Here is a 57,671-nt window from a genome sequence, read left to right as displayed (position 1 = left end):
GCGTGCCGGTGTTGATTGGGGGCGAAGAGTCTGGCGGCGTGGGCTATGGCAACCACATTCCCGAACGGGACGCGCTGCTCTCGGCTCTGTATGTGCTGGAAGCCGTTGTGAAAGCGGGCAAAAGCCTGAACGAGCTTTACGGAGATCTGCAAACCAAAACCAACTTTTTCAATGCCTACGATCGCATTGATTTAGCCTTGGCCAGCATGGCCGCCCGCGATCGGCTGTTGGGACAACTGCAAACCAACCCACCCCAAACGATCGCCGGGCAAGCGGTCACCGACTGCCAAACCACCGACGGCTATAAATTCCGCCTAACCAGTGGCGATTGGTTAATGGTGCGCTTCAGCGGCACGGAACCCGTCCTGCGGCTCTATTGCGAAGCCGTCACGCTCGATCGGGTTCATGAAATCCTGGAATGGGCCCGCCAATGGGCCGAAGCTGCCGCCGCCTAAGGTTGCTGCCCAATTCCCACGGGCGCACCCACCCAAAACCAACCGTGCGCTCTTGATTTAACCCAAACCTGCTGGACTTGGTTCGCCCGGGCTAATCCCCGGGTGATTTTTTTGGGTGGTCATTACCGTTGGTTGCCCTTTGCCAAACCACCCCCGATCGGGACAATTGGGAAGTTCTGTCCATCCTGAAATTTCTTTTTTCGCCATGCCCCGTTTAGTCGTTGCCACCGGAAACTCCGGCAAACTCAAAGAACTACAGGCCTACTTGGATGATTTGGGCTGGGAACTGGCCCTGAAGCCCCCGGAGCTAGAGATTGAAGAAACGGGCCAAACCTTCCTCGAAAATGCCCGCCTGAAAGCCACCCAAGTGGCCCTGGCAACCGGTGAATGGGCGATCGCCGATGATTCCGGCCTGGCGATCGATGCCCTCAATGGCGCACCGGGTCTCTACTCCGCTCGCTATGGAGTCACCGATGCCGATCGAATCAACCGCGTCCTCACCGAACTGGCCAACCAGCCCGATCGCCGGGCCCAATTTGTTTGTGCGTTGGTGGTCGTGCGGCCCGATGGCACGGTGGCCGCCGAAGCCGAGGGCATTTGTCCCGGTGAAATTACCACAGCCCCCCGGGGAGAGCAGGGTTTTGGTTACGACCCCATTTTTCTGATGCCCGAGTTGGGTCTCACCTACGCCGAAATGTCTGCCGCCCAAAAACATGAACTGAGCCATCGCGGCCGGGCGATCGCCCTGTTGCGGCCCCAACTCGCAACCCTGTAACCTCCACGCCAATTCATCACCCCCACCCAGCCGAAAGTCATAGTGCAGATTCTGATTCAAGATGCAATATTCAAGGCTGCAATATTGCTTGACTTGAGCACTGGTTCTGGTGCTGATGCTGCGGTTAATTTCGGAGCTACATCAAGGCATTTGCGGTGACACCTAGCCTGTCAGTGATCGCTGCCCTTTCCGATCGCTGCCCACTGGGTGTCACCACAATAGATTGCTACGACGAATTGCGATGATCAAGATTTAGGGACAGCCATTCACTAAATCTGGACGGCGTTGATCAAATTCCTTCCAATAATTCTGAAATGCGGCTTGTGAGCGCTCACGAGCTTGGCTCAACTGATCGGAAGAACGCCCATGTTGCTGAATATAGATCTTGGCGGCTTCGGCCCCTCGCAACCTGGCTTCCGCACCGGCCACGCCACAATCGCGTAAGACAGGATCAGACAACCCAGCCGCCGCATTCAAAGACCGGCGATAGTTAATGATTGCAGTATCAAAATCTCCGCGCTGTTCTGCTTGGTAACCCGCATTTTGAGGATGCTCCACGGCGGGGCCATAGGGTGTGGTTCCTTGGGCAGTTTCAATGGTTAGGCCGATCGAACTGGTGATCGTCAACGTCAGGGTACTGAGACCGATCGCCCAGCGTTTTGCAGACCAAACAAGAGCCATAAAACCTCCAATGGAAAAATTCAATTGAATCCACATTCAATACACATTTCCGTGCATGTTTAACACCTGTTTAATACATGCTCAAGACCCGGTGTTTAGGTCTTAGCACAGGATGACTTCCCCAGGATTGGTGTATCGGCCAGCAATTTTTCGGGGCGGTAACCGTTAGGATTGGCAGTGGTTTTCTCCTCGATGCATAGCAGATGCATGGTTGCCTATGTCTTCGCTCGATCGCCCGTCTGAAATCCTGACAGCCTTGCAACGTTTGATCGATGTGGTGGCCCAGTTGCGCGATCCGGTGCGGGGCTGTCCTTGGGATTTGGCACAAACGCCCGAAAGCCTCGTGCCTTACATCCTGGAAGAAGCTTACGAAACCGTGGCCGCAATTCGCAGTGGCGATCGCGCGGAAACAGCGGAGGAATTGGGCGATTTATTGCTTCAGGTGGTGTTGCAAGCACAACTGGCCAGCGAGGCGGGGGATTTTGATTTAGGGCAGGTGGCCAACGGCATTGCCGATAAGTTGGTGCGTCGTCATCCCCACGTATTTGGCGAGGCTGAGGCCACCGATGCGGCGGCGGTGCATCGGCAATGGGAACAGATTAAGGCTGCGGAAAAGGGGGAGCCGATCGACCAACCGCCCCCCCTCAGCGCCAAACTCGATCGCTATGTCAACCGCTTGCCACCCTTGATGGCAGCCCTGAAGATGTCGGAAAAGGCGGCGGCGGCGGGCTTCGAGTGGGACAGCCTGGAGGGGGTTTGGGAGAAATTTCACGAGGAGTTAGCGGAGCTGCAAGGGGCGATCGCCCAAGGCGACCCGGAACACCAGGCTTCGGAATTGGGCGATTTGCTGTTCACGGTAGTGCAATTGGCACGCTGGCAGGGCATTGACCCTTCGGCGGCGCTCCATGGAACCAATCAGCGATTTGTGCAGCGGTTGCGAATGATGGAGGCCCTGAGCGATCGCCCCTTGGAACAGTACAGCCTTGAAACCTTGGAAGCCCTTTGGCAGAAAGCGAAGGCTCAATTGGGCCAAGGATCTGGTCAAGGATCAAGTGCTCAGAATCAGGAATTTTAATTTCCCGCTTGAGTTCAGCAACTGTCCATTGGGGCCGCTGCCATTCACAAAATCTAGAGCCAAAAAATCTAGAGCCAATCCAAAAAATCTAAAGCCAATCTGAAGTTATGGCCGGGATCACCGGAAGCGTCATGATCAGGGCGGGCGATTCCTGAAACCCATGGCAGCATGAGGATGTGGCCCCGATCGCGCGAAGGCGAGGCCACCCTCGCGGCCCCAAGCGGGCCTCGGGGAGCTGTTTCGCCAGTGTGAGTTCCGCACTGCTCTTGGTCATGTCCTACCATGTTTCCCTCCTCGGCCCCGTCAGCGGCCAAATTCAGCGCTGTTCCGACTTAGATGGTTGGGTTCCTGAACCCGGCGATCGGTGGCAAAGTTTCCGTTGGGATCGACGTACCCTCCGTCAATTGAGCGATCCGAACCTGGGCCGGCAACAGTGGCTTCAATGGCTGGGCCACGCAGAGGTGGCCACAGCGGAAGCCGTCAAAAGCTTGATGGTGCTGGAAGGCTGGGATCGCTGCCAGCATCCCTAATTCGCTGGGGGTTGGGCCGATGCAGCCTTACTGGGCCGGGGAATTTTGGGCTAACCAATCCAAAACCCGATCGCCCAAACGCACCCCGTCGAGCCGATCGATCTCGCGCATTCCCGTGGGGCTGGTGACGTTCACTTCGGTTAAGTAGCCGCCAATTACGTCAATGCCCACAAAGATCAACCCGTCGCGCTGGAGGGTGGGGGCCAAGGCGGCCGCAATTTCCCGATCGCGATCGGTCACGGCCACCTTCACAGCCGCCCCGCCCACGGCCATGTTGCCGCGAAACTCACTGCCGGTGGGAACCCGATTCACCGCCCCGATCGGCTCGCCATTCAACAAAATCACCCGTTTATCGCCGGCCTTGGCTTCCGGCAAAAACTGCTGCACCATCACCGGCAATTGACCCCGCTGGGTGCTGATTTCCACTAGCGAATTGAAGTTGCGATCGCCCGGCTCCAGGAACAAAATGCCCTCGCCTGCTTTGCCGCCCAGGGGTTTCAACACCGCCGCGCCCCGCCGCTCCACAAACGCCCGAATGATTTCCCGATCGCTGGTGACGATCGTTTCGGGAATTACCGAAGTGAATTGCAGGGCATACATTTTCTCATTAGCAGCCCGAATCCCGCTGGGGCGGTTGATGACCAGGGTTTTAGCCGGATTGACATAATCCAGCAGATAGGTGGCGTAAAGATAGGGCACGGTCACGGGCGGATCGGTGCGCATAAAAACCGCATCCATGGCCTCCAGAGGCTGCCACAGCGCTTCACCCAAGCTGAACCAGTCCTCAACGGCTAACCAGCGTCCTTCGCCCAGGGTCACGGGGGCCAAGGTGACCGGCAACAGCTTGGCCCAGGCCTGGGAATCCCGCACACTCAGATCCGTGGCTTGGGTAATGAAAACCTGGTGGCCCGCCAGTTGGGCCGTTTCCATCAGGGCCACACTGGTGTCGTGGGTCGGATCGAGTCGTTCGATCGGGTCAATGATAAAAGCCAGTTTCACGAGGTGCTCCCGAATGTTGATTGACGAAGGGCGCTCAAGAATCTGGGTTCAAGAGCAGTTGTGAGTCCAGGGTTGCGATCGCCGTTTCCAAATCTCCTAGCGGGCCCCTAGCTCGCCCCGTTGCCAAGCGGCAAACAGTTGCTCAAAGGCTAGCCCCATCAGTGTTGAATAGCGGCGACTGTCAAAGAAAACCGGGTTGGCCGCCATGGCCCGCCGGATGCGATCGCTCAAGGCCTGCCGCCAGTCACGGTTTTTAGCCAACCGCACCGCCAATTGCAGATAGTCCGCCTCATCGGCCGCAATCAGCTCCGGAATTCGCAGCGATTGCAACAGGGCCGAGGCCATCCGCGATCGGAACGCCACCCCTTCCACCACCACGGGTGGCATTCCCACCAGCAACGGATCGATCGTGGAATTCACCCCCGCAAAGGGGAACGAATCCAAATAAACATCCCCCAGCTTCAGGCACTCGCGAATGTCGGCCATAGTGGGCAAAGGATTCAAAATCACTAGGCGCTGCGGATTCACACCCACGGCGGCCAAGTCCGATCGGAACCGATCGATGAACGGTTGCGCGGGATAATTTTGCCCCCAATTGGGATTGAACGGATAGAGCACCAGCACCGAATCCGCCACCTGTGCCAGCAGTTTCACCCAGACCGATCGCAACTCCGGCACAATTTTGTTGAAATTGGCCCCGGACATATAAACCGTGGTTTGATCCGTAGCTCCCCAGGAAGCCCGCGAGGGTTGAATCGTCGCCGTTTGGGGCAACACATCATAGTTAAAGGCATGGGCCGGCCCCTCAAGCGCCAACAGCTTTTCCGTGTAGCGGGTTTGGGCATCGGTGGTCTCCGTCAGCGACCCGGAAATATAGGCATCCACATGGGTCATCCCCGTGGTGACCGGTGCTGAGGTGGACATCACTTGCACTCGGGCCAGGCGCTGCACCGCCAACACCGTGATCGGATTGGTCACCATGGTGACGTTCGTGCCAATCAGCAGCAAATCCAGGTCATCGGCCCGCATCCGGGCCGCCTGTTGGGCCAAGCTTCCTTGCAAATGCACAAACTGATCGGCGCGGCTGGCGCAATATTGCTCCAGGGGATGACCGGTGGCAAAGACGCTATAGAGAATGATCTCAAAGCGCGATCGATCCAAATATTCAAAGGCGGGCAGGGTGGTGAAGGTTTCCGTTTGGGGCGTGAAGTGATCCTTCAAAATCCCCACCCGCAGCTTTTGCCGCTGGGGATCCCTGGGCCCAAACCGATAATCGACCACTTCACCCTGATCCTTCAGGGTTTTTGCAATCAGGAACGCTCGCTTGCGATAGATATCCGTTGGGCTGTCGGCGGTGAAATACAGAGGTGTGAAAGTGCCGCGATAGGCCAGCCAGCGGGCCAGTTTTTGGGAAACCTCATCTTCAGGGCGCGTTTCGTTGGTGCGATAGACCTGGTTAGTCCAACGGGTGATGTGTTGGGCAAAGCGATCGGCATCGCCCACCTCTTGGAAATAGAGGGGGGCTTCCTGCATGTAGAGGGCATAGGCCTCTAGGAACCATTGGGGCAAGTAGATCGCGCCATATTCCAAGGGCAGTTGATAGGCCCGGCAATACATCATCAGAATGATGAAATTGCGAAGCTGGCTCAGGGTTTTGATGCCTCCCTGGAGACTGCTGATCAGGGGTTCAATGAACGATCGCTCGTCAGCAGTCCAGGGTTCGTAGCGCAAGTCCGTTTCCACCAAGGCCTTGTTCGCTTGACCCAATCGGGCCAGGTAGGCCTCATCGAGGCGATCGAACGGAATTCGCAACCATTGTTCCGCCAATTGGCGACGGGCATTCCGCAACCGTTCAATCACCTTGGGATCGGTGGAATGCTGACGGTAGGCAGCCACAGCCTGTTTCACCTCGTTCACCAAGGGCACAAACAGCACCACCATGGAAGCCAAAGGGGTAATTTCCCGAACTAAGGCTTGGGTCTCCTCGGTTGTAGCAGTTGTGGCAGTTGTGGTGGTTATGGCCAAGGGGGCGATCGGGGCCGGATCCGCCGGAGCGGGTGAGTCCGGGGCCGCGGGAGCCGTTTGCAACAGACAGTCAATGACGGCCGATCGGGTTTCGATCGAATCCTCACAACGGAGCGCTTCCCGCAGTTGCGCGATCGCCGTTTCCCAGTCGGCCCGCTTCAGGCTGTCTTGGGCCACCCCGATCGCGTATTGGGCATAGTACTGCAAGGCACGGCGAGCCAGGCGATCGCGCCGATCAGTGGGGAGATAGGCTCGGGCCAGGTCAATGGCGCGACGAGTGTCGGCAATGTTGGCCCCAGTGCGGGTGAGTTTGGAGGTGGTGGAACCGTCATGCCGCCGAAACACCGCCAAGGGTTCTGGCTCAAACCACAGACCCCAGCGACTGGCTAGGCGCTGCCACATTTCCCAATCGGCCGCCGAAGCCGCCGCCGGGTCAAACCCTCCCAATTCCTCATAGGCCGCGCGGCGCACCACCATGGCGGAAAATTGCACCCGTTGGCGCTGGGCAATCCGATCGACCCAATCACTCACGGGCCCGGCCGTTTCCCGCTCCAGTTCAGAAGTCCAAACAATTCGCCCCTGGTGATCGATGTGGTGATGCCGACAGAGCACCATGCCCACCCGATCGCCCGCCTGCTCGATCGCCCGGGTCATCCGCTCCACAAATCCCGGCAGCAACCCATCATCCTGGTGCAACAGCAACACCCACTGGCCAGACGATCGACTCAAACAATCCTGCCAATTGCCTAGCAGTCCTCGATTTTTGGGCTGACGGGTATACAGCACCCGATCGCCCGCCACCCGCTGCACGATCGCCCGCACATCCACCCGATCGGACGCATCGTCCAACACTTCGATTTGCATTCGATCGGCCGGCAGGGCCTGATCCAACACACTTTGCAGCGCCAAGGCCAATTGCTGCGGATCGGGGTTATAAACCGGTAACATCACCGACCACAGGGGCCGCTCCGTTCCCGCCGGAACTGGAGCCAAGCGCGGCCGCTCGGATTTCAGCAGCCGATCCATGTGCTTGGTCATTGCCTGAGCAATTTGTTGCGATCGGGAATGGAGCTGATCAAACCAGGGAGCCGCCACCAGCTTGTGATAAAACCGGCGAGCATCGGTTTCCAACTCTTTCTCCGCCGAATTGAGCTGGGTCACCTGCTGGGCATGGATCCGCCGACTGGACAGGGGGCGCGCAATAAAGCCCACCTTGTACTTGGCCAACAGCCGCAACCAAAGATCCAAATCCACCAATTGCTTCAGGGCCGGATCAAAACCACCCACGGCCAACAGAGCATCGGTACGCACCAACACCGCGCTCGGTTCGCCAATTTTGTTGATTTGCCCCACCTTCTCCACGGGATCCACCGGATCCTGAAACAGCTTTTTCAGCTTGTCCAGCTTGGTCGGATCCGTGGGAGCCAGCAGCAAGCGCGGATCTCGCAGTAGGTCTACCCCCGGTTGCACCGCCTGCAAGTGCGACCAACCATGGTGCAAGTTCTCACTGCCGGCCGCCAACCGTTGGGAAGCGGGATCCTGGGCTGCCGACGGATCCAGCAACAAGCGCCGGGGGGCAAACACCAGGGCAATTTCCGGATCGCTTTCCGCCAAGGCCACCATGGCCTTCAGACAGTCGCGATCGAGCAAATCATCCTGGTGCAAAAACTTCAGATATTTGCCCCGCGCAAATTCCGCACAGTGGTTCCAGTTGGCCACCATGCCCGCCTGCGGCCCCGCCACCAGTTGAATGCGTTGGGGATCCTGAGCCGCTGCGGTTTGCAGTTGCTCGATCGTCCCATCGGTGGAACCATCGTCACTGACAAACACTTCCAAGTGGGGATAGCTCTGCTGGAGCGCACTGGCCAGGGCTTCATCAACATAGCGCCGTCCGTTATAGGTGGGAATGGCGATCGTGACGAGGGGCTGTTGGCTATGGATGGTTTGGGCTTGCAACCGTTCGTAGTCCCGGCGAAATCCCGGGCGATCGAGCAACCCGGCCAGGGCGGGACTATAGCAAAGGTCATAGCGCAACTGGAGATCCCACTTGGTTTCCAAAACCCGCAATGCCGCCTGGCGCTGGGTTTCCGGATCCGTGAGCTGATGTTGCCAAGCCAGGGGGTGGTGCTGGCGCAGGCGCGATTCGGGCACAAAGATATGGCGATAGCCGGCCGATCGCAACTTCAAACAGAAATCCAAATCCGCCGCAAAAATGCCCAAACGCGGATCCACACCGCCCACCCGCGCCCAGGTCGATCGGCGGCAACACATCCCCGTCCAGCGCAAGGCCGAAACATTATTGGCCAAGTCCGTATGGGCTAGGTTGGCGTAGTTAGAGACCTTGGTATCCAAACCCTGATAGAGACAAAGCCCCTCGGGATTGAGGCCCAAGGTCAGGCCCGCCTGTTCAATTTGCTGCTCTGGATCCAGCACCATGGGGCCAGCCACGCCAATGCGCGATCGCTGAACCTGTTCCACCAGACGGGTTAACCAAGCGGTTCCCATCGGCTCCATGCCATCTTCCCAAAACACCAGATAATCGCCCCGGGCCTGTTGCGCCGCCTGATTGGCAGCAGCAGCCCAATTGAAATCCTCACAGGGTACGACCCGCAGTCGATCGGTTCCCAACTGGGTTTGCCACCGTTGCAACACCTGCAAAAGGCCCGGCTCCGGTTGGGTGGTTCCCAACACGGCCAGCACCTCATAGGGGCCATAGTCCGTGTGGCGAACAATTCCGTTCAGGCAGCGATCGAGGTCGGCGGGGCGATCGCCCACAAAAATCAGCAGGGAAACCAATTTGCGCTCGGCGATTTGGTAGCGCATTCGGTAGTGGCCCGGCCGTTTGGCGATGGTTTCCACTTGCCCCGGTTCCCCACGCCGCTCGATCGCCTCCCGCAAGGCCTTTTTCGCCGCCTCATAGGCATAGGGCTTGGCTTCGGTGGAACCCGCCGCCGATCCGGAGTGAATCCGCCAGTGATAGAGCACCCGGGGAATGTGATAGACCCGATCGGTCTGCTCCGTAAATCGCAGGGCTAAGTCATAGTCTTGGCTGCCCTCAAACCCTGCCCGAAACCCACTCACCTGGGTCAAAATCGATCGCCGGTAAACGGTCAAGTGGCAGATATACATCCGCGTCAAAAACGAGTCGGGACACCAGGCCGGCTTACAGGTCGGTTCCGACAAAATCCCCTTTTCATCGATTTTGTCTTCGTCGGTGTAGATCATGTCCGCATCGGGATGCAGTTGCAGCAGCGAGGCCACTTCAAACAGGGCATCCGGCGTAAGCAAATCGTCATGATCCAGCAGGGCAACATATTCACCCGTCGCAATTTCCAGGGCGGAGTTGGAAGCACGGGAAATATGACCGTTTTCAGGGCGGAAGGCGACCTTAATTCGCGGATCGCGCTGTTGATATTGCTCAAGCAGCGGCCGCATGTGGGGCGCGGTGGAGCAATCGTCCGCAATACACAATTCCCAATCGGGATAGACCTGGGCCAACACCGACTCGATCGCCTCAATCAGCAGTTGCTCCGGTGTGTTGTAGGTGGGCATCACAATGCTGATGGTCGGCCGGTAGCGGAATCCTTGCCGCGCCGTGGTGGCCATGCGATCGAGGTCGGCGGCGGTGGGCCGGTTCGCGATCGACCATTGGTGGTAGGTACGCGGCTGGGAATTGTCGGCCATCGGAGTTGCGGTCGGGTTGAGGGTTTGGGGGGCGATCGAGTCGAGAATAACGGTTTTCTGGAGCGGTTCCAACCCAGATCAACGGAGCAGGGCCCCGAATTGATCTAGCAATTGATTTAGCAGTCGAATCACCGCTTCCACCTGCACCCAAAGATCTTCAGGGTTTACCACCATGCGGGCGAATCAACGGCTATTCATCCAGTCGCTAACGCCGCTGCCATGCTTCCAAAGCGGCCGTCACCACTGGAGCCAACCAATCAGGTAACTGAGGATAGATTCGCTCCCACACTGAGCGATCGACCGCTGGAATTGGATAGGCGATGGCCACCAATGCCGTCCGGATGGCCGATTCGGGTTCCGGCAAACCACTGCAATATTCCACAAAAGTCAGCAGAAAATCGAGATCGGTTGGCAGGATGGGGCGCTGTCCAAACCGACTCACCACCAGCCGCTGATAAATTTGTCCGCTGGTGCTTTGCCAGATCACCGGCAAGTCTTCGATCGGCGCTTCCTTCCAGTAATGGGCATAGCGAGAGCGAGCATTACTGAGTTCTGCCAAGGCCCCCAAATGTTCAGGCGATCGCTCGTAAAGATCCAAGCAGCTATCTATCCAGTTCAACCAAAACTCGTCCCATTCTGGCAATCCCGGCTCTCCCAGTTCGCGCGGCGGGAATGAAGGGGCGATCGCCCTAGCGGTCGTCCGTTTGCGGAGGAAACCGTTCAGACACCAGGTCATATTCCGTTCATAAAAGTCACAGAAATAGGTGTCAATCTCATATTCATCCCCGCAAACCATCAAGAATTCTTCCAAGGCTTGCAGTGGTTTCCCGGCACTGAGGCTATCTTCCACAATCACATAATCACCCTGCTCCAGCCAGCCGTGGAAAAACTCCAACACCGCAATAGTTGTTCCGTAGGAGTGATCCGCATCCTCAATCACTAACCAAGGGCGCGGTAGGCTGGCCAACCAGTTCGGCGAAAGGGTTTGCCCCAAGTCTCGACCATCCCCTGCCAAAAAGGTCACCCTTGGATGGCTCACATCGGTCACCGGGTTGATGTCGATCGAGTAGATATGCCCATCAATTCCAAAATTATTCAGGTGATCTCCCAACCAGAGAGCGCTTCCCCCGGCAAAGGAGCCAATTTCAAAAATGGTGCGCGGCTTCAGTTCCCAGAGCAGCAGGGAATAGAGCGCCCAATCAAAAGGATTTTTGATGGTCTGAATGCCCCGATAGCTGTAGCTGCGAGCGGCCATCTCGATCGCCACCGCGTCGCTACCCGTCAGGAAGGAGGTTTGGATGGGGCGCACTGAGTCCCAGGGGCGATCGCGCCAGTGGCAAAACCGACCCTCAGCATTCATTAGCCCAGCATTGGGGTCTGGGGCTGACGGTGTAGCAGACTCTGCCCGATCGTTGGCCCCAGATTCGGAGCCAGCTACCTCCGTTAACTCAGGCAAGTGAGGACTGCCAGCCTCAGCGTTCCCTAGGAAGTCATTTTTTTTTGAGCCTCGGACTCAAACACCGCCGCGTACAGCGGGAACAGCCAACCGGGCAAACGGGTTGCCGCGTCCTTCACCTGCATTTGTCCCGGCGCGTAGTACATCATTGCGCCCAAGAACGCATTCAAACCACCGGGCTGCTCAAAACCACGCGCTGCTGTTTCCGCCAGCTTCACCAGCAGTTCCCGCTCCCCATCCGTCAACGGCTCCCGTTGGAATCCTGATTTCAGGTACATGCCATAACGGCGGCCCAGTTCACTGTTGAACACAGCCTCCAGTTGAGATGGGGGAACCGTCAGCCAAAACTCAGCCACCCGTTGTCGCAATTGGCGCAGTTCCGCCACCGTTTCCCCATCTTCCGGGTCGATTTCGTAGAGATTGGAGCAGCCCAGGAAGCGGTTCAGAAACACCATGTCCTCCGCCAAATTGGGGGGCTGGCTCACGGCGGGTGGAGCAGCAGCAGCCGGGGCAGCCGTGGGGACGGTTGGTTGCGGTGACGGCACTAAGGGAGCAGTTGTCGCTTGATCCGCTTCAAAAATTCGCTGATAGTCCGGCAGCAACCAAGCCGGTAAGCGATTGGCTGCGTCCCGTACCTGCATTTTGCCCGGTGGCAGATACATCATGATTGCCAACAGCGCATTCAGCCCCGGGTAACGATCGATTCCCTGACTGATCAGCCCCGTCAACTCCTGAACAACGGACTCCTCTTCCGGGCGTAAGGGATAGTTTTGATAGCCACTGTCCAGCAGAGCTAAGTAGCGGCGACCAAATTCACTCTTGTAAAGAGACTCCAGTTGCTCAAGGGGCGTTTGCGCCCAAATTTGCCCCACCTGCTGACGGATCAGCCGCAGTTCTTCTGCGATCGAGGTTTCTTCGGGGTCGATGTAGTAAAGATTGGCACAGCCTAACAACCGATTCAGGAAGGTCATGTCCTGATGAAGGGGCGCGGTTGCTGAGGTTGGCGGGGCGATCGGCTGTGGAGCGCTGGTCGGCTCTACAGTTCCAGGTGGCTCAAAAACCGATTGATAATCCGACAGTAGCCAAGCCGGAAGCTTCACTGGGGCCTGATCAACCTTCATCTTGCCAGCGGGGAGATACAGCATCACCCCCAAGAACGCCCGCAAGCCAACCGGATGTTGGACGGTATGCTGACTCACTTGATTAGTGAGAGCTTGAAGGTAGTTGGCTTCTTCACCCGTGAGGGGCTGGGATTGGAAGCCGCTGTGCAGCAAGGCGCGATAGGCTTGGCCCACAGAGCCTTGGTAAAGATCTGGGAGTTGCTCCGCTGGCGCAGCCTTCCAAAGCTCGGCAGTCTGGCGGCGCAGCTCTCGCAGGAGGTTAATCGTGCTTTGATCGTTGGGGTCAAGTCCATACACCCGCGCAACGTTTGTGATGCGATCGCACAGCCACTGGGTGTAGGGATCGGTGGCAGGGGAGGTGGGAATGGAGAGGGCCATAGGGCTGCTGAGTTCGGCTTTTCGGCGCAATAGCTCCTCGAATTTTAGTTCGAGTTGGTCAATCGATCGCTCAATGTCAAATTTGGCAAAGGCCGCTGCTTGTCCTGTGGCGACCAGGCGCGCCCAGCGTTCCGGATCCTGCGGCAAACTGATCAGAGCCTGAGCCAGGGAGATCGCATCACCAGCCGGGAATAACAAGCCACTCACGCCGGATTCAATCACCTCTGAAGCCCCGCCCACCCCTGTGCTCAAGACCGTTAGCCCGGCCGCCATTGCTTCAACCTGTACAATCCCGAAAGCTTCCGGCTGAATCGAAGGGAACACAAAGACATTGTGCTGAGCAAAACAGTCAGCCAGTTGCGCTCGATCTAAATGGCCAACCAGGCGCACCCGATGGACTAACCCTGTTTGTTGCAGGTACTGTCGCAGGGCCGCCAAATAATCCGCATGAATTGCATTACCTGCGATCGTGCATTCAAAGTCCACCTGCTGCTGTTGCAGCACGGTCAGGGCCTCCAGCAGGGTGTGGGGCCCCTTGCTTTGAATCACTAAACCAGCGTACAAAATCCGGAGTTTATCCCGCTGGGGCAGCGTGGGCCGGCTAAATTGCCGTACCAGAGCGCCGGGATAAATCGTTGACGTTGCCAGTTGCGTTAACCCTGAATCTCGCACCGCCTGAGCCACGGCCTCGCTAGCGGTGGCCAAGTGATAGAGCGGGTGCTGGGGAGCAAGGGTTGGTGGGTAAGGAACCTGGGCAAACCCCAGGTGATGAATTGTCGGAATTTGTTGTTCTAGCAAAGGCCCAAAAACCGCCGGGCCGAGGAATGAGATATTACCAACCAGGCAAAGATCGGGCTGAAGTTGTGCCAAAACCTCACGCAGGATGCGATCGTTATGGGCCACGATCGCATTGATTTGGTTAGGGTCCTGCAACTCTTGGGTTTGACCTTCGTAGGTTCCCCACAGTTGCAAGCGGCGATCAATGCCATCTTCTCGATCTGGTGTGCGACCCAGGTAAGGTGCATCGCTGGTTAGAACATGTATGTGGTGACCACGGGATTGCAACCCAGCAGCAAAATCTGCGAGCGATCGACCATACCCCCCTAGTTCTTGGGGTGGATAGAGATTGGTGAGCAACAAGATGTTTTGAGATTGGAGTTGTGTGTCCTCAGAACTTAACTTTTGGGGGTATTGGGGGTAGGAGGGGTGAGTTTGCAACTGTCTAGAGCGTTCTGCAATTAGCTTCCATCCTTTTTGTCGCAATCGATTAAAAGGCAGATCCCACTTCGTGATATTGCCGTCTGTTGAAATTGCAACTTTATCAACACCAAATTCATATCCCTTTAAACTGCCCCAAAGCTCCGGATTATCCACCGGATGAGGAGGGACATAGGTTGAGATTCCCAAGTATTTTTGAAGTGCATAGGAGAAGTGCATGTCTTCTCCCATAAAATCATGACCTTCAACAGGAGGGAGTTCTCGCCAAAATGTAGATAGCCACTCACGTTTAAAAAACCAAGCATGACCAACAATATCAACTTCAATTACAGATTCGTTTGGGTTGGGCCAACCATAACGTATATGATCCATGTACGATGGGCTACCGCCGTATATTAGCCCAACAGTTCCCAGTAAACCTTCATGCGTTTTTAGGGTCTCTAGGCAATTTTCAAACCACTTTTTACCTGGAATGGTGTCGTCATCGAAGACGCAGACATACTCTGTTTTAGCATTTAAGGCATATGCAAAACGCGACCAAACACCGAAATTATGGTTGGACAGAGCAGATTTACACTGATTTATGATTTCTTGAGAAGACAGTCCATATTTTGGATAATCGTTGTACCAAATAAAAACATCTTGGGGAGGAATGGTTTGTTCCTGCAATGCCTTGTATTGTATTGTTAAATTCTCTGGTCTTCTGTAACCATTCAAAATAGCCGTAATAGATGGTTTCTTAGAATTTATACTTGAATCCTCTTCGTCATTTATGCAGCAATCAACATGCTCTAGTGTTAGCGTACTATCCAACAAAGAGTCAGGATGTCCTGCAATCTGATAGGGTCTAGTTATTCGTCGATGAGTAATTTCATCTAGTGCAGAGCCTACATCCACATATTGGTTATTTTTGTTTATTTTCCACAAGTAATGGATAGCTAGCCCAGCTAATGGACCAGCAGAGACTAGAAAAAGTGTGTTGCTGTACTGACTTACACGGTTTAATTCCAATAAAAACTCTTCTTTGCGATTTTTCCAAAATTCTACTGGGTTACTTCCCACAAAAACAATATCTTTAACATTTAGAGGATGAAAAGAGTTTCCTCTGCACCTTTCGTTGACAATTAAAACAACAGAATCTTTTAAGTTATTAATAAATTGATGAAATCTCGGATAATTCACATTAACGAAGAGATTTGAGAAAGTTATTCTATCAAGATCTCTAGGCTTGAGAATTTCCATATACTTCCTCTTGTCCTGAAGCGCACAGTCACAGGAGATACCGTAGAAGTAATTTCTCTCTTGATGCTGAAGAGAGCAGAGTAAGTCCATACCAAATTGAGTTTGTGTTGAAGGAGAAACCCAACCATCAATACCAACGCCTGATCGTCCCTCAAGAAACATCAATTCACCATCTGCATAGCGAGATAACGCAAATGGCTCCTTCCTTAAAATCAGGTCAAGAAAGTGATCTAACTCTGCGGAAAGATGCTTTTGGTACTGCTTGGTGTTTGTAGTCATAAGGTCTGCGGGAAAAAAGAATACAAAATGAGTGAATGTTTCGATACAATCTAAAAAACAATTATGTCATCATTACAATCAATCATATGATTTCGATCCTCTAGAGAGCTATAGGAGAATAATTGCTCGTCTCCAAAATCAACTTTTGATGCTAAAATCTTGCAGAAGACGTACTGTTTTACTATGCCAGGGTCAATTTTAACAATTCTGTCCTTCAACAGGAAATAGAAGCTAAAAAAAGAAGAATCATAGTTGAAAATTTCTACGATATCTGAAAACTTATAGCCACCATGAAACCATGTTGGCCCATGTTCAAATTGGATGAAGGAAGATTGCGATACAGCTTCTTGCATACCCTTAATAACTTCAACTTCTGAACCTTCTACGTCTAGCTTGATGAAATCAAAACACTCGGGAATTTCGTCATTCGCCGAACGTCTGAAATCACTAAAGCTTGATACCGATAGATCAATTGCATTTTTCACCGAAAGTTCCCTAATCGATCGGTACTGATTTGAGGCAAGCACTTGCGATAAGTAGGGGTCATATATAAGTCCTGAATTTATAGCTTTTTCAACTTCTTCTGCAGATTTGGGACAACAGCAAGTTGTAAATTCTGGATAGAATTTCACAATCGTACTCATGCTCCACAGAGGAGTAGTGCTAACAAAACAGGAAATCAATCTAGACCTGGAAAATTCCTGTAAAGACTGCGCTGCCTCACGGTCTGGTTCAAAAAGATAGTATTTTGATTCGGGATTGATTTGGAGATAGAAGAAATCATCTTTTGCGCCAACAAACAAATTGGTTTTGATGCGCACTCTCGTCATCAACCACTGATGTAGCTTATACTCACCATTGAACTCAGAGCGACTATCAAACAAGTATTTATTTTCACTGAGAAAGTCTAATAGCACTGATTCACTCCACTTGACTCTTTTGAAGTTTTAAAACTCCATTCAACTCTTCAGCTAAACACAAGCAGGTGTTGCATGGTGAGATTTGCTTTTCCTCCAAGGAACACCAACAAAACTACAAGATTGATTATAAGAATATTTCAATTCACACTTTATTTCAGACACAAAATATTACAATACCAGGACAAGCTTAGATTCAGGTATAGCCCAGAAGTGTTGAATTTTCAAAATCTTGACGCTGGATACCAAGTCGTGAGTTAGTGTTAGTGATGCTAAACTTGTTTTACTCTTGCCTCTATTCTCATTAATACAAATTCGAGTTTGTGTTAACTCGAATTTGGTAAAGTTCTGCACCGAGATTCAAGACTTCTGGGTATAGCCATGTTTATTACCAAGAGATGGATCAGTAGTTTTAAGAATGGCTGGTAGCCAATTCATAGATGGAGACTGCAATTACGATGTTTTTTCAAAGTTTCAATTATCTTTGCAAACTCAGTTGGCAGTACACCGCTATCTATTCTTTGAAACCGTCGATCAACGTGACTGTTTAAAATATTAAGAAGTCCAGACTCATTTTGACAAACACCTTCAAGATGGGAAAGCTGTGTATGGCAATTACCCCAAATACTGAGATAATCCATCCAATCTTGTTCAGAGCACCTCATATAGTGCATTCGATAGAAATTGATTAGATTTTTGGCGCACTCTTGAATGATTTTTTGATGATCAATTTCAGTCACACTGCTTCTTTTTAACATTAACACCATAGCATTTACCCATGATGTATAGTCAGTAAAAAGCTCTGTTGCTGAATCTATTTGTATCGCAGTCTGATACCAAATAGGAAATGGTGCTTTCTTGCGAATCTCATCAATTGTCTGCTGTTTCGGCTCCTTGTATGATGACTCTTTCTGTTGCCTCAACATATAGAGAATTGGCAGAAATTTATTCTTTCCATATAAAGAATAGCCGAATTGGAGAAGCCATTCTTCCGCAAAAGCATTGATTGAATTATGAACGCACCGACTTATACTATCTGCAATTATGCGCATAACATCTGATCTGGTCACAGCGTATGCAAGTGGGCAGTGGAAGAGAAATGTATATTTCAATCTAACAGTTGGATCATCGCTTAAATTCTTGTATATCAAGGTTTCATACAGGATAGGAGACCATTGATAAACATTTTCAGATTTTTCAAGAAACCCAAGACAATGACCTTGAACGCAGCTATAGTCTTGATTAATTTCCAGAAAGCTTACACATAGTGGTAGTGAAGAGAGGAGGACAAAGTCATCATCGGCATGAAACATCAAGTATGGGGTTTCAACTAGATGAATACAGTACAAAAGTTTTTGAAACAAGCCTAGTGAAGGTAAATGGAGATAAGTGACATTAGAAGAAAAGACAAAAGAATCACTAAGATTTGAACTTGACGAGTCTGCAACAATTATTGGGCACGATAATTTAACGAAATGATCCAAAATTCGTCTTAAATGGAAATGTCGTTCGTGAGTCGGGATAATGATTGTCAACTTCTCCTGTAGTTGCTGATTAATCACACTGGTTGGATAAGTTTTCATCACAGCTCTAATTTCCAATGAGAATGTTATGGAGTCTAGCAAAGTCGTTTTAGATAGCCGTCTGGAGCAACAGTAATGAGGAGTTTATCCTGAACAGACTGATCAATTTCAAATTCAGGGTGGGTTTTGATGTATTCCCAAACGGCGGTTTTTGGGTTATTTCCAGGGCCCCAAGGACGATCGGGGAACATGTCTCCAGGAAGATCTTCGATAATGGTGTCAAACACAACGCAGTAGCTGCCAGGAGTTACGAGGGGGGCGTAAGCTTCTAGCTCGGCAAGGACATGATCGTGGGTGTGATTACTGTCCAAGCACACTAGTATACGTTCTTTGCTAGTAGCCTTTTGGTGAACTAAATCAACGACCTGAGAATCGATACTAGATCCTTGAATCATCGAAATTCGCTTGAACATGGGATGACTTTCAATAGCTTCCCGATTATGCTCACGAATGTCAATATCAAGTCCTAGGACTTCAGCATCTTGAGGCCCACCGCAAGCAGCATTTAGCTCTAGCATTGAAGCGGAGAAAATCAGTGAGCCACCATGGGCAATTCCAGTCTCAATGATTAAATCAGGTTGAATAGACCAAATTAGCTCTTGCACCGCCACAATGTCTTGTGGGTACTGAATAACAGGTCGTCCGAGCCATGTGAAGTTGTAGGAATATTTCGGCTCGGTTGAAGCGAGCATGAATCCCCTGGAGGTGTAGATGAGATCCTTATTCCTTGAGTTTCTAGCAACTCGGTTTACAACTTCTTCAGAAAACTGCTCTGATTTATCCATGTCAACTTTAAAAAAGTAAAATTCTTTCTACTGAGTTGGTGGAGGCTGTCACGCACAAAGCTAAATGTATGGTATGGAGATCTTGAGAAGCAAACCCTGCCCTGTTGAAAGTGCCAGCATCTTCGTTCCTCTCAAAAGGGCAAAGTTGCCATCTAATATCGCTTTTTGTGCGGTATGGCCTTTGCCTTCTTCAGAAAATTCATAATCATCAAAGGTGGTGGAATCATTTGGAGTGAGTTTGTTCAAGAAAAGTTCAACTGCTTCTAGTTCTGGACTTCGCTCCTGCCTTTTGTGATCGTCTCTTCTGGTTATCTTGGATGTTTTCTAACTTTCGGGCATCTCCCCAAAACGCGATAGGCTCATAGTTAGGGTATGGATAATAGCCAAGATTTAACTGAATATTCCATCCATTCTCTTTAATCCACTGTTCAACCAAACGGCGAACAGAAACAGGCTTGCCTGAGCAAACGTTGATAATTCCAGGATTGTCTGCAGACATTGCCAGCTTGACTAAAGATTGAGCGACTTGACTAACATGGAGATAGTCTCGGAGCTGCTCTCCTTCCGACATGCCAAAAGTCGTCTTATGCTGATTAACAGATTCTCGAAGTTGAGAGAAAAGCGATTTTGGAGACTGTCCTTCACCATATAGGTAGAACAGTCGTGCCCAAGCCAGCGAGAATGGAACTTCGGTTTGCAAGTACTCAAGATGACAACGAAGTGTATTCTTCGCATGTCCATACGGATTGGATGGCTGGGGCAGCATTATCTCTGATAGCTCGCCACAAATCATACCATACTCAAAACAAGTTCCAGCAATAACAAGGGATGGTAGACCAGAACGAATTAATGTGCTTAGGAAAGCATACTGTCTTGGCAACTCCTCTTCAAAATGATGAAGAGATTTGTAATTCGGCAAACCACTCCAAGCAAGATGAATTAGAGAATCAGGATGATCTATTTCCTCAAAGATTTGACTTGAAAACTGAGCTAAATCACACTGGATCACTTTTCCAGAAAAATCAGTCAGTTGGGCAGTGCTAATATCTCGAACGAGAGCAATCACCTCGACAGGATAGCGGGATAGTTCAGCAAGAACATACTTCCCAATAAAACCTGTTGCTCCTGTAACTGCAATTTTCATGCGTCTATCACTGACAATTCAGGAATTGCTAAAACGAAAGACCCACCCCATCCCTTGATGTAGTCAAGCTGGGCAGTAATTTCATCCTTAAGATTCCACGGTAGAATACAAATACAATCTGGCATTACTTGCTTCAGAAAATCCTCGCCGACAATTGGGATGCGGCTACCCGGCATAAGCTTACCTTGCTTCCCTGGGCTGCGATCAACCACAAATGAGATCAGGTCAGGTCTGATGCCCGCATAATTCAGTAATGTGTTTCCCTTGGCCGCCGCCCCATAGGCTGCCACAACCTTACCCTCTTCCTTTGCCTTCAGCAAAAAAGTGAGAAAATCATCCTTAACACGATTCACTTTTTCCTGAAAACCAGCGTAATAGGCAACGGTTAATAAACCCTGATTCAACTCCCTTTGGAGCAAAGCATCAACATTAGATGAAGTCGCATAGGGCTTGAAATCCTGACGTTGGGCAAACACCCGTAAGCTTCCGCCATGAGTTGGAATTTCCTCAACATCCAAAATTTCCAAGCCACTGGCCGCAAAAATCCGATGAACCGCTGTTAAAGATAAATAGGAATAATGCTCATGGTAGATGGTGTCGAACTGACATTGATCAATGAGATTGAGGAGATGGGGAAACTCAAAGGTAGCAACCCCACTAGGTTTCAATAACTTAGAAACCCCCAATACAAAATCATTAATATCCGGCACATGCGCCAAGACATTATTTGCAACCACCAGATCCGCCTGTCCCCGCTCTTCTGCTAATCGAACCGCCAAGTCCACCCCAAAAAAAGCTTCAACAATATCTATCCCCTTTGCCCGTGCCGCTCCCGCCGTACTTGTCGTAGGCTCCACACCGTAACAGGGAATCCCCCGATCTTGGACATACTGCAAGAGATATCCATCGTTAGCCGCTAGCTCAACGACCAAGCTACTTGCACTTAGCTCAAAGCGAGTAACCACTGATTTCACATACTGATTGGCATGAGCAAGCCAGCTACTCGAAACCGAACTAAAGTAGGCATAGTCTTTGCCAAACAGATCATCTCGCCCTGTATAGTCTTCTGTCTGCACTAACCAACAGTGATTACAGACCAAGACGCGAAGTGGATACCACCTTTCAGGCTCATTCAGATTTGCTTCGGTCAAGTAGGCGTTTGATAGAGGCGCGGATCCTAAATCAATCAAGGTCAAGAGAGGTTCCGCTTGGCAATGACGACACTTCATCTATCAAGATATCCAGATTGTAGACCTTCCATAGCCAGGCTAATAACCAAGCCTGAAGTATCCAGTGCATGAGTCAAATGGTAACCGAACTAGAGAGATTTCGTTGATGTCCAAAAGCTCTTTGAGCGCGATGGTCTCTCCAGCAAAATTGCGGTAGCAGACCTCATCAAGAACCACCACCCCCCCCTTTGGCATACAAGGTAGAAACTGCTCCAAAGCGACCTTTGTGGGTTCATAGAGATCTGTGTCCAGAATCAACATGGCTACCACAAGATCTGGTTTTTCACTAACATACTTGGGAACGGTATTAACAATGTCACCTCGGATGATTTCACAGCGCGGCACTTTACTAACTGGACGAATCAAGTCGTTTAGTGATATAATACTCTGGAGTAGCTCGTAATTTGTATCAGCGAACATCGATTCACTTATATCGCCAGGGTCTTTATCCGAGATACTGCGAAATCCTTCAAAGGTGTCAAAACCTACTAAAGAGCGGTTGATGGCGTAGGGCTCCAGGATGATTGACATTTGTAGGTAAAGCATCAGAGAGCTACCACGGTGTACGCCACACTCCACGATTGCTCCTGGGATTGTCGCTATCATCCTGAATAGATCAACGCGAGAAAGCATTTGCGCTACTTGTATTCGAGTTGCAAAGAGAAATGGTGCATCTGCAACATAATCAGACTCACAAGATGCAATAAGCCTTGCCCTCTCCTCATAATAAGCTCTTTCTTGTTCTGTGATATTTCGCTTTGTCATCTTGACCGTGTGCTGTTACGAGGTTTTGAGTTTTAGGTTGAGTAGAAAGCCACCCTAGAGTTCACCAATGATCGCCAACTAACGATTATTAGTGGGGTTATAGGGATCTAGCGTGCTTGCGTCGAACAATTGGCTGAGGTAGTAATGACCGCCCATCCCTCCTGCCCTGCTGTCAACATTTGGAGGAGTGTCAACTCCTATATCCCCCTTCGCAATGGTTCTGAAATCAATGCTCATCCGTGCTGTCTGGGTAAGATTGGGAACAGTGCCGTGGAGATGAGACGCAGAAAATATGATGATGTCCCCTGGCTTACCCGCAATCCTAATTTCAGAGCTTGAATTAATATCCTCCAGTGGCAGCGGATGCCTTCGGGATTCTGAGCCTATGTTTTGAACAGCCCTCTTCCGCTCCACCTTGTCCCAGTACTCAATGTCGTGGAGAGACGAGCTATTCTCTACTGGCCTTGAAAAGTAATCTGGCCATATGGACATGGCTGTATCTGGTGTTATTGGCAGAATGGGAACCCAGTGGTTGATCTGGTAGGTTGGGCTACTGTACCATGTGTCCCTGTGGGGCGCATATGAGTAGCTGACTCCAGAATGCAAGTAATCATAATTGGGAACGACACGAATTCGGGGCACATCGAAATAGTAACTTGAAGGAACACAGCCCGTCTCCTCCAAAAAGCTCCTTATAAGCTCTTTGGATCGTCTGCTGTTTGTGAATACATTTTTGAGCCTTTCTACATGCCTTGCGAATTCTTCGACAGGCAGTGTATTGAATGCGTTTTGCGGTTGGTCTGTGTTAAACTGTTCACATGCAAGCGCAAAAGCATATTCACACAAATCAGTAATTGAATTCAATTGAGAAAGTACAAAGATATCGCCTAGATGTATTTTTTTTCTTCTCTCTGAGTCTGTGAATGGTTGATTGAGAATGATGTTGGTTGTCATTGTTTTGTCGCCTCAATTCCTTGATTTGGTGTAATCACTTTTGAATACGCTTGAATGCTGGCAGGATGCTTCAGTCTGCTAGAACTACCGATTCAGTTTCCGCCAACATGCTGATGTTCTCGTAAATCAACTAGAAATCAATAAAAGGCAGTGCTTTGTCTCTCTCGGACATACATGATATTGCAGTAGGCCAGTCAATGCATAGCCTTGGGTCTAGGGGGGAAATTCCACGTTCCGAACATTGATGATAATCCTTAGAGTGAAGGTATAGCAGCTCAACATTGTCTAGTGTTGATTGAAATCCGTGTGCGAAGCCTTCTGGTATGACCATCATCATAGCATTGTCCTGACTTAGGTACTCGCCGTGCCACTGTAAAAAGGTCGGAGATTCAGGTCTCAAATCCACGACTACGTCAAAGACCTCACCCCGTAAGCAGGTAACAATTTTTGTCTCAGTGTAAGGAGGAACCTGATAGTGCATTCCTCGCACAGTCCCTTGTCGCCGTGTTAGTGTGTGGTTCATCTGTCGAATATCGCACTCGATTCCAAATTGATGGAACGTATCTCGACAGAACAACCGCTCCAGAAATCCTCGCTCGTCACAAAGGGGATGACGCTCTAGAAGCATCAATCCTGGAAGGGGCAAGGACTGCACGCGGAAGCGATCACTCATCTCACTACCTCTTCCCGTTGTGATTGAACATAGCGATCAATCATCTCAAGACTCAGATTTTGCATGGCAACTTGCTGTTCTGCCGCCTGATACCACTCGATCAAACATCGAATTGCCTGCTCTACCGACCACCTAGGTTGCCAGGACAAACGCGATCGCGTCTTACTTGAATCCAATTGCAGCAAACCAGCCTCATGATGCACCGGGGCAACATCCATAATCTCTACAGTTCCTCCCCAAGCTTCAGCCGCCAAGCGCGCCACCTCTCCCACTGCTCGCGAGTCTGCCACACTTGGGCCAAAATTCCAAGCCTCGCAGAACTCAGCTGCCTCGTCCCCTAGTAGTCGTTCCGCTAGGAGCAAATAGCCCGAGAGCGGCTCCAAGATATGCTGCCAGGGTCGCACCGCCTGCGGATAACGTAGCCTCAGCGCTTTACCGGACTGGAACGCCCGAACACAATCGGGAATCAGCCGTCCCATCGCCCAGTCGCCACCACCGATCACATTTCCTGCCCGAGCCGTTGCCACTGCAATCCCTTCAAACTGCAAAAAACTGGAGCGATAGGCCGACACCACCAGCTCAGCACAAGCCTTGCTGTTGCTGTAGGGATCGAAGCCCCCCAATGGATCTGTTTCACGGTAAGGATAAACCCACTCATGATTCTCGTAGCATTTGTCCGTTGTCACGACCACAACCGCCCGAACTGAGCCTGCCTTGCGAGCTGCCTCTAGCACATGGACTGTGCCCATTACGTTCACCGCATAGGTCTCAACTGGGTACTCATAACCATAATTCACAAGAGGCTGAGCAGCCAGGTGAAAAATTACAGTCGGTCGGATTTGACAAATTGCCGCTTCAGTCGCACCAAGATCCCGAATGTCAGCCCTCAAGTCCACTTCAAGGAGACCCTCGACACCCGCTGATTGGTAAAGGCTCGGGTTAGTTGGTGGGTCAAGTGCCAAGCCAGAAACCCTTGCACCTAACTGATGAAGCCACAGGCATAGCCAAGCTCCCTTGAAGCCTGTGTGTCCCGTCACCAAGACCGATTGTTCTTGCCAAATAGCAGGACTAGGATTCATGGCCAAACTTTCCAGGGCGCTTCGCCCGAGTCCCAAAGCTGCTCCAGATAGACCTTATCTCGCAGAGTATCCATTGGCAACCAAAAACCATGGTGATCAAACGCTTGCAGTTGACCTTCCGCAGCCAGAGAGGCAAGCGGTTCCCCTTCCCAACTGGTGAAATCCCCCTGAATATAATTGATTACTTGAGGGGATAAAACAAAAAATCCACCATTGATGCGCCCTCCGTCACCCTTAGGTTTTTCTAGAAAACCCCTTACTTGATCGCCTTCACGTTCTAGTGCTCCATAGCGCCCAGGGGGCTGCACTGCCGTAACCGTAGCCAGCTTGCCATGTTGCCGATGAAAGGCAACACAAGCAGTGACATCAATGTCTGCAACCCCATCTCCGTAAGTGAAGCAAAATTCAGTATCATTCTGCAAGTAATTGGCAACTCGTTTCAGTCGCCCACCGGTCAACGTGTTTTCTCCAGTGTCTACTAGCGTCACTCGCCATGGTTCGGAATAACGCTCGTGGACTTCCATCATATTTTTAGCTATATCAAAAGTCACATCAGAGGTATGTAGGAAGTAGTTAGCAAAATATTCTTTAATTACGTATCCTTTATAGCCGCAGCAGATGATGAAGTTATTGATGCCGTGGATTGAGTAGATTTTCATAATGTGCCAAAGAATTGGCTTTCCACCAATCTCGACCATTGGCTTCGGCTTTAGGTAGGTTTCTTCGCTAATCCGGGTACCCAGTCCACCTGCTAGAATCACACACTTCATTGCGTTCATAACTTTTCTAAGACACAGCTTTCTAGGATACTGACATGACAGGACAAACCAACACTAAGATCGCAACATTACAGATAGGCTAAAATGATCAAAGTTATTGTGCGTCATAGAAATTTTTTGTGAACCCATAATTGACAATTTTTAGGTTCATTATTGAAAAGTGGATTGCCTTGTAGCTCTTCATTCAATACAGTATATTTTTCCCACATCTGATGATCAAGATTGTGCAAATGATTAAATACTTGGCTTACAGACATACTCAGAAAATTCATCGATTCTTCGCCGTGGGATTTATTTTTGAAGAATGAAGAGTCGAATTTTTCAATCAGCATAAAGTAACTTAAAGAGGAGGTGTCCATGAACTCATCAAGTCTTTTGAAGTCGGGGGTTGTCAGGCTCTTGTGAGGACAAATTAGAAAAGTTGGAGATCTTGCCTCGTTTTTGCGAACTCTTTTCATTTCGCAATCAATCACATCACCAAGAGAGTTTACATGCATTGGCGGAGACTGCAAATTGCCGACTCGACTAATCCTAGAGCGATTAATTGACAATGAATAAAGATCTGCAAGAGCAATACTACTAGAGTACAAAATTAACTCTATACGAGGCAAGGATGTGATCATCGCTAAAGCGAGCTTTACCCATGAAGCATCGTTGGCATAGATTATGACACAAGCAGTTTCACTCAATCGGTGTATTTCTTGTATAAATTCATAGATAGAGACTAAATCCAAGAAAGAGCACGAAGCACAGTCACCGGAAAAGAGTTTAGAAATGTTAGAACTGCTTTCTTGCATTTTCTTTTGAGCAGTCGCTTTTGCCAGTATAGATATTTCATCATTCTGTTCTGAAGGTGGCAAGAAAAAGCGCATGGCTTGAATTTGACCCAGCTCAGAAAGTTTTTGAGTTTGGATGGGATGGGATATATAAAAGTTAATTAGTTTAAGAAGATGATCTATGGAATCATAAACATCAAAATGCAAGCCTGGCTCAAAGTAGTCGTAGATGTTACTACCAACAGATAGGCGGTCTACAAGACAAAAAGTTCCTGAAGCGATCGCGTTAAAAACTTGTGGTGTCGGCTGTGCATTTAAGCTGGAAACCACCGTGATTAAACTTTGAGACATACGGTCTACCCACTCTTGCTCAGCCATGTGCGGATAGACATCAAATGGGATATTTTTTTCTGCCAAAGCTGCCTTCAAAGCGCAGAAAATTTTTCTCCTGCGCGGATGATAGGGACTGCTTGCATTACCGAAAAAAGAAACCGATTGCCGCTTAGGATGATTGGATTGAATAGAAGGGTGGATGATGTTTTTCGGCCAGTTCCCCGAGAGATTCTTGATACCACTCCATGCGAACAGGCAGTGATGAGCAGGCTGACCAAAAAAGAAAATATGATCGTAGGCTTCGCCCTCCAGATAATCGATCAGGGTGGATATTGGACGATGTAAGTGGTGGGTATCACCAATTAACGCAATGGACTTTAGGCCTAAGCCACTAACGCTTCTGGGAAGAGGTGTAGTCCCAGCTTCCAGATAGGAGATCAAATATCTATCAGAAGGGTTGAACTTTGAAACCAGCTCAGAGAACTGCAACAGATCGGGCTGCCAGGAGTCCGTGTGCACACAAATCGAGTTTTCAGTCTTTCTATTGCTGACTGAAGGACCAAAAAAGATGTAGAAAATGTCCTGAAAACTCGGCAGGACTGATGGATCCCTAGAGACAGGTTTCAAGATAACAGACCGCGAGTCACTCATACGCCTGAACCTCACTATGGGAAGCGTTTTACCAGAACTATTCCAATTCTTAAGATTTATCCCACGACCCTACACGATTCTCAGCCATCAAAACAACCTTGGTGTTGATGGCTGAGTGGTGGTGCGATATTTTGCCTGGGTTCTGTGGAAATCGGCGCGATCACAGTGATCCTCCGGATGCCAACACTTCCGAACCGCCTAGCGGCATTTTGCCGACCACGCCGACATCGGTCTGATTGTACTGCGCGAAGTTGGTCGCATGCAAAGACAATCTCGCTAGTCTTCTCGAAGTAATCGCGCTGCTGGAAGACCTCTCTACTGACCATGAATTGCGCTCGTAGGAGGGCCAGCACCTGGAAGCTTGGACGCAGTGGGTGCTAGAGCTGGCGAATGAGATGCTCTAGGCGGGGGATATCGAGCGATCGCAAAGTTGGCAGGGGGGGCGTAGCATGGAAGGGTGAGTGTTTTTCCTTCGCCGCTGGTTTCATTGCAGTCGGGGTGCTGGTTCAAGCTGATTTGTGGCGCGAGTTTCCAGCATTTGCCGGCCATCCGGACTCTGGCCCTGGTCTATGGGCTAGCGGGGGCTGACTGTGTGGATGTGGCTGCTGATCCGGCGGTGATTGCGGCAGCACGATCGGGCTTGGAGGTTGCCCAGTCTCGATCGGGTCGATCGCCCTGGCTAATGGTTAGCCTGAACGATGGTGAAGACCCCCACTTTCGCAAAGCCCAGTTTAACCCAACTCAGTGCCCTAGTGATTGTTCTCGGCCCTGCGAGCGGGTTTGTCCAACGGGGGCGATCGACCTGGGCGGCGTAACCGAAAGCCTTTGCTACGGCTGTGGCCGCTGTTTGCATATTTGCCCGCTGGATTTGATTGGGGCCCGATCGTATGTGTCCACCCCCAGCGCGATCGCCTCGGTGGTGTTGCCCTTGGGCGTGGAGGCGATCGAGATCCACACGGTTCCGGGTCGCTATGATGATTTTGCGCGGCTGTGGCGATCGGTGGAACTCCACCTCGATCGGTTGCAGTTGGTGGCGGTCAGTTGTCCCGATGGCCCAAATTTGGCAGATTACTTGCGATCGCTCTACGACTTGATGGCACCCGGCTTGCGAGCGGCCGGTTGCGCCCTGATTTGGCAAACGGACGGGCGGCCCATGAGTGGCGACATTGGCGCAGGGGCCACGCGCGCGGCGATCTCCCTGGGCCAGAAGGTTTTGCAATTGGGCTTACCCGGTTTTGTGCAGTTGGCCGGGGGCACGAACGATCGCACCGTGCCCAAACTCCGAGATTTAGATCTGTTGGGGCCCGATCGCCTGGCCGGCGTGGCCTATGGCAGCTATGCCCGATCGCACCTGAAACCCGTGACCGATCGGCTAGAGGCCCTGGAACTGGCAGCGGGCCAAGCCGTGCCGATCGAAACCCAACCGGAATTACTGACCGAGGCGCTGACCTTGGCGCAACCGTTGTTCGCTCCGCTCAAAGCTCCCCATGCTCCGATTCCGCTGGCAGCGCTGCCGCCTTAGCCTGTGGCTAGGTTTGTAGCGTTGCTTTGCTCCGAGTCCAACTTGCCGCGCCCTCTTGCTGTTAATTAGCTCTTATGGTGATGTTTCCCGATACTGGCGATCGTCCCGTGACTTTGCAAACCGCCCAACAAGTTAAGGAAGGAACTGACTTGGCAGCAATGGCTGATTCCGCTGGCGCACCGGCTGTGGGTAGCGAAGCGATCGATCTGGGTCGCACTCGCAGCACCGATGACCTGAGCCAACTTCTGGGTATTTTGCCGCCTCACCTGCGGAAAGTTTTAGAAAATCATACGGATTTGAATCAGTTGGTGGAGGTGGTGATGGACTTTGGGCGGTTGCCCGAGGCCCGGTTCCCCGGTGCCCGCACCGAAAGCCTCAGCGACAAACCCGTCACCCGCGACGATTTGGACTATGCCACCGCTCGGGTTGGGCATTTTGGCGGCGACAACCGCGCCGGCATCGAACAGACCCTGCACCGGATCAGCGCCATCCGCAACCGCCGGGGCGACGTGATTGGCCTCACCTGTCGCGTGGGGCGGGCCGTGTTCGGAACGATCGCCACGATTCGCGACCTGGTGGAAAGTGGCAAGTCGATTTTGATGTTGGGGCGGCCCGGCGTGGGCAAAACCACGGCCCTGCGGGAAATTGCCCGCGTGCTAGCCGATGAACTCCAGAAGCGGGTGGTGATCATCGACACCTCCAACGAAATTGCGGGCGATGGGGATGTGCCGCACCCGGCGATCGGGCGGGCCCGACGAATGCAGGTGGCCGAACCGGAATTGCAACACAAGGTGATGATCGAAGCGGTGGAAAACCACATGCCGCAGGTGATCGTGATCGACGAAATCGGCACGGAGCTAGAAGCCTTGGCAGCTCGGACGATCGCCGAGCGTGGCGTGCAACTGGTGGGCACGGCCCACGGTAACCAGTTGGCGAACTTGATCAAAAACCCAACTCTCTCGGATTTGGTCGGCGGGATTCAATCCGTCACCTTGGGCGACGAAGAGGCCCGGCGGCGCGGCTCCCAAAAAACCGTCCTGGAACGCAAGGCCCCGCCGACCTTTGAGGTGGCGGTGGAAATGCAGGAACGCAGCCGCTGGGTGGTGCATGAGGATGTGGCCACCACGGTGGATTCCCTGTTGCGCGGGCGGATTCCCGAGCGGCAGGTGCGCACCATCAGCGACACGGGCCAGGTGACGATTACCCACGAGCTGCCGGAAGCCGAGACGGCGGGCACTGATCGCTCCCTGGCCCCAGCGGGCCGCAACGGCGGCCCCAGCAAGGGGGATCGCGGCTGGCGATCGAGCGGGCAAATGACCCCAGTGCCGCCCAGTCGCCGGGCCGTCGTACCCCTGGGAGCCGCCACGCCCCACGAGGAATTCGCCCAACTGCTCGATCGCACCGACTACAGCCCCCGGGCGATCGATGAAACCGACGACCTGAAGCAAAACGGCTATCTCTACGTCTACCCCTACGCCGTCAGCCGCCACCAGTTGGAGCAGGCGATTCGGTTGCTGAATTTGCCAGTGGTTTTGACCAAGGAGCTGGACACGGCCGATGCGGTGCTAGCCCTGCGCACCCACTTGAAAAATCACACCAAGTTGCGCCACCTGGCTAAAACCCGCCAACTGCCGATCTATATCCTGAAGTCCAACAGCACGGCCCACATTGCCCGCACCCTGCGCCGGATTCTGAAGCTGGACGACGAGGGCGGCGAAGTGGAACCGGTGGATCTGCGGTTGTTTGCGGACAATGCCAGCGATGACGAGCTGGAAGCCCTCGAAGAAGCGCGGCTGGCGGTGGAAAACATCGTGATTCCCAAGGGGCAACCGGTGGAGTTGTTGCCGCGATCGGCCCATGTGCGCAAAATGCAGCACGAGCTAATCGAGCATTACAAACTCACCTCCACCAGCTTTGGCGAGGAACCCAACCGCCGCCTGCGGATCTTCCCGGCTTAGTCGCACGACAGCCTTAAATTCGTTGGGTCAAGTTGCGGAGTCAGTCGTGGTGACAAGGGGCTTAAGCCCCTTGCTGCCTAACGATTTGGTGGCGATAACAGCCATGTAATTTAACCCAGCGAATTAAGGCAGCCACGCTACTAGGGCAGGCGACCCAATTCAAACCGGCCTCAAAAAATCAGAAAAACAATTCGAGGGTTTTACCTATGGCTCTCTCTCGTCGTGCGCTAATTCGGCAATCCTTAGCTGCGGCTGCGGGCTTCACCCTGGCGGACTGGTTGCTGTGGGGACAAGATGGGGCGATCGCCGCTCCAATCGCCCAAACCACCCCGACCGTACCCGAAATTTTCAAAGTACCGCCCTTACCCTACGCCTACGACGCACTGCAACCGACGATCGATCGGGAAACCATGGAGTTTCACCACGACAAGCACCACGCCGCCTATGTCAAAAACCTGAATACCGCGATCGCACCTTACCCCGAACTGCACAAGCGCTCGATCGAAGATCTGATCAGCAATCTCGACGCGCTGCCCGCCGACATTCGCGCCGCCGTTCGCAACAATGGCGGCGGTCACGACAACCACAGCCTGTTTTGGGAAAGCATGGGCCCCAACGCGGGCGGCCAACCCACTGGGGCGATCGCCCGGGCAATTACAGACACCTTTGGCAGCTTTGAAGCCCTGCAAACCGCGTTCAACCAAGCGGGAGCCAAGCGCTTTGGCAGTGGCTGGGCTTGGCTAGTGCTCGATCGCCAAGGAAAACTCACCGTCACCAGCACCGCCAACCAAGACAGCCCGCGAATGGAGGGTCAAATTCCCCTGCTCGGCAATGACGTTTGGGAACATGCCTACTACTTGAACTATCGCAACCGACGCGATCAGTATCTCCAGCAGTGGTGGAATGTGGTGAACTGGCCGGTAATTAACCAGCGCTACGAAGCCGCTAAAGCCGCTTAAAACTCAAAGGTCGCGGACACATTGATTTCCCATGTCCCAGCCGTCAGGACAAGGGGCTTGAGCATCTTGCCTCCCACGATCTACCAACGGTGGAATCAGGGTTTCAGGTGATTTGACGACAGGCCCTCAAGCCCCCTGTCCGCTGAGATTTGACACGGTTTTTGGGGGTTTGAGGCCCCAAATTGAGATGCCTAAAACACCTCTAGGTTCAACACATAGCGACCTAAAGGCAAATTCTGGGCCCAAAGCTCATATTCCAAACGCACCCAATCGGGAACCGGCCGGCCCGACAGAGTGAGGCTGCGGGTGAAGTTGCGGAGGCGAATTTGTTCGTAGCCCTGGTCTGTGGCTTCCTGGAGCCAATAGCGGCTGATGCCATAGACCCCCCGTTCCCACAGGTGGCGGTAGTGGAAACCGCTGGCGCTTTGCATGGTTAACACAGCCCGCTGGGGGGAAAGTTCCAACCACAAGCTGCGATCGCCCTGGGGTTCCACATTGGCCGCATAACCGGGCATCAGCACCGGTTCGATCGCCTTCACTGCCGGTTCCGCCAGCAGAATATGGAAGCGATCGCGCTCATTTTCGTAAATCGTGGCGGAAGTTTCGATCGAGGCGGCCGTTGGTAAATCTAACGACAACAGCGACAGGCTAATCGGACGGCGGTGACGAATCGGCGACATAGGTTGCGGCCTTGTTGGCTCAGGAGAAGCATCACGCGCAAAACCCGGAAAGCGATAGGATTGTCGGGCGAGCCTGGGCGATGGGTTTGCCAAGCCTTTAGGGCCCGGTAAGCCAATCACTGCCTAGGGCAATTCTGCCTGTGGCAATTCTCCCGGCGCGATCGCGAGTCCGAACCCTGTCGATCTTCCGATGCTCCACCCGATCGTAACATCCGAATTTGTAAACGCCCGCCAACGGCTGATCCTTTCTCCCACTGCCGAGGGCTGCCCCCTCGTGGGTCGCGTGCGGATCCCCGGCGACAAGTCCATTTCCCACCGGGCCCTGATGCTAGGGGCCTTGGCGGCAGGGGAAACAACCATTGAGGGCCTGCTGTTAGGCGAAGATCCCCGCAGTACCGCCGCTTGCTTCCGAGCCTTGGGAGCCGAAATCAGCGAGCTGAACACCGATCGGGTAACCGTGCGCGGCATTGGCATCGGCAATCTGCGGGAGCCGAGCGGGGTGTTGGATGCGGGCAACTCGGGCACGACCCTGCGGCTGATGTTGGGCATTTTGGCTTCCCATCCCGATCGCTTCTTTACAATTACGGGCGATGACTCCCTGCGATCGCGGCCCATGGGTCGGGTCGTGAAGCCCCTGACCCTGATGGGGGCACAAATTTGGGGCCGCCGTGACAACACCCTCGCGCCCCTGGCCGTGCGGGGTCAGGCCCTCCAACCCATTCATTACCAATCCCCGATCGCCTCAGCCCAGGTGAAGTCCTGCATTTTGCTGGCAGGGTTGATGACCGAAGGACAAACCACCGTCAGTGAACCGGCCCTGTCGCGCGACCACAGCGAGCGAATGTTGCGGGCATTTGGGGCGGAAGTGATCGTGGATCCGGACACCATCAGCGCCACGGTGGTCGGCCCGGCCAAGCTCCATGGCCAGCGGGTAATCGTGCCCGGGGATATCAGTTCAGCGGCCTTTTGGCTGGTGGCGGCGGCGATCGTGCCCGGCTCTGACCTGACGATCGAGAACGTGGGCATTAACCCCACCCGCACCGGTATCCTCGACGTGCTGCACCAGATGGGAGCCAACATCACCCTCGAAAACAAGCGCGACGCGGCGGGCGAACCGGTGGCTGATTTGCGGGTGCGCTATGGGCCCCTCAACGGTTGCGAAATTAGCGGGGCCCTGATTCCTCGGTTGGTCGATGAAATCCCCATTTTGGCTGTGGCGGCAACCGTGGCCCAAGGCAAAACCGTAATTCGCGATGCGGAAGAGTTGCGCGTGAAGGAGAGCGATCGCCTGGCGGTGATGGCGGCGGCCCTGCAAAAAATGGGGGCCCAGGTGACGGAACAGCCGGATGGGCTGGAAATTACCGGCCCGGTGCAATTGCGGGGGGCCGATGTGGACAGCCACACGGATCACCGAATTGCCATGAGCCTGGCGATCGCGGCGTTGGTGGCCCAAGGAACAACCACCATCGATCGGGCAGAGGCGGCGGCCATTTCCTACCCGGACTTTGTGCCCACCCTGGAGCGGCTCACCCAAGGTTAATCGGCCTGCAAGTGGATCAAACCAATCGATCGGGCAGGTGAGCCGGTTATGGTGAGCCGGTTATGGTGAGCCAGTCAACTGATCGAGATCGGGCAGGTAGATCAGGCAGATCAGGCAGATTAATCAAGCCGAGTTGGATCGCGCCCCAACCGCCAGGCTACGGCGCGTGATTTCCAAATACACCGCCTCCAAGCCCACGGGCTGACGGGCCAAGCCATCGATCGGCAGGCCCGCCAGCCGCTCCAGCAACTCCGGTAAACTGAGGGACTCCGGCAACCACAACACCAGCTCTCCCCCAGCTTCCCGCCAAGGCCAGCCCAGTTGCTCCACCCGTTCGATCGTCCCGGCGCGATCGGCCGTCGTTACCCGCACCAACTCAGCGGCGGGAATGGTCGATCGCAGTTCCGCCAAAGTTCCCTCCAGCGCGATCGCCCCCTGGCTCAAAATTCCAATTCGATCGCACAGGCGCTCCGCCTCCTCCAGCAAATGGGTGGTCAGCAACACCGTCAAACCCTGCTTTTTCAGATCCCGAATCATGGCCCACAGGTCATAACGGGCTTCCAAATCCAAACCCGCTGTGGGTTCATCCAAAATCACCAACTTGGGCCGATGCACCAGGGCGATCGCCACATTCAACCGCCGCTGCATCCCGCCGCTGAGGGTTTCCACGGGACTATCGGCGCGATCGGTTAAGCCCACCCAAGCCAAGCACTGAGCCAAACGCGATCGCCGTTCCGATCGCCGCAAACCATACAAACTGGCAAAAAAATCTAAATTCTCAGCACAGGTCAGGCTTTTATAGAGCAAGTTGTCCTGGGGGGCAATCCCCAACCAGTGGCGGGGAGCCTGGGCCAAGGGGCGATCGCCCAACCACACCTCACCCCCATCAGCCACCAGCAGGCGACCCAGAATATTAATCGTCGTGCTTTTGCCCGCGCCGTTGGGGCCCAGCAGCCCATAAATTTCGCCCGGTCGCAAGGACAAACTCAGTCCTCGCAATACCGGGCGATCGTCATAGGATTTAGTTAACCGTTCAATTCGCAACATGCTGCGCTGAACCCATGCGGATAATAGGACTTGAACCTACACGCCTTGCGGCACTAGAACCTAAATCTAGCGCGTCTACCAATTCCGCCATATCCGCTTAAGCCCAGACATCATAGCAAAATCCCCCCACTTCGGCAATCGTCTTTGGGAAAACCCTGGATAAATTTTGAGAAAGCAACATCTTGCTTCTGACGATTTAACCATCTTTCTAGAGTTCATCTTGATGATGAAGGTCGATCTAAATTCAGTCTTAGTCTAGTTAATTTCTTAGCAGTTCCGACTGCCCCAATCATGTTACCTTTCACCCTAAAAACAGGAACTGATTCACCCCCAAATCTCCCAGAGCCAGAAATTGATTACCCCTCCTCTGACGGAAAGCCTGTGGCGGAAACCTATCTTCATCTCAACGCCATTATTGCCATTCTCAAAGCGCTAGAACTGCACCTTAAAGGACAACAAGCAACCGTTTTAGCCAATCAGTTTTTGTACTACAGCCAAGATCTTCCTCGGTTGCGGGTTGCTCCTGATGTGATGGTGATCTTTGGAGTAGCTCCCGGCGGCCGAGATAATTATAAGATTTGGCAAGAGGGTCAAATTCCGAGCATCATTTTTGAAGTTACTTCCAAGGGAACTCAAAGTGAAGACCAAGGGCACAAGTATGCTCTTTATGAACAAATGGGCATCCAAGAATATTGGTTGTTTGATCCTAAAAATGAGTGGATTACAGGGCAACTTCAAGGCTATCGGTTATGGGATGATCGCTACATCCCCATTGAAGACCATCGATCGCGTGTTTTAGGTTTGCAGCTCAGTGTTCAAGGTTCCCTCTTGCGCTTTGGGCAGGAAGCAACAGGGAACTTTTTACCAATTCCCGATGAGATTGGAAATTTAGTTGAGAATTTGCAAGCGGCCCAACAACTGGCTAATCAAGAGCGACAACGAGCCGATCGCCTGGCGGAACTGTTGCGGCAACAGGGGATTGATCCCGAGGCGATCGAGTAGCCTCAGCTTGTCTTCATTTTCCTAAATTTGCTTGGTCTTGTTTTAACCGGTTTGGGTTAATTGGAGCTGATTAGAATTGGTCTTCACCCACTCAAAGCAATTCGTCCAAATGAGTTACCTTGAGCGAATTACTTGAACAGTATTTTCTGATAGCGATCAAGCACTAACTGCCATTGGAGCAAGGGGCTTAATCCCCTTGTCTTCGTCGATTGGTAAAACCCAAAAGGTAGCAATTTAGGCTTTTCAGAGACCCGCTAAGCATGGTCGATCGCCTTGAGGGCGGTGTATTGGGGTTCAGCAATTTTGTTTGCTGCAAATAGGGTGTCGGCAATTTCGCCGAGGGTGAGCACCGCGTGCGATCGATAGCCTTTGGCGGCCAAGCGTTCCTTGGCTCCCGTGTTGTGGTCAATGAACACCACCAAATCAGTGACCCGCAGCCCCACTGATTCCAACTTGCCAATTCCTTCGATCGCGCTTTTACCGGAAATCAAAATGTCATCCACCACCACCGCCGTTTCGCCAGGGGTGAAATTTCCTTCCACCACCCGCTGAGTGCCGTGGGCCTTCACTTCCTTGCGCGGAAAAATCATGGGGCGATTCAGGTGCAAGGCCAAGCCAGTGGCCGTGGGCAAGGAACCGTAGGGAATGCCGGCCAGGCGATCAAACGTTAGGGGAGCCACCCGATCGGCATAGGCCAACAGGATTTTGTGAAAGACTTGGGGATTCGAGATGATTTGCCGCAAGTCCACGTAATAGGGAAAGGTGGCCCCGGAGGCCTGCACATAATCACCAAACAAAATGCAACCCAAGTCGAAGAGCTGCACAATCAATTCCGCGTGGGGATGGGCGCTGGTGTTGGTGCTGGCGGGAGCGGGCAACCAAAGGGGGCAGGCTTCCGCGATCGGCCCGCAAACGGCCGTCTGAGCTTGGGTGAGTCGATCGCGCAGTTGCATAATCTGGCGACGGGGTTCCGGGTGGCTGAGGGCCGCCCGAGGCACCAGCACAATCAATCCATCACCATCGGCCGCCAGGCCCGCTTGCAGGGTTTGGCGCAGATTGACATCCAGTCGATCGCCCGTGGCCGCGTCCAGGTCTTGGCCATAGTCCACCGTTGCCAGCCCCGCCCCTGACCAAGCCCCCCGCAACAAAATGGGCGCTTCTGGAGCCACCGCCCGCAGCCGCCGCAAGATTTCCGGATCCGCCGCTTCCAGTTCCAAGCCCATTTGGCTGGGAATGCCCCAGGTTTGCACCTCGCGGGCCAAGCTGAGGTAGCGGGGTTCGGCCTCGGGGGCCGGGTCTTGCAAAACGCGGGCGGAGGGATTTTCGGTGTAACACAGGGCAAACAGGGCGCGATCGGCTTGGAGCAAAAAGGGCGCGGCATGGTCTTGGCCCGAAAAGGGCACGATCGTTACGGCATCCACCTGCCAGCGATCAAACGCTGTGCGAGCAAACAGGCCGCTGTTGATCCAGTCCGCATGTTTGGCATCCAAAATGACGGGCAATTCTGCCGGAATCGTGTGCCGCAACAGGTCTTCTAATAGGGCCAAGCCCGCCGCCCCAAATAGCAAATAGGGATCGATCGCCACCTTATAGGCACAAACCAAATCCGCCGTTTGGGCCACCATCGTTCGCAGCCAGTCTCCCAAGGCCGTCAGGGGGCGATCGACTCCGGCCGCAATGTCGGCCACAGCCGCTTCCAAAAAGTCAGAACTCGGATCCAAACTGAGGCATAGCAAACTCCCGCGCGATTGGGTCGCCCGGTGTAATTTATCGATAAATGTCATAGGAATCGCAGGGAAATCTCAACAGAAATTTCAGAGAATGTCTGAAAAGGAGCTTAGATTATTGGCAAAACACCTGAACCCGGATCATCGGCTAAGAAGCTTTGAATTGTAGAGAGTTAGGCCCCTCCGCTCCGTCAATTGCCATACGGACAGAATGCCCCGGAGTGGCCCAGGGTTCCCTGGTTAATGGAGTAGGATAGGGGCACTTTTTCCGCTGAGCGCCGTTGTGGATGGGCCGGGGATTTAACCTTGGGGTTGAATTCAGGAATTCCAGTCAACGGTGCTGGCTTTGGGCGTTGCGCGCGCCGCTAAATCTTCACCCTGCGGGGCACGTTGTCGATGGAGTATTGCGAGTTTTTGCTGCAAAAGGAGGGCGATCGGGCTTGGTTGCCACTGGAGTCGCCCAGCGTCGAAGTTTTGGAAGGACGCTATCGCCTGATTGCCCGATCGAGCTATCCCGATGCGGCAGTGGAAATTCGTGTGGGCTACCAGCCGGATGGGGCGATCGGGGGCACTAGCCAACGCACCCAGTCCCGATCGGCCCAAACCAATGTCAATGGGCTGGTGGTGGTGATTCCGTTCACGGTGTTGCGGCCGGGGCTTTGGGAATTTAGCTGTCGGCAATCGGTGGGCGAGGAGGCGGATCCGACAACCACGGGGCCCGCCTGGCACTATGCGGTGACGCTGCAAGTGTTGGCCGTGGAGGCGGAAGATTGGGTGGATGTGGAACCGCAACCGGCGACGGATGCGCTGGCCCAGGAATCCAACGGGTCGGAAGTGGTGAGCCGATCGCCCGATGAATTCTCCCCGTCCCATGGCATGAATGGTGCTGAGGGGGCCGTTGAAGAGGTCATGCCGGAGCTAGTGGCGGAAGCGAACGCAGCGAACGGGCTGGCCGATTCGATCGCCCCGAAAATTCCCCAGGCCACGGAGCCGGAGTCTATTGCTTCAGAAATCGCTTCAGGAATCGCTTCAGAAGTTGCTCCAGAAATTACCCCAGAGAGCACCCCGGAAAGCACCCCGAAAAACACTCCAGAAATTACCCCAGCAATTGCCCCAGAGCCAGCCTCGGCCAAGCCCCCATCGATTCCTCTGCCGGCCTTACCGCCCACGGAACCCTTCACGCCCCCGATCGAGCGGTTGATTCAGGTGGAAGACGATCGCCTGTTGCGCATTGCCGATCGCCTGTTGCAGCAAATGGTGGAACCGGCGGAACCGGATCCCATGGAAGCGATCGACCCGCTGGTGGCCGCCAGCCAGCTTCCTCCCTTGCACTTACGACTCGATCGCACCACCTACATCACCGCTTGGGGCGATCAGTTGGTGTTGCAAGGCAGCTTGGATTGGGCCGAACCAGCCAAGGCCCCTATGCTGGCTCAACTGCCGCCCACCTTGGAATGGCGGGTGACCCTGCGCGATCCCAATAGTCAGCGGGTATTGGTGCGGTTGCGCCAGCCGATCGCCGGGTCGCGCTGGAGCCGGCCAAGCGATCGCCCTTTGCCGGGTCAGTTCACCTGCACCGTGGAATTGCCCCTGGAAGCCAGCACCTTTTTGATGTTGGGCGAGCTGGCTTTGTATCCCCACAGTTTGCCCAGCGCCGAACCCCTTACCAGCCAGGCCTTCGCGGTGGCCGCCGATGCCGATGCCCTGTTGCGGGCGATCGAGCCGGATTTTCGCCCAGAGGATTGCACAGAGGACGATCGGGCCCCGGCCGCGTTGCCGCACGAATCCCTGCCGTTTCGGCCCAATGCCCAAGCCCCCGCCAAAAAGAGCTTGGATCTGAAGCTGCTGAACTTTGTGCAACCGGCGAAAGCGCCCATGTTGCCATCGATGTCGCCATCCATGTCGCCGTCCATGGATTCCGCGCCGTCCATGCCCGAGGTTGCCCCCGCCCCGATCGCCGGTGTTGAGTTGCCGGAAGCTGCCATTTTGCAAGGGTTGCCCCCCGCTGCGCCAATTCCCACTGCCAACGGCCCGGCCCCTTGGGCGATCGACCCCTTACCCAGCGAGCCTTCACCCTTTGATGCGCTGCCCAAGGGTCACCGGTTCTGGTCAAGACTCACGGCCTTGGCCGATGACCAAGATTTACGGGCCTGGATGCGGGCCCGAGGAGAGGGGGTTGCGCCCGCCCCGGAGCCACCGGATCCCGATGCGGACTGGACGGCCGGTGAAGTGCTGGTGGATGACCTGTTGCCGCTGCAAAACGAATCCAATGGCTGGTCTGCCCAAACCAGCCCGCCGCCGCCGCCCGCCGATGCCACCTTGCCGCCCACGATGCCGATTCCACAGCCCACGATCGAGCTGTTGACCCATCCCCTGGTGGCGGAAACCACGGCCACCTTGCGGTTGCGAGTGACGGAGGTGCCCTCACGACTCTGCATTAAGGTTTGGACGAGCGATCGACAAACGCGCCAAATCTTAGAACCACCGCGCTGGCTGTTGGAGTTGCCCCCCAATGGCCTGGGGGAATTGGAAACCCGTGTCACCTTGACCGTGCCGGCCCTGGTGGCGGAACTGAGCATTGAGGCGGTGGTGATGGAGTTGGCAACCCACCGCGAAAGCCGCAAGGCGGTGATTGTTGCACCCGTGTTGCCCCCTGAGGCCCATCCCGATCGCCCCACATTGGATCCATTGGCGATCAACAACCTGTTTGAGGCCCTGTCGCCCTCCCGTTGGGATTAGGGCGGCATTGAGCCTCCGGTCAAGGATCCAAAACCCAATCACAGGGCATGTTGGGGGCGATCGGCTCCCCGCATTGGTTCAAGCGTTGGTTCAAGCGTTGGTTCAAGCCTTGATTCGCTTGTTTGTTAAAAATCTTTAGCAACCCCACGCCACACCGGAGGCCAGCTCGTACAGTTAATGGGAAATCCTCTGAATTCGATTAAGAATAAGGATCTTTTCCCATGGCAGCCTCTTTTCTTCCTTCGATTTTCGTGCCGATTGTTGGCTGGGTATTTCCTGCTGTAACAATGGCCCTGCTGTTCCTGTATATCGAAAGCGACGCTTAACAAAAAATCGCAAGCGAAGCTGTGCGTAGCCTGCCAAATTCCCCGATCACGGCCCTGAATCACAGCGAGGGCAATGACTGGGGAGATTGCAGTTTGCCTTCTCCTTGAATCGAGTTGATTAAATCCAGACCGCTGGCTGTCTAAGATAGTTAGCGGTTTTTTGCGGGCGAACAGCGCCTGAAGATCATGAGCGATCGGGTGGCGACGGCACGGTTAATTGAAGTTTTTTCAGCAATCCAGGGTGAAGGGCCGATCGTGGGCACGCGGCAACTGTTCATCCGGTTTGCCCAATGCGATTTGCGCTGTGACTATTGCGATAGCGATCGCACCTGGGTGGCTCCCGATCATTGCGACATTGAGCAAACCCCTGGCCTACGGGATTTTGTGACTGTTGCCAACCCCGTGAGCCAATCGCAGCTCCTGGACTGGGTGCAACAGCTCGATCGCCCCCATCTACACGACAGCATCAGCATTACGGGGGGTGAACCTCTGTTGCACAGTCGTTTTTTGCAAGATTTCTTACCAGCCTTGAAGACCGTTTCCAGCCTGCCGGTTTATTTGGAAACCGGGGGCCATCGGCCACAGCAGTTGGAACCCCTGTTGCCTTGGCTGGATTGGATTGGCATGGATTTGAAGTTGCCCAGTGTTAGCGGCGAAACCCACTGGGAGGCCCATGGGGAGTTTTTGCGGTTGGCGGTGGCAGCGCAAAAGTGGGTGTTTGTGAAAGCGATTGTTTCCGAGGCAACCACGCTGGCGGATCTGACTCGATCGGCTGAGTTGGTGGCGGCGATCGATCCCCATTTGGTTTACGTGATGCAACCCGTTTCGCCCTTGCCCGCGCCGATTAAGCCCGATCGCCAACCACCGCAACCACCCCAGCCCGAACAAGTGTTGGCCTGGCAACAACACCTGAAACAGTGGTTACCGCAGGTGATTGTGATTCCACAAACCCACAAGGCGATCGGGCAACTTTGACCGGGCCCTAATCGGGAATTTTGAGGGACAGCTCGTAGACCGATCGCTTGGGCAGGTTCAGTTGGCCGGCAATCTCGCGGCTGGCGGCCGATCGGCTCATCCCTTGAGTCATGCGATCGGCCAGAGCGGCGATAATTTCCGCTTCCGTGGGTTGGTGGGCCACCGGGAGCACTCCGCCCAAAATGAGCACAAATTCCCCCTTGATGGGACAGGCGGGATTCTCGGGAGTCCAAGTGGCGATCGCCTCCGAGAGGGAACCGCGCCAAAACTGTTCGTAGCGCTTGGTCAGTTCTCGGGCGATCGCGATCGGTCGTTGGTCGCCACCGTGGTTGGCCAGGTCTTGCAGGGTTTCCCGCAGGCGGTGGGGCGCTTCGTAAAGAATCACGGTGCGGGCCTCTTGGGCCAGTTGAGCCAGTCGATCGCGCCGTTCTTTGCCCTTGGTGGGTAAAAATCCTTCAAAACAAAAGCGATCGGTGGGTAAGCCGGAGCCAATTAGCCCCGCGATCGCTGCGCAGGCTCCCGGCACTGGCACAACGGACAACCCGGCTGCCCCGCAAGCCGCCACCAATGGCACGCCCGGATCGGAAATGCCCGGCGTACCCGCATCGCTGACCAGGGCGATCGCCTGGCCCGCCCGCAGTCGATCGAGAATTTCGGGAATCCGTTTGGTCTGGTTGTGTTCGTGATAGCTCAGTTGGGGCTTGCTGATTTGGAAGTGAGCCAGCAGCTTGCCCGTGTGCCGGGTGTCTTCCGCCGCGATCGCATCCACTGCCTGCAAAATTCGCAAAGCTCGGTAGCTGATATCTTCCAAATTCCCGATCGGGGTGGCCACCAAATACAGGGTTCCCGGCTGCACTGTTGTGACTTCGCCCACGGTGGTCGGCGCTGGGGAAGGCGTTGCCGTCATCTGCCGAACCTCCCCCTAGATTAAAAAGCGATCGAGCGCCGCTTTCAGTTCCGCCAATTCCGCGTCAATGTTGCCCTCGCGTGCTGCTCGCACAATGCACTCATTCAGGTGCTCATCCAAAATGGCCCGCGCCACCCGATCGATCGCACCGCGCACCGCCGCCAACTGAATCAACACGTCGGGACAATCTCGCCCATCCTGCACCATGGCCTTGATGCCGCGCACATGGCCTTCAATCCGCGACAGACGATTCACAATTTTGCGAATCGCTTCCGGGTTGTGGGCGTGGCTGTGGCTATGGGACGGGCCATGGCTGTGGCCGTGAGCATGGCCGTGAGCAGGGCTGGGAGCGGGATTGGAGTCGAGATGCTGGGCAGAGCTGGGGGCGGGCTGATGGGACTGGTCGGAATCGGCGGCAGGGTGAGGGTGATTGTCAGGTTGTGCAGGGTCGTGATCAGGACGATTCAAGGGATGGAACGCAGCCAGATTCAAAGGGGCAGTTTGGATTCTAACGCGATGGCTCCGGGTTTCCGAGCGATCGCACCGCTTCGAGGGCCCCGTGAGCAATTTGGGGCAGAATACTGCGATCGCGATCGCCCAAAGGCGCATCGATCGCCACCACCAGCCCAAAGGGCCGCCCATCCACCGGCTCCACATAGGCACAATCCCACCGCACCCGGCTCATCCACCCCGCCTTAGACCACAGGCGCGTGGTGGGGGGCAATCCTTCCCCCAAAAAACCGGTGACTTGGTTGTAATCCGGATCCAAGCTGGCCACGGTGGCCGGATCGAGCGATCGCGCCAGGAGGTTCATCAGCATTTGCGATCGCGCCGCCGACACCGCCACCCCACCCGCGATCGCGTGGAGCAGCCGCGCCACCGCATCCGTCGTCAAATAATTGCGATTGCTGTAGTCTGCCGCCAAAAAGACTCGCTCGCGGCCATATGGCCCATCACCCCAAGTTTTTTGGCAAACATTAATGGTTTGGAACTCTTCCCAACCAAACGATTGCAAATAGCGATTCACGATTTGTCGTTGCTGTTGCCAGGTTTCAAAGGGGCCCGCTGGCAACTCCGGGCCGCTGGTGGTTCCCGACAACACATCCACCAAATAGCTCGTGGCATCGTTGCTGGAATTGACGATCGCATCATGCAGGGCCCGATCGACCTCTTCCGTGGGCGAAATCATGCCCTTTTCCAACCATTCCTGCACGGCCACCGCGTAAAACAGCTTGACCACGCTGGCCGGATAAATGCGCTCCACACCGCGATAGCTGAATCCGCGCACCGGATGGGCCCAAAAATCCGCCGGAGCCAGGGCTCCACCCGTGTTCACCATGTAGGGCGGATCGTAAACCCACCAGGTCAGGGCCAATTGGTTGCGGGCTAACAGCGGATATTGGATCCATAGCCGATCGAGCAGTTGTTTTCCCAACCGCTCCAGTTCCCCATCCTGTTGGTAAAAAATCATGCCTACGGTGTTTGGCGTGAACCCAACGATTCTCGCCTATGCTTGGGGCGATCGTCCTTGTTTGCACCGGAGACCTTCCATGACCTCGATCGCCCTCGATCGCGTGCTGGCTGACTTGGGCCAACCGATTCCCGATCGCCCGGAGTATCGCTGCACCGAACCCCTAGACCTCTTCACCCGGCCCGACGGGGAAGAACTGAGCACCCAGGTGGCTCCCGGGCGACAACTGTGGTTTCGGCAACTGTCGGCGGATTTGGCAGCAGGTTTGGACACTGGTGCAGGAGCCAATTCGGGAGCCAATCTAGAAGCCAATTCAGGAGCCAACGGGGATTTCAATCAAGGGGCGATCGAAGTGGTGCTTTGCGAGGATGACTATGCCGCTTGGTTGCCCCTGGCCGCTTTGGCTCACCTGGCCCCGGCCATTGGCCCCTATCGGGCCCCGATCGTGTCGCGATCGGCCATTGTCGATCGAATTCCCCAGGCGATCGCCTTTGCCCAAGCGGCCATGGCCGTTCCCCATTGCTATCTTTGGGGCGGCACGATCGCCCCTGATTATGACTGCTCTGGCCTCATTCAAGCGGCTTTTATGAGTGTGGGCGTTTGGTTGCCGCGTAATTCATATCAACAACAGGAATTCACCGAACCGGTTGAACTAGAAAACCTGCAACCCGGCGACTTGCTCTTTTTTGGAATGCCCGCCAAAACCAACCATGTGGCGCTGTATTTAGGCAAAACCATCGGACAACATTGCTATCTTCACAGTTCCGGTTATGAACAAGGGCGGGGAAGAATTGCGGTTGATTTTTTGTCTGATCAGGGCGATCGGGTGGCCCAAGCTTATTTTTCCCAATACAAAGGAGCCGGTCGCATCCACAGCAGCTATCAACCCAGCCTCAAGGGCTAATTCACGGTTCATTCACCGATCTGCTTTGGCGCGTTGATGGCCCTCAAGCTAACGATCAATCGGCAAACTAATGATGAAACTGGCCGTAAAAGTCAAACCCAACAGCAAACAACAGAAAATTGTTGAAGAAGCCGATGGGGGGCTAACCATTTTCTTAAAATCTCCCCCGATCGATGGCAAGGCTAATCGCGAGTTAATTCAACTCCTCGCGACCCATTTAGGCGTTAGCAAATCAGCAATCACGATCAAAGTTGGCCAAGCGGGTCGCCAGAAAATCATTGAAGTTGCAGACTAGCGAGCAAAGTCCAAGACGGGCCAGGCGAGAAAATTAGAGATCCCTTGAAAGCAATCCCATAAAATTGAATCAGCATCGATCGCCCCGACGACAAGCGCTAGGGCCCTCAGGATTGGGATAGGATAAGCGCGATCGCCCCTCTTGCTCGACATCGATCCATATCAATCCATGATCGATTCATGGTCGATCCCCGACATTGGCATCCGATCAAACCTTGAGGTCGAACCTTGAGATCGAGCATTGGTTTAGATCACTTAGACCGTCAGACCGCCCCTCCAATTCCCCATGTCGCTCCAGCTTTACAACACCCTCACCCGTCGCAAAGAACCCTTCGAGCCGATCGAGCCGGGTCGGGTGCGGATGTATTGCTGTGGCGTAACGGTCTATGACCACTGCCATTTGGGCCATGCCCGGTCATACATCGTTTGGGACACCCTGCGGCGCTTTTTGCAATGGCGGGGCTATGACGTGCGCTATGTGCAAAACTTCACCGACATTGACGACAAAATTCTTAATCGCGCCAAAAACGAAGGGGTTTCCATGGAGGCGATCGCCGATCGCTACACCGAAACCTACTTTGAAGACATGGCCCGGCTCAACATTCGGGAAGCCGATGCCTATCCCCGCGCCACCCACACCCTGAACGGCATTCAGCGCTTGATTGCCGAATTGGAAGCCAAGGGCGTGGCCTATGCGGCCGGGGGCGATGTGTATTTTGCAGTGCGTAAATTTGCGGACTACGGCAAGCTCTCCGGCCGCAAATTAGACGACCTGCAAGCCGGAGCCAGCGGCCGCACGGACGACGAAACCACCAAAAAGCAAGATCCCTTCGACTTTGCCCTTTGGAAAGGAGCCAAACCCGACGAACCGGCCTGGGAGTCCCCTTGGGGGCCCGGTCGGCCAGGCTGGCACATTGAGTGCTCCGCCATGGTGCGCCAAGAGTTGGGCGAAAGCATTGATATCCACGTGGGGGGCGGTGACTTAATTTTTCCGCACCACGAAAACGAAATTGCCCAATCGGAAGCGGCCACGGGCCATTCCCTAGCCCGGTTCTGGTTGCACAACGGCATGGTGAACGTGGGCGGCGAGAAGATGTCGAAATCCTTGGGCAACTTCACAACCATCCGCGCCCTGTTGGATGCACCGGAGGGGCCTCACCCGATGGCCCTGCGGTTGTTTGTGCTGCAAGGTCACTACCGCAAGCCCATGGACTTTACGGGGGAGGCGATCGAGGCGGCCAAAAATGCTTGGAACACGCTCAAAGAGGGGCTGTTGTTCGAGGGGCTAGGGGATTTCAACGGTGCGCCCACCTATGACCCCACGGCGCTCGATCGATTCCGGGCGGCCATGGATGACGACCTGAACACACCGGAAGCCTTGGCCTTGCTGTTTGAGCTGGCGAAGGAGTTGCGCCGAGAAAAGAATCTGCGCGTCCATGAGGGGCAATTTTCCCAAGATGCCGCCGCGATCGCCCAGCAGTGGCGAACCTTGGTGCATTTGGCGGATGTGTTGGGCCTGGTGGCCACGGCGGAAACCCCAACGGAAACCCCGGCCGGCCCCAGTGATGCGGAAATTGAGGCCTTAATTGCCCAACGGACGGCCGCCCGCAAGGCCAAAAACTTTGCCGAGTCCGATCGGATCCGCGACGAGCTGAAAGCTCAGGGCATTGTGTTGATTGATCGCCCCGGTGAAACCGCCTGGCATCGAGAATAGGAGGACGACCATGGCCGATCGCGATTTGTTTCAGCGGGCCAATGCGCAGGGCATGAAGCGATTTTGTGAAGGTTGGCATCGGGCCCAAAACCAACGCTACTTGCTGCGATCGCAACTGGGGTTTAGCCAAGCCAGCACCCCCCATCAACCGGCCGTCTGTCGGGGCTGCGAGAACTATCACGGCATCGCCTACGGTTACAGCCGCGATCGACGGGCAAGGCTGATTTGCGGCATTCACCCCTTTGGTTGGTCAGGAACCGATCCTTGTCCCGATTGGCGCGGGGCGATCGAACCGGAATTCTCCACCGCGACCTCCGACGACATCAACCGGTAATTGGCCATGATCAATCTCCGAAACCTGGGAATCCAAAGCATCGGTCAAAACATTGGTAAAAACATTGGTAAAAACATCAGCAAACGATTAATCCTGGTGTTGGGGCTGGCCCTGTTGTGGGTTTTGTTGGGAGCCTTGCCCGCCCAAGCGATGGGCAACTACAGCAAAACCAACCAGGAAGGGCAGAATTTTGCCGGTGAAAACTTGGTGGGCGCAGCTTTTTTGGCCACCGATTTGCGCGATGCCAATCTGGCGGGAGCCAACTTGAGCAATGCCACCCTCACCCAAGCCACCTTGCTGCGAGCCAACCTGCAAGGTGCGGATTTAACGGGCGCTTTGATCGATCGCGCGGTGTTGGAACGGGCAGATTTAACCCAAGCGATCGCCCGTGAGGCAATTTTTACGCGCTCAATTTTGGCCGACACCACGATCGAGGGAGCCGACTTCACCGATGCATTAATCGATCGGTACGACGTGGCCCAACTTTGCAAAGTCGCCAGCGGCATCAATCAAAAAACCGGTGTCAGCACCCGCGAAAGTTTAGGTTGTGATTAGTGCCCATTGCGCTTGGAATCTCTGAACAGCAGATCAGCATGAACCTTATTGCTGTTGGGTTTCGTACCTCAACCCAACCTACAAAATGACCGCTGATCAGCTCATCTTGGGCAAGGACTTTTAAGGATGAGGGCTAAGGATGAGGGCTTATGCATTGATCCGCGCAAGAGGTCTAATTAACGAGCTTTCCAAGTGCCGCCATAGCGATAGTGCGGATTGGTGGCGCTTTGCTGTTTTTGGCAACGGGGACAGGCCAAAACCCATTGATCGGTGCGATCGACCTGGATTCGATAGCGCACCAATGACAGAACCTGGCAGAGTTCACAGGGTCGTGGTTGAGGATTGGCTGTGCGACGACGCGGCATGAGAATTAATAGAAATTAACAGTAATCAGCAGCAATCAACGGCGATTCAAGACAATTTCAATCAACTCAAATCATTTCAATCAACAGCGATTCAAGACAATTTCAATCAACTCAAATCATTTCAATCAACAGCGATTCAAGACAATTTCAATCAACTCAAATCATTTCAGTCAACTTAAATCGAAGGGAACCCCGCCATTGGTTTCCCAATGATGACGATAGAGCAATTCAAGCTGGCCGCAATGCTGGGCGATCGCCGCCACCTGCCGCCGATACAAACTCCGAAACACATTCGCCACCAGCAACGCCCCGATCGCCACCACCAGGCCCGTGGCCGTGGACACCAACGCCTCGCTCAGGCCCGAACCGATGCCCGCGCCATTGGGGCCGCCCGTGGAGCCGATGCTGTCCCAGCGGAGGGCCGCAAAGGATCCCATCAAGCCCAACACTGTGCCCAACAGGCCCAAGAGGGGCGCAATGCCAACGATCGTGTCGAAAGCCGTACCAAACCGCTTGAGTTGAGGCAGTTGGGCTTGGGCGGCGCTGTCAAGGGCTAATCGAAACTCCTCGGGGGTGGGGCGATCGAGCGTGAGCGCCGCCAGGAAAATCTGCACGATCGGCCAATCCTCTGGAGCCGATCGCAACAAACGCAGGGTGCGATCGGTATCGGGTTCCCGCCCATACAACACGAGCGCCTCCCGAATCAGGAGCGGTTGTTCCTGGGCCAAGCGCCACCAAAACCGGCCCCGCTCCACCGCCAGGGCGATCGTGGCGATCGCACAACCCGCCAAAGGAACCATCACCGCCCCACCGGCCACAAACCATTGCCATACCGACGACATCGAGCACCTACTCCCCTTGCAACGTAGCGGGTTGATCTAGCGGCCAATCATGGCCCGTGGGCCAGCCGAAATTTAGCCAAACCCAAACCCAAACCCAATCAAAAACAAGCCTGGCCCTATGATGCCCGATTGGCGATGGCTGGAAGTTGCTGTGCCCCGTCCCGATCGGGGCGATCGGCCCCAGGCAATTGACTGTAGTGGGGATTGATCCTTACCATTGAGTTACATTAATAGACTGTAAAGAACTGTTGCGATTAATCAACGGTTTCCATCCTCCGGCCCCTTGATTGCCCCACAGACCAAGGGTTTGCAGTTCTTTTCCCCATTCGATTTTGTCCCCCATCCTTCCGCCCTGGCTTTTGGAGCGCGTCCCTATGCAACAGGCAACACAACTGGTTTCCCGCCGCTGGTCGCAGTGGTTGATGGCCACGCTGGGATCGTTGGTGCTTTGTGCGATCGCCTGGATCGCCGCACCGGCCCCCGCCCAAGCCTTCGACAACCCCGACCTGCTGCCCAAGGAGTTCACCACCGTTGTGGACTTGGCCAACCAGTTGCCCAGTGGCCAAGAGCAAAAACTCGCCCAAACCCTGGCGGACTTTGAGGCGGAAACCGGCTGGAAATTGCGTGTTTTGACCCAATTTGACCAAACGCCCGGCCTGGCCGTGAAGCGGTTTTGGGATGTGGACAACAAGACCCTGCTGGTGGTGGCCGACTCCCGGGGGGGCAACTTGCTGAACTTCAATGTGGGTGGCGATTTTTATAGCGTCTTTCCGCGCACCTTTTGGATTGAGCTGCAAACCCGCTACGGTAACCAGTTCTTTGTGCGCGAAAACGGGGAAAATCAGGCGATCGTCCAATCCCTGGAATCGGTGATGGGTTGCCTGCGCCAAGGGGGCTGTCAGTTTGTGCCCGGTTTGCCTCAGGAGCAATGGATCCTAACCCTGGTGACTTCGGTGCTGGGCGGCGTGATTTGTGGTTTTGCGGCCCACCCGCGCAAGGCCGGCGAATGGATTTCCTGGCAATGGGCGCTGATTTTGTCGCCGCTGTGGGGCATTTTGTTCATTGCCTTTGGCATTGGCCCGGTGGTGACCCGCACGGCGGACTGGCTGCCCCTGGTGCGCAACATTGCCGGATTCGCGATCGGGGCATTGGTGGCCTTCCTGTCCCCGGTCTTTGGTCGCCCCCCTTCAGAGGCCGAAACTTAGGATCAGGCAACGAAACCCTGTTTTGGGGCTACAGGTTAATCAACCGTTTTCTAGCAGTCGTTTTCTGGCGATAGTTTTCTAGCAGTCGTTTTTTAGCGGTAGTTTTTTAGCGGTAGTTTCCTAGCGATCGGTGCTCCAATTCAGCATCGGGGCGATCGCGATCGTTGCCACCGTGCCTTTGGTGGGTGAAATTAGAGCAGGGTTGGGGCCATGGCCCGCCCAAGCTGAGTTGGCACGAGTTGTTGATGATGGAGTGGCATATCACGGACGCACAGAGCCTGGCTCTGATCGATCGGGAGTTGGGCGATCGGGGCGATCGTTCACCGGCAGAATACGAGATGGTGCGTCGGGTGATCTATGCCACCGCAGATTTTGACTATGCCAGTTGCCTGAGTTTTTCCGAGCGATCGCTCAGTGCAGGTGCGGCGGCCCTGGCGGCGCGGACAACGGTGATTGTGGATGTGCCGATGGTGCAGGTAGGGATTGCCCCTGCCATTCAGGCAACCTTTGCCAATCCGGTGTTTTGTGCCACGGAGGCGATCGTCCGGCCGCAACAGGCCCTGACCAAGGCCGCCTGGGGAATTCAAACCCTGGCCCGGCGTTACCCGGAGGCCATCTTTTTGGTGGGCGAGTCGCAAACGGCCCTGCTGGCACTGATTGAACTAATTGAGGCGGAAGAAATTAACCCGGCCCTGGTGATTGCCACCCCGGCCGGGTTTGTGGAAGTGGACACCACCAAGGCCCGATTGCGCGATGCCCAGGTGTCCCACATTTGCGTGGAAGGTCGCAAGGGCAGCCCGATCGTGGCGATCGCGGCCATGGGCGGGCTGGTGGATTTGGCTTGGCAGGCTTACGGGCCCAAGGCAAAGGGGCGCTAACCGGTTTGCAGGGCGGCGGCCTCTTGGGCCAAGCGATCGCTCAGCAGGCTGTGGTTCCGCTGGGCCCGCTCATGCTGCGGGTTGAGGGCGATCGCCTGGTTATAGGACTCGATCGCCTCGGGGTAGCAGTCTAACCGCACCAGCACATTGCCCCGGCTGTACCAAGTTTCCGGGTCGGCGCGATCGAGGTCGATCGCCTGGTCATAGCTGCTGAGGGCGGCGGCAAACTGGCCCAACTGGGTGAGCACAATGCCGCGATTGTGCCAGGCGCTGGCGTTTTGACCGTTTAGCTCGATCGCCCGATCGTAGGCTTGCAGGGCCTCTTGGGGCCGTTGCAGCCGCGCCAGGGCATTGGCTCGGTTATACCAAGCTTCGTGGCTATCGGGATTCAGGGAAATCGCTTGGTTATAGGACTTGAGGGCCTGATCGGTTTGCTGCAACTTACTGAGGATTAATCCCTGATGCAGCCACAGTTCCGGGTGATTGGGATTCAGGGCGATCGCCTGGTGGTAGGAGGTGGCGGCTTCTTCAAATTTGCCCAGCCGCATCAGCACCAGCCCGCGATTGTGCCAACTTTCGTAGCTGTCGGGCTTCAGGCGCACGGCTCGATCGTAGGCAGCGATCGCAGCTGGATAGCGCTGCAATGCTTCCAAAACCACCCCTTTTCCCCACCAAGCGGCGTAGCAGTCCGGCTGTTGCTCGATCGCCTTGTCATATTCCGCCAAGGCCCCTTCCGGATCACCGTTACGGAACAGTTGTTCAGCCCGATCGGCAATATTATCGGCATTCGCGGGCAACGCCGTGGGAGCCAACATCGGCATCTGTTGCATCTGCAAAGACACCAACTGCTCTACCAAAGTGCGCAATTCCTGCTGAATTTGCGGCTGAATCAAAGCCAGCAATTCTTGAGGCGCTTTTTGCGTAAATTCTTGGATGATGTAGGCCTTTTGGCGATCGGCTTGACCCGCCAAAATTTGCATATTTGAAATAAATTCCTTCTCCAGTTCCGCAATTTGGTGACGCGAAACCCGGCGATCGCTGGCCAACCGTTCTTGAAACTGGGTTAGTTCCTGGTTGGCAGTTCCCTTGACGGCGGCCACATGGGTTTCCAGCTCATGAATCAACGCGGCGGCCGAGATTTTGGTGCGTTCCACCTGGTCTTGCAGGTCTTGCAGGCTGCGATCGGCCCGATGGCGAGCCACCTTCACCCGAGCTTCCAAATCGCCCAAATCCTTCAGGCTGTGGCGCACTGATTGCACCAAATGATTCACCACCTTGCGCCGCCCCAACCAGAGGGCCGCCGTCATGGCCAAGGGAGCCGTTCCCAAAGCAATCAGCAACCAACTGAGGCCCCCAAGGGTGCGCTCCAGGCCGATCGCTTCCCCGGTGCTGATGTTGGCGGTGGCAAAGGTCAAATCGGCGCGGTCGGTGGCCTCGGCGGCGGCGATCGGGGCTTCGGGTTCCGCCAAGCTGGCACAGGTGGCCTGGGGTTGGCCCGCTTCGGTCACAGGGCAAGGAACCGGGGTTGTGGCGCGGGTCACGGCTTGGGCGGGGCTGGCCGCCAAGGCCAGAGGAGCCACCAAGGGAACCACCAGGGCCGGAACCCAGACCGCTGCCCGGCCCCGATCGCCCGTTTCACCAAAATTGCTGCGGGAAGAACTCATGTAGACAGCCTCCGAACCCGTTGCGAGTCAATTGCGAGTCGATGTTGATCCCCGGCTCTGACCGAGTGACTAGCTATTGTTTCGGAGGCGATCGTCCTAAATCCGGGAGTCCTTGGGTGTGGTAGCCGGTGGCCAATCCAGCGTCCTGGCGGCCCCTCAGCTCAACCCCTTAGCTCAACTAACTCAGCTCAACCCCTTAGCTCAACCAACTCAGCAACAAACGCGGCGCAGGCAGCACCACCAATACCAACAATGCCAAGGCCAAAAAGCCCAATCCATCCCGTCGATCGTCCAGCGGGGTCACATCATCCAAGGCCGGTTGGCTAATGGCAGGCAAAAAGAAGACCAACAGAGCCAGCGCCAGGAATTCGCTGCGAGCCAAGGCCAGGGCCAACACGGCAAATCGGGTGATGTGTCCCACCAGCATGGCTCCTTGGGTTCCCAACATGGCGCGGACAATGCGCCCCCCATCCAAGGAACCGAGGGGCAACAGGTGAAAGGCCCCTAACCAAAGGCCGATGTAGCCCGCCAGGGCGATCGGGTGGAGGGCGATCGCCTTGCCGGGCGTGAGGGCCGCGCCGAGGGTGGCTTTGCTAATTAGGGTCAGGGCGATGGAGTAGCTAGGGTCGATCGAGCGCCAATTCAGCAACCCCGAGCCGGGCAAAGGATTCACCACCGTGGAGTGGGCCAACCCCCAAACCAACAGGGGCAGGGCCACCAACAGCCCCCCGATCGCCCCCCAAAAGCCCACATCAAACATGGCGCGGCGGTGGGGCATGGGCGATCGCAGGGGCGTGAACGCGCCCAAGGTTCCCAGCAGGGCCGGAATCGGAATAAACAGCGGCAACGAAACGGACACCCGATGGCGCTTAGCGGCCCAGTAGTGCCCCAGTTCATGGGCCCCCAAAACCAACAACAACCCGATCGCGTAGGGCGCACCGGACTGAATAAAGGCCCAATCTCGCACCAAATCTAGCTTCGGGTTCCGCAGCATCTCCGCCCCCATCAGGGTCATGGACAGCAGCGACAACCCCAGCAACCCCACCGACCAAACCACCTGTTTCCAGAGGGGCGGTTCTTTGCTCAGGGCCTGGCCCAAGGGCGTGCGCTGAGGATTCGGAACCAGGGCAAAGAAGGGCTTACCGTTTTGTCCTTCTTGGAAAATCACCAGGAATCGATCGCTAAACTTTTGGCGAATTTTGTCGCAAACCGTCCGGTAAGCCAGGGCCGGTTCCGCCCGCAATTGCCCATAGCAGAGGGCCGCTTGGGGACGATGTTCCACGCTGCTGAGGTAAAACACCGACCAGGGAAAGCAATCTTGCAGGCTGGCTTCTTCGGTGCGATCGAGCAGGCGGGGCGAAATTTTGGCAGAGCCAAGGGCTTGGGCCAGGGCCAGGGCTTCGGCGGGACTGCTGGGATCCGCCAGCACCGAAATGGGGGATTCCAAATCCCCATTGGTGGGCTGTTGGGGCCGGGCCGATCGCCCTTGTTGCACCAACCACACATAAATCAACGGACAGGCAATAAACGGCGGCAGGGCCAACCAGGGCGGCACGGGCTGGCCGGGGCCATTGGCCAGCGTCCAAGCCGTCCAAATCAAGGCCGGAGCCATCATCACCAACCACAACACCCACACGGAGGCGCGTGTGATGCCGCTAACGCTCTGGCGGACAATAAAATATGCGACGATGCCGATCAACACTAGCCAAACAATCATCTGATGCCCAAGCCACCGCAGGCTGTTTTCGATTCGATCTATGCCTTTCCGCCCAACCGCGACACGTTAGGCGGGACTGCTTATTTCATTGTAGGAAACTCGATCAACCCTGCTGACTCGGCCGACCATAGTGGCCTACCGGCCAATTCATCAAATTCATCAGTTCCATCCGCTCATCAGCCGACTGGGTTCAAGCAACCGACTGATGATCCTACTCAATCGGTTCATAATCTGACGAATCCAACGGATCCAACGAATTCATCAGATCACTCAAATCATTCAGATCATTCTTCAGCTCATCAACCAGCCCATCAACTGCCAGGCAATATTCTGATCGATTGTCCACCTTGGCACGAGGAAACGGCAGATTTTTTAACCCAGCATGGGGGAGTACGTTGGTGGATTTTTACCCACCGCAGTTCCTTTGGCCCGCTGCAAACCGTGCGGGCCTTGCATCGGGCCTTCAGCAATCCGGCCACAACCCTTGAGGAGAGCGAGCCGGCCGCCCAGTCCGCGGCCGCCCGCTGCGAATTGGTGGTGCAAGAACAGGAGGCCTATCTGCTGCCCAATTTGCCGGTAACCACGTTTCGGGAAGAAGTGACCCTGAGTCCAGAACTGCGCGTGATTTGGACCCCGGGCCACACGCCCGGCTCGGCCTGCGTTTGGCTCGATCGGGCGGGGGGCATTTTATTTAGTGGTCGTCATCTGTTGCCCACGCCCCAGGGGGAGTTGATGCCCCTCAAAACCGCCAAAACCTTCCATTGGTTCCGCCAACTGCGATCGGTTCAGGCCTTGATCGATCGCTTTTCGCCGGTCAACCTGGCCCATTGCTGCCCGGGGGCCAGCGTGGGCTTTTTGCGCGGGGCCCTGTCGGTCGATCGCGCCTATGAGCGGCTGACGACCTTGAACTTGGCGGCCGCTAAGCTGGATCCGGTTGCGCTTCAGTCGCCGAGCCTGAGCGAAACACCTGACCAATAATGTCTTCGATCGGGGGTTCCGTCACACTCAGGTCTTGCACCGGCAACTGCTCCAGCAGGCGGGCGATCGTTGGGGTCAGCACCTCTCGTCGCACCAGCAGTTGCACCGATCGCCCCTCGATCGCCACCACCTCCCCAAAATCCTGAAGTTGGGCCGTTGTCATCGGTTGGGCCAACTCTAACCGCACTTCCCGATAGGGTGCGAATCGATCGACCAACCCCGAGAGGCTGCCGTCATAGATCGACGACCCCTCATGAATCAACAACACCCGATCGCATAGGGCCGTGATGTCGCCCATGTAGTGGGACGTAAGCAAAATCGTCGCCCCATAGCGCTCGTTATATTCCCGCAAGAAATCCCGCAAGTTGGCCTGGGCATTCACATCCAGCCCCAAGGTCGGCTCATCCAAAAACAATACCGCCGGCCGATGGAGCAGCGCCGCCAGCAACTCCGCCTTCATCCGCTCGCCCAAAGACAGCTTACGCACCGGCTGCGTCAGTTTGGACTCCAGCGCCAACAGTTCGCTCAGCTCGCCCACCCGCTGGGTCAATTCCCGATCGCTCAGGCCATACACCGCCCCATTAATCCGCAACGAATCCCAGGCGGGCAAATCCCAAATTAATTGTTGCTTTTGCCCCATGACCAGGGCAATTTGATGTAAGAACGCCGACTCTCTGGCAAAGGGTTCATGGCCCGCCACCCGTACCCGACCGCCGGAGGGATAAATCAGCCCCGCCAGCATTTTCAATGTGGTGGTTTTGCCGGCCCCATTGGCCCCCAAAAACCCCACCACCTCGCCGGGGGCGATCAAAAACGACACGGACTTCACCGCCTCGATCGTGCGGTAGCGTCGTCGCCAAAAGTGGGCGATCGTCCCTTGCAGCCCCGGTGCTTTCAGGGCCACTTGATAGGACTTTTGCAGCCCCTCTGCTACCAACATCCCCATGATTGCTCTCCCGTATTCGCACAAACCCGATTCAACTCGCAAAAACCAGCACAAAGCTCAAAGGGGCTAAACCAAGCTGCACCCAGCGAAACCCCTGAGCGATCGGCGCTCCTAGCGTTCATCGGTCACAACTCGCGATTACAGCCGATGACGAAAACGACTCGTGGCCCAATTGAACATGTAACCACGCACTTCAGAGATTGAGGTAATCCAGACCATTAGCCATCACAATCAGCCACGATCTGAGTATCCAGCCAGAGAATAAATCTCTGAATACTGCCTGAGCATTTCCAAAATATTTACGAGGCAATTACAATATGTTTACAGACTCTTGATGAAGTTTTCCTAAGAGCAGTACAAAACTTTTCCAAAGAAATTAACCGCAATGCTCAAAGACTCGCAATATATCAGTCGCGGTTGCTTTGGGGGTGCTAAAATTTCGCGTTTAGGCGCTGTTGTTTGTTAGAATTTTTCAATCTTTGAAATTAATCGCATTACTTTCCTTAACAACCACTCATGCCAACGCCAAGACTTGATCTCCCTTGGCGACCCCTTGCCCAAACTTTCTCCGGGCCATTTTCTAACCCCTGTTGAGCGACCTGGAACCCCATCAAGCCACCCGCTTTTGACGTTTCAAAGCACCTCAACATAACTGACACGAAGGTTATGTGGTAGTGAATCAGATTAATGTGGGATAGGTAGCAATGTCATGCCAAGTCCATGCCCTAGTCGCTAATCCCGCTCGTTCAGCAGCCGTGGTTTTGAAACGACTATGCTGCCAAATCCAGTTGAAATAACTCACCACTAATCGAGTCGTGATCTGGGTTTGTTCCCAC

Annotated in this window: 48 protein-coding genes, 1 tRNA gene and 2 pseudogenes (1 of these 51 running past the window's edge); 21 read left to right on the top strand and 30 right to left on the bottom strand. The window is 54.5% G+C overall.

The window, feature by feature from the left end; all coding sequences use genetic code 11:
* A protein-coding gene (locus AMR42_RS16110) for a phosphoglucomutase/phosphomannomutase family protein (RefSeq protein ID WP_099534670.1) crosses the window boundary here: on the top strand, positions 1-455 show its 3' portion. It extends 1,018 nt beyond the left edge of the window; the window shows 455 of its 1,473 coding nt (coding positions 1,019-1,473); the start codon falls outside the window, past its left edge; its stop codon occupies positions 453-455.
* A 205-nt stretch (positions 456-660) separates the two neighbouring features.
* Complete coding sequence (rdgB, locus tag AMR42_RS16105) at positions 661-1,230, top strand: RdgB/HAM1 family non-canonical purine NTP pyrophosphatase (protein ID WP_099534669.1); 570 nt, start codon at positions 661-663, stop codon at positions 1,228-1,230.
* A gap of 252 nt (positions 1,231-1,482) precedes the next feature.
* On the opposite strand, the gene AMR42_RS16100 is transcribed toward rdgB, so the two are convergent.
* A complete protein-coding gene (locus AMR42_RS16100) occupies positions 1,483-1,911 on the bottom strand; it encodes a hypothetical protein (RefSeq protein ID WP_143473141.1) in 429 nt (142 codons plus the stop codon).
* A 217-nt stretch (positions 1,912-2,128) separates the two neighbouring features.
* On the opposite strand from AMR42_RS16100, the gene mazG reads away from it, so the two are divergent.
* Together mazG and AMR42_RS16090 are read left to right on the top strand one after the other, a co-directional pair.
* Positions 2,129-2,986 carry a nucleoside triphosphate pyrophosphohydrolase gene (gene mazG, locus AMR42_RS16095; protein WP_099534667.1) on the top strand — a complete coding sequence of 286 codons (858 nt, stop codon included), beginning with the start codon at positions 2,129-2,131 and terminating at the stop codon, positions 2,984-2,986.
* 272 nt (positions 2,987-3,258) lie between these two features.
* A complete protein-coding gene (locus tag AMR42_RS16090) occupies positions 3,259-3,516 on the top strand; it encodes a hypothetical protein (protein ID WP_143473140.1) in 258 nt (85 codons plus the stop codon).
* Between the two features lie 27 nt (positions 3,517-3,543).
* On the opposite strand, the gene gshB is transcribed toward AMR42_RS16090, so the two are convergent.
* The 16 genes from gshB to AMR42_RS16015 form a co-directional block, all read right to left on the bottom strand.
* Positions 3,544-4,515 carry a glutathione synthase gene (gene gshB / locus AMR42_RS16085; protein WP_099534665.1) on the bottom strand — a complete coding sequence of 324 codons (972 nt, stop codon included), beginning with the start codon at positions 4,513-4,515 and terminating at the stop codon, positions 3,544-3,546.
* A gap of 96 nt (positions 4,516-4,611) precedes the next feature.
* Positions 4,612-10,224: a glycosyltransferase gene (locus AMR42_RS16080; RefSeq protein WP_143473139.1), complete on the bottom strand. Its 5,613-nt coding sequence runs from the start codon at positions 10,222-10,224 to the stop codon at positions 4,612-4,614.
* Positions 10,225-10,429: 205 nt separating this feature from the next.
* Positions 10,430-11,680, bottom strand: a complete 1,251-nt coding sequence (locus AMR42_RS16075) for a CmcI family methyltransferase (RefSeq protein ID WP_199858220.1) — start codon at positions 11,678-11,680, stop codon at positions 10,430-10,432.
* Between the two features lie 26 nt (positions 11,681-11,706).
* Positions 11,707-14,319: a glycosyltransferase family 4 protein gene (locus AMR42_RS20650; protein ID WP_158234515.1), complete on the bottom strand. Its 2,613-nt coding sequence runs from the start codon at positions 14,317-14,319 to the stop codon at positions 11,707-11,709.
* 1,649 nt (positions 14,320-15,968) lie between these two features.
* The gene (locus AMR42_RS16065; protein WP_099534662.1) at positions 15,969-16,835 is read right to left on the bottom strand and encodes an FkbM family methyltransferase; all 867 of its coding nucleotides are present in this window, start codon (positions 16,833-16,835) and stop codon (positions 15,969-15,971) included.
* Positions 16,836-17,269: 434 nt separating this feature from the next.
* Positions 17,270-18,418 carry a TIGR00180 family glycosyltransferase gene (locus AMR42_RS16060; RefSeq protein WP_099534661.1) on the bottom strand — a complete coding sequence of 383 codons (1,149 nt, stop codon included), beginning with the start codon at positions 18,416-18,418 and terminating at the stop codon, positions 17,270-17,272.
* 35 nt (positions 18,419-18,453) lie between these two features.
* Complete coding sequence (locus AMR42_RS16055; protein ID WP_368670749.1) at positions 18,454-19,110, bottom strand: cephalosporin hydroxylase family protein; 657 nt, start codon at positions 19,108-19,110, stop codon at positions 18,454-18,456.
* A gap of 153 nt (positions 19,111-19,263) precedes the next feature.
* Complete coding sequence (locus AMR42_RS20040; RefSeq protein ID WP_143473138.1) at positions 19,264-19,449, bottom strand: hypothetical protein; 186 nt, start codon at positions 19,447-19,449, stop codon at positions 19,264-19,266.
* Positions 19,450-19,456: 7 nt separating this feature from the next.
* Complete coding sequence (locus AMR42_RS16050) at positions 19,457-20,347, bottom strand: NAD(P)-dependent oxidoreductase (protein WP_099534659.1); 891 nt, start codon at positions 20,345-20,347, stop codon at positions 19,457-19,459.
* Positions 20,344-21,576 (bottom strand): class I SAM-dependent methyltransferase, encoded by a 1,233-nt coding sequence (locus AMR42_RS16045; protein ID WP_099534658.1) that lies wholly within the window; start codon positions 21,574-21,576, stop codon positions 20,344-20,346. The genes AMR42_RS16050 and AMR42_RS16045 overlap by 4 nt, the downstream gene beginning before the upstream one ends.
* Before the next feature lie 39 nt (positions 21,577-21,615).
* Complete coding sequence (locus AMR42_RS16040) at positions 21,616-22,341, bottom strand: TylF/MycF/NovP-related O-methyltransferase (RefSeq protein WP_099534657.1); 726 nt, start codon at positions 22,339-22,341, stop codon at positions 21,616-21,618.
* Between the two features lie 78 nt (positions 22,342-22,419).
* Complete coding sequence (locus AMR42_RS16035; protein WP_099534656.1) at positions 22,420-23,295, bottom strand: hypothetical protein; 876 nt, start codon at positions 23,293-23,295, stop codon at positions 22,420-22,422.
* A gap of 130 nt (positions 23,296-23,425) precedes the next feature.
* Positions 23,426-23,968: a dTDP-4-dehydrorhamnose 3,5-epimerase family protein gene (locus AMR42_RS21675; RefSeq protein ID WP_099534655.1), complete on the bottom strand. Its 543-nt coding sequence runs from the start codon at positions 23,966-23,968 to the stop codon at positions 23,426-23,428.
* A complete protein-coding gene (gene rfbG / locus AMR42_RS16025) occupies positions 23,965-25,047 on the bottom strand; it encodes a CDP-glucose 4,6-dehydratase (RefSeq protein WP_099534654.1) in 1,083 nt (360 codons plus the stop codon). Before rfbG ends, AMR42_RS21675 begins: the two co-directional genes overlap by 4 nt.
* Positions 25,044-25,817: a glucose-1-phosphate cytidylyltransferase gene (rfbF, locus tag AMR42_RS16020; RefSeq protein ID WP_099534744.1), complete on the bottom strand. Its 774-nt coding sequence runs from the start codon at positions 25,815-25,817 to the stop codon at positions 25,044-25,046. Before rfbF ends, rfbG begins: the two co-directional genes overlap by 4 nt.
* 113 nt (positions 25,818-25,930) lie before the next feature.
* Entirely contained in the window at positions 25,931-27,586 is a 1,656-nt protein-coding gene (locus AMR42_RS16015) for a glycosyltransferase (protein ID WP_099534653.1), read from the bottom strand.
* Between the two features lie 457 nt (positions 27,587-28,043).
* Here AMR42_RS16015 and ldpA point away from each other — a divergent pair, with 457 nt between their 5' ends.
* The 3 genes from ldpA (at position 28,044) to AMR42_RS16000 (ending at position 32,025) form a co-directional block, all read left to right on the top strand.
* Entirely contained in the window at positions 28,044-29,108 is a 1,065-nt protein-coding gene (gene ldpA, locus AMR42_RS16010) for a circadian clock protein LdpA (RefSeq protein WP_099534652.1), read from the top strand.
* 158 nt (positions 29,109-29,266) lie between these two features.
* A complete protein-coding gene (locus AMR42_RS16005; protein ID WP_099534743.1) occupies positions 29,267-31,066 on the top strand; it encodes a R3H domain-containing nucleic acid-binding protein in 1,800 nt (599 codons plus the stop codon).
* A gap of 206 nt (positions 31,067-31,272) precedes the next feature.
* Positions 31,273-32,025, top strand: a complete 753-nt coding sequence (locus tag AMR42_RS16000) for a superoxide dismutase (protein ID WP_099534651.1) — start codon at positions 31,273-31,275, stop codon at positions 32,023-32,025.
* Between the two features lie 191 nt (positions 32,026-32,216).
* Here the strand turns inward: AMR42_RS16000 and AMR42_RS15995 are convergent, their stop codons facing one another.
* Positions 32,217-32,705, bottom strand: coding sequence for a hypothetical protein (locus tag AMR42_RS15995; protein WP_099534650.1), 489 nt, complete (start codon positions 32,703-32,705; stop codon positions 32,217-32,219).
* A gap of 190 nt (positions 32,706-32,895) precedes the next feature.
* On the opposite strand from AMR42_RS15995, the gene aroA reads away from it, so the two are divergent.
* Positions 32,896-34,245: a 3-phosphoshikimate 1-carboxyvinyltransferase gene (gene aroA, locus AMR42_RS15990; RefSeq protein WP_099534649.1), complete on the top strand. Its 1,350-nt coding sequence runs from the start codon at positions 32,896-32,898 to the stop codon at positions 34,243-34,245.
* Positions 34,246-34,368: 123 nt separating this feature from the next.
* Here aroA and AMR42_RS15985 read toward each other — a convergent pair whose 3' ends face one another.
* Complete coding sequence (locus AMR42_RS15985) at positions 34,369-35,292, bottom strand: ABC transporter ATP-binding protein (protein ID WP_099534648.1); 924 nt, start codon at positions 35,290-35,292, stop codon at positions 34,369-34,371.
* 15 nt (positions 35,293-35,307) lie between these two features.
* Positions 35,308-35,389: transfer RNA gene (locus AMR42_RS15980), tRNA-Leu, on the bottom strand.
* Between the two features lie 194 nt (positions 35,390-35,583).
* Between AMR42_RS15980 and AMR42_RS15975 the strand changes: the two genes are divergently transcribed.
* Complete coding sequence (locus AMR42_RS15975) at positions 35,584-36,294, top strand: Uma2 family endonuclease (RefSeq protein ID WP_099534647.1); 711 nt, start codon at positions 35,584-35,586, stop codon at positions 36,292-36,294.
* A gap of 254 nt (positions 36,295-36,548) precedes the next feature.
* Here the strand turns inward: AMR42_RS15975 and AMR42_RS15970 are convergent, their stop codons facing one another.
* The gene (locus AMR42_RS15970; RefSeq protein ID WP_099534646.1) at positions 36,549-38,078 is read right to left on the bottom strand and encodes a phosphoribosyltransferase family protein; all 1,530 of its coding nucleotides are present in this window, start codon (positions 38,076-38,078) and stop codon (positions 36,549-36,551) included.
* Positions 38,079-38,417: 339 nt separating this feature from the next.
* On the opposite strand from AMR42_RS15970, the gene AMR42_RS15965 reads away from it, so the two are divergent.
* From AMR42_RS15965 to AMR42_RS15955, 3 genes are all read left to right on the top strand, one after another.
* A complete protein-coding gene (locus AMR42_RS15965; RefSeq protein ID WP_099534645.1) occupies positions 38,418-40,760 on the top strand; it encodes a hypothetical protein in 2,343 nt (780 codons plus the stop codon).
* A gap of 221 nt (positions 40,761-40,981) precedes the next feature.
* Complete coding sequence (psaI, locus tag AMR42_RS15960; protein ID WP_099534644.1) at positions 40,982-41,086, top strand: photosystem I reaction center subunit VIII; 105 nt, start codon at positions 40,982-40,984, stop codon at positions 41,084-41,086.
* A gap of 186 nt (positions 41,087-41,272) precedes the next feature.
* Positions 41,273-42,061 carry a 7-carboxy-7-deazaguanine synthase QueE gene (locus AMR42_RS15955; RefSeq protein ID WP_099534643.1) on the top strand — a complete coding sequence of 263 codons (789 nt, stop codon included), beginning with the start codon at positions 41,273-41,275 and terminating at the stop codon, positions 42,059-42,061.
* Between the two features lie 7 nt (positions 42,062-42,068).
* On the opposite strand, the gene rsmI is transcribed toward AMR42_RS15955, so the two are convergent.
* From rsmI to AMR42_RS15940, 3 genes are read right to left on the bottom strand one after another with little or no spacing between them, the layout of a single operon-like run.
* The gene (gene rsmI / locus AMR42_RS15950) at positions 42,069-42,968 is read right to left on the bottom strand and encodes a 16S rRNA (cytidine(1402)-2'-O)-methyltransferase (RefSeq protein WP_099534642.1); all 900 of its coding nucleotides are present in this window, start codon (positions 42,966-42,968) and stop codon (positions 42,069-42,071) included.
* A gap of 15 nt (positions 42,969-42,983) precedes the next feature.
* A complete protein-coding gene (locus AMR42_RS15945) occupies positions 42,984-43,436 on the bottom strand; it encodes a metal-sensing transcriptional repressor (RefSeq protein ID WP_234407048.1) in 453 nt (150 codons plus the stop codon).
* A 40-nt stretch (positions 43,437-43,476) separates the two neighbouring features.
* Positions 43,477-44,439: a serine hydrolase gene (locus AMR42_RS15940; protein WP_099534640.1), complete on the bottom strand. Its 963-nt coding sequence runs from the start codon at positions 44,437-44,439 to the stop codon at positions 43,477-43,479.
* Here AMR42_RS15940 and AMR42_RS15935 point away from each other — a divergent pair.
* From AMR42_RS15935 to AMR42_RS15915, 5 genes are all read left to right on the top strand, one after another.
* Entirely contained in the window at positions 44,438-45,343 is a 906-nt protein-coding gene (locus AMR42_RS15935; RefSeq protein ID WP_234407047.1) for a C40 family peptidase, read from the top strand. The genes AMR42_RS15940 and AMR42_RS15935 overlap by 2 nt on opposite strands.
* A 73-nt stretch (positions 45,344-45,416) precedes the next feature.
* Positions 45,417-45,638, top strand: coding sequence for a DUF167 domain-containing protein (locus tag AMR42_RS15930; RefSeq protein ID WP_099534638.1), 222 nt, complete (start codon positions 45,417-45,419; stop codon positions 45,636-45,638).
* 285 nt (positions 45,639-45,923) lie between these two features.
* Positions 45,924-47,351 (top strand): cysteine--tRNA ligase, encoded by a 1,428-nt coding sequence (cysS, locus tag AMR42_RS15925; protein WP_099534637.1) that lies wholly within the window; start codon positions 45,924-45,926, stop codon positions 47,349-47,351.
* A 10-nt stretch (positions 47,352-47,361) separates the two neighbouring features.
* The gene (locus AMR42_RS15920; RefSeq protein WP_199291436.1) at positions 47,362-47,685 is read left to right on the top strand and encodes a hypothetical protein; all 324 of its coding nucleotides are present in this window, start codon (positions 47,362-47,364) and stop codon (positions 47,683-47,685) included.
* Between the two features lie 6 nt (positions 47,686-47,691).
* The gene (locus tag AMR42_RS15915; protein ID WP_099534741.1) at positions 47,692-48,240 is read left to right on the top strand and encodes a pentapeptide repeat-containing protein; all 549 of its coding nucleotides are present in this window, start codon (positions 47,692-47,694) and stop codon (positions 48,238-48,240) included.
* 176 nt (positions 48,241-48,416) lie between these two features.
* On the opposite strand, the gene AMR42_RS15910 is transcribed toward AMR42_RS15915, so the two are convergent.
* Together AMR42_RS15910 and AMR42_RS15905 are read right to left on the bottom strand one after the other, a co-directional pair.
* Positions 48,417-48,605: a hypothetical protein gene (locus tag AMR42_RS15910; RefSeq protein ID WP_099534636.1), complete on the bottom strand. Its 189-nt coding sequence runs from the start codon at positions 48,603-48,605 to the stop codon at positions 48,417-48,419.
* A gap of 170 nt (positions 48,606-48,775) precedes the next feature.
* A complete protein-coding gene (locus AMR42_RS15905) occupies positions 48,776-49,447 on the bottom strand; it encodes a MotA/TolQ/ExbB proton channel family protein (RefSeq protein WP_099534635.1) in 672 nt (223 codons plus the stop codon).
* Positions 49,448-49,869: 422 nt separating this feature from the next.
* On the opposite strand from AMR42_RS15905, the gene AMR42_RS15900 reads away from it, so the two are divergent.
* Together AMR42_RS15900 and AMR42_RS15895 are read left to right on the top strand one after the other, a co-directional pair.
* Positions 49,870-50,652, top strand: coding sequence for a TPM domain-containing protein (locus tag AMR42_RS15900; RefSeq protein ID WP_199291451.1), 783 nt, complete (start codon positions 49,870-49,872; stop codon positions 50,650-50,652).
* Between the two features lie 248 nt (positions 50,653-50,900).
* On the top strand, positions 50,901-51,530 hold the full coding sequence (locus tag AMR42_RS15895; RefSeq protein ID WP_099534740.1) for a precorrin-8X methylmutase: 630 nt from the start codon (positions 50,901-50,903) through the stop codon (positions 51,528-51,530).
* Here the strand turns inward: AMR42_RS15895 and AMR42_RS15890 are convergent.
* Complete coding sequence (locus AMR42_RS15890; protein ID WP_099534633.1) at positions 51,527-53,194, bottom strand: tetratricopeptide repeat protein; 1,668 nt, start codon at positions 53,192-53,194, stop codon at positions 51,527-51,529. The genes AMR42_RS15895 and AMR42_RS15890 overlap by 4 nt on opposite strands.
* A gap of 196 nt (positions 53,195-53,390) precedes the next feature.
* A complete protein-coding gene (locus AMR42_RS15885; RefSeq protein WP_099534632.1) occupies positions 53,391-54,911 on the bottom strand; it encodes a site-2 protease family protein in 1,521 nt (506 codons plus the stop codon).
* A 3-nt stretch (positions 54,912-54,914) separates the two neighbouring features.
* On the opposite strand from AMR42_RS15885, the pseudogene AMR42_RS21670 reads away from it, so the two are divergent.
* Together AMR42_RS21670 and AMR42_RS20910 are read left to right on the top strand one after the other, a co-directional pair.
* A pseudogene (locus AMR42_RS21670) lies at positions 54,915-55,010 on the top strand (MBL fold metallo-hydrolase); the annotation flags it as partial.
* Between the two features lie 342 nt (positions 55,011-55,352).
* Positions 55,353-55,889, top strand: a complete 537-nt coding sequence (locus tag AMR42_RS20910; RefSeq protein WP_199858219.1) for an MBL fold metallo-hydrolase — start codon at positions 55,353-55,355, stop codon at positions 55,887-55,889.
* On the opposite strand, the gene AMR42_RS15875 is transcribed toward AMR42_RS20910, so the two are convergent.
* Together AMR42_RS15875 and AMR42_RS21275 are read right to left on the bottom strand one after the other, a co-directional pair.
* Positions 55,831-56,835 (bottom strand): ATP-binding cassette domain-containing protein, encoded by a 1,005-nt coding sequence (locus AMR42_RS15875; RefSeq protein WP_099534631.1) that lies wholly within the window; start codon positions 56,833-56,835, stop codon positions 55,831-55,833. The two genes, AMR42_RS20910 and AMR42_RS15875, sit on opposite strands and share 59 nt — an antisense overlap.
* Positions 56,836-57,514: 679 nt before the next feature.
* Positions 57,515-57,671 (bottom strand): annotated as a pseudogene (locus tag AMR42_RS21275) (IS1 family transposase); the annotation flags it as partial.

This window comes from Limnothrix sp. PR1529, assembly GCF_002742025.1.
Classification (GTDB): Bacteria; Cyanobacteriota; Cyanobacteriia; order CACIAM-69d; family CACIAM-69d; genus CACIAM-69d.
The sequence above is the reverse complement of the archived record's forward strand: the minus strand, read 5'-3'. Positions and strand labels throughout refer to the sequence as shown.

Excerpts from the sequence above, each read along its gene's own strand:
- rdgB (WP_099534669.1), top strand. The coding sequence starts at position 661 with ATGCCCCGTTTAGTCGTTGCCACCGGAAACTCCGGCAAACTCAAAGAA.
- AMR42_RS16100 (WP_143473141.1), bottom strand. The coding sequence starts at position 1,911 with ATGGCTCTTGTTTGGTCTGCAAAACGCTGGGCGATCGGTCTCAGTACC.
- mazG (WP_099534667.1), top strand. The coding sequence starts at position 2,129 with ATGTCTTCGCTCGATCGCCCGTCTGAAATCCTGACAGCCTTGCAACGT.
- AMR42_RS16090 (WP_143473140.1), top strand. The coding sequence starts at position 3,259 with ATGTCCTACCATGTTTCCCTCCTCGGCCCCGTCAGCGGCCAAATTCAG.
- AMR42_RS16080 (WP_143473139.1), bottom strand. The coding sequence starts at position 10,224 with ATGGCCGACAATTCCCAGCCGCGTACCTACCACCAATGGTCGATCGCG.
- AMR42_RS16060 (WP_099534661.1), bottom strand. The coding sequence starts at position 18,418 with ATGAAAACTTATCCAACCAGTGTGATTAATCAGCAACTACAGGAGAAG.
- AMR42_RS16055 (WP_368670749.1), bottom strand. The coding sequence starts at position 19,110 with ATGCTCGCTTCAACCGAGCCGAAATATTCCTACAACTTCACATGGCTC.
- AMR42_RS16050 (WP_099534659.1), bottom strand. The coding sequence starts at position 20,347 with ATGAAAATTGCAGTTACAGGAGCAACAGGTTTTATTGGGAAGTATGTT.
- AMR42_RS16045 (WP_099534658.1), bottom strand. The coding sequence starts at position 21,576 with ATGAAGTGTCGTCATTGCCAAGCGGAACCTCTCTTGACCTTGATTGAT.
- AMR42_RS16040 (WP_099534657.1), bottom strand. The coding sequence starts at position 22,341 with ATGACAAAGCGAAATATCACAGAACAAGAAAGAGCTTATTATGAGGAG.
- AMR42_RS16035 (WP_099534656.1), bottom strand. The coding sequence starts at position 23,295 with ATGACAACCAACATCATTCTCAATCAACCATTCACAGACTCAGAGAGA.
- AMR42_RS21675 (WP_099534655.1), bottom strand. The coding sequence starts at position 23,968 with ATGAGTGATCGCTTCCGCGTGCAGTCCTTGCCCCTTCCAGGATTGATG.
- rfbG (WP_099534654.1), bottom strand. The coding sequence starts at position 25,047 with ATGAATCCTAGTCCTGCTATTTGGCAAGAACAATCGGTCTTGGTGACG.
- rfbF (WP_099534744.1), bottom strand. The coding sequence starts at position 25,817 with ATGAAGTGTGTGATTCTAGCAGGTGGACTGGGTACCCGGATTAGCGAA.
- AMR42_RS16015 (WP_099534653.1), bottom strand. The coding sequence starts at position 27,586 with ATGAGTGACTCGCGGTCTGTTATCTTGAAACCTGTCTCTAGGGATCCA.
- AMR42_RS16005 (WP_099534743.1), top strand. The coding sequence starts at position 29,267 with ATGGCTGATTCCGCTGGCGCACCGGCTGTGGGTAGCGAAGCGATCGAT.
- AMR42_RS16000 (WP_099534651.1), top strand. The coding sequence starts at position 31,273 with ATGGCTCTCTCTCGTCGTGCGCTAATTCGGCAATCCTTAGCTGCGGCT.
- AMR42_RS15995 (WP_099534650.1), bottom strand. The coding sequence starts at position 32,705 with ATGTCGCCGATTCGTCACCGCCGTCCGATTAGCCTGTCGCTGTTGTCG.
- aroA (WP_099534649.1), top strand. The coding sequence starts at position 32,896 with ATGCTCCACCCGATCGTAACATCCGAATTTGTAAACGCCCGCCAACGG.
- AMR42_RS15985 (WP_099534648.1), bottom strand. The coding sequence starts at position 35,292 with ATGTTGCGAATTGAACGGTTAACTAAATCCTATGACGATCGCCCGGTA.
- AMR42_RS15975 (WP_099534647.1), top strand. The coding sequence starts at position 35,584 with ATGTTACCTTTCACCCTAAAAACAGGAACTGATTCACCCCCAAATCTC.
- AMR42_RS15970 (WP_099534646.1), bottom strand. The coding sequence starts at position 38,078 with ATGACATTTATCGATAAATTACACCGGGCGACCCAATCGCGCGGGAGT.
- AMR42_RS15965 (WP_099534645.1), top strand. The coding sequence starts at position 38,418 with ATGGAGTATTGCGAGTTTTTGCTGCAAAAGGAGGGCGATCGGGCTTGG.
- psaI (WP_099534644.1), top strand. The coding sequence starts at position 40,982 with ATGGCAGCCTCTTTTCTTCCTTCGATTTTCGTGCCGATTGTTGGCTGG.
- AMR42_RS15955 (WP_099534643.1), top strand. The coding sequence starts at position 41,273 with ATGAGCGATCGGGTGGCGACGGCACGGTTAATTGAAGTTTTTTCAGCA.
- rsmI (WP_099534642.1), bottom strand. The coding sequence starts at position 42,968 with ATGACGGCAACGCCTTCCCCAGCGCCGACCACCGTGGGCGAAGTCACA.
- AMR42_RS15935 (WP_234407047.1), top strand. The coding sequence starts at position 44,438 with ATGCCTACGGTGTTTGGCGTGAACCCAACGATTCTCGCCTATGCTTGG.
- AMR42_RS15940 (WP_099534640.1), bottom strand. The coding sequence starts at position 44,439 with ATGATTTTTTACCAACAGGATGGGGAACTGGAGCGGTTGGGAAAACAA.
- AMR42_RS15930 (WP_099534638.1), top strand. The coding sequence starts at position 45,417 with ATGAAACTGGCCGTAAAAGTCAAACCCAACAGCAAACAACAGAAAATT.
- cysS (WP_099534637.1), top strand. The coding sequence starts at position 45,924 with ATGTCGCTCCAGCTTTACAACACCCTCACCCGTCGCAAAGAACCCTTC.
- AMR42_RS15920 (WP_199291436.1), top strand. The coding sequence starts at position 47,362 with ATGGCCGATCGCGATTTGTTTCAGCGGGCCAATGCGCAGGGCATGAAG.
- AMR42_RS15915 (WP_099534741.1), top strand. The coding sequence starts at position 47,692 with ATGATCAATCTCCGAAACCTGGGAATCCAAAGCATCGGTCAAAACATT.
- AMR42_RS15910 (WP_099534636.1), bottom strand. The coding sequence starts at position 48,605 with ATGCCGCGTCGTCGCACAGCCAATCCTCAACCACGACCCTGTGAACTC.
- AMR42_RS15905 (WP_099534635.1), bottom strand. The coding sequence starts at position 49,447 with ATGTCGTCGGTATGGCAATGGTTTGTGGCCGGTGGGGCGGTGATGGTT.
- AMR42_RS15900 (WP_199291451.1), top strand. The coding sequence starts at position 49,870 with ATGGCCACGCTGGGATCGTTGGTGCTTTGTGCGATCGCCTGGATCGCC.
- AMR42_RS15895 (WP_099534740.1), top strand. The coding sequence starts at position 50,901 with ATGGAGTGGCATATCACGGACGCACAGAGCCTGGCTCTGATCGATCGG.
- AMR42_RS15890 (WP_099534633.1), bottom strand. The coding sequence starts at position 53,194 with ATGAGTTCTTCCCGCAGCAATTTTGGTGAAACGGGCGATCGGGGCCGG.
- AMR42_RS15885 (WP_099534632.1), bottom strand. The coding sequence starts at position 54,911 with ATGATTGTTTGGCTAGTGTTGATCGGCATCGTCGCATATTTTATTGTC.
- AMR42_RS15875 (WP_099534631.1), bottom strand. The coding sequence starts at position 56,835 with ATGGGGATGTTGGTAGCAGAGGGGCTGCAAAAGTCCTATCAAGTGGCC.